At 31.5% G+C, this 57671-nt stretch carries 51 protein-coding genes (1 of these 51 cut by a window edge); 29 read left to right on the top strand and 22 right to left on the bottom strand.

Going from position 1 to position 57671, the window contains the following annotated elements:
* The 7 genes from ATE84_RS14860 to ATE84_RS14890 all read left to right on the top strand — a co-directional run.
* A protein-coding gene (locus ATE84_RS14860; RefSeq protein WP_101448706.1) for an acetyltransferase crosses the window boundary here: on the top strand, window positions 1–308 show its end. 385 nt of this gene lie to the left of the window's left edge; 308 of the gene's 693 nt are visible here — the last part of the coding sequence; its start codon lies off the left edge, out of view; the stop codon is at window positions 306–308.
* A gap of 91 nt (window positions 309–399) precedes the next feature.
* Window positions 400–1011 (top strand): sugar transferase, encoded by a 612-nt coding sequence (locus ATE84_RS14865; protein WP_101448707.1) that lies wholly within the window; start codon window positions 400–402, stop codon window positions 1009–1011.
* A gap of 68 nt (window positions 1012–1079) precedes the next feature.
* A complete protein-coding gene (locus ATE84_RS26220; RefSeq protein WP_158237262.1) occupies window positions 1080–3323 on the top strand; it encodes a NeuD/PglB/VioB family sugar acetyltransferase in 2244 nt (747 codons plus the stop codon).
* 44 nt (window positions 3324–3367) lie between these two features.
* Window positions 3368–4456 carry a GNAT family N-acetyltransferase gene (locus ATE84_RS14875; RefSeq protein ID WP_101448708.1) on the top strand — a complete coding sequence of 363 codons (1089 nt, stop codon included), beginning with the start codon at window positions 3368–3370 and terminating at the stop codon, window positions 4454–4456.
* A 336-nt stretch (window positions 4457–4792) separates the two neighbouring features.
* Complete coding sequence (locus ATE84_RS14880) at window positions 4793–5809, top strand: GNAT family N-acetyltransferase (protein WP_233195818.1); 1017 nt, start codon at window positions 4793–4795, stop codon at window positions 5807–5809.
* 110 nt (window positions 5810–5919) lie between these two features.
* Complete coding sequence (locus ATE84_RS14885) at window positions 5920–6198, top strand: putative quinol monooxygenase (RefSeq protein ID WP_101448710.1); 279 nt, start codon at window positions 5920–5922, stop codon at window positions 6196–6198.
* Entirely contained in the window at window positions 6199–7020 is an 822-nt protein-coding gene (locus ATE84_RS14890) for an AraC family transcriptional regulator (protein WP_101448711.1), read from the top strand.
* Here ATE84_RS14890 and ATE84_RS14895 read toward each other — a convergent pair.
* Together ATE84_RS14895 and ATE84_RS14900 are read right to left on the bottom strand one after the other, a co-directional pair.
* Window positions 7017–7988, bottom strand: a complete 972-nt coding sequence (locus ATE84_RS14895) for a hypothetical protein (RefSeq protein ID WP_101448712.1) — start codon at window positions 7986–7988, stop codon at window positions 7017–7019. The two genes, ATE84_RS14890 and ATE84_RS14895, sit on opposite strands and share 4 nt — an antisense overlap.
* A gap of 42 nt (window positions 7989–8030) precedes the next feature.
* Entirely contained in the window at window positions 8031–9482 is a 1452-nt protein-coding gene (locus ATE84_RS14900; protein ID WP_101448713.1) for an MBOAT family protein, read from the bottom strand.
* A gap of 677 nt (window positions 9483–10159) precedes the next feature.
* Between ATE84_RS14900 and ATE84_RS14905 the strand changes: the two genes are divergently transcribed.
* From ATE84_RS14905 to ATE84_RS14920, 4 genes are all read left to right on the top strand, one after another.
* Window positions 10160–11293 (top strand): DegT/DnrJ/EryC1/StrS aminotransferase family protein, encoded by a 1134-nt coding sequence (locus ATE84_RS14905; RefSeq protein ID WP_101448714.1) that lies wholly within the window; start codon window positions 10160–10162, stop codon window positions 11291–11293.
* Entirely contained in the window at window positions 11290–13218 is a 1929-nt protein-coding gene (locus tag ATE84_RS14910) for a nucleoside-diphosphate sugar epimerase/dehydratase (RefSeq protein ID WP_101448715.1), read from the top strand. Before ATE84_RS14905 ends, ATE84_RS14910 begins: the two co-directional genes overlap by 4 nt.
* Before the next feature lie 328 nt (window positions 13219–13546).
* Entirely contained in the window at window positions 13547–14227 is a 681-nt protein-coding gene (locus ATE84_RS14915; protein WP_233195819.1) for a polysaccharide biosynthesis/export family protein, read from the top strand.
* Window positions 14228–14234: 7 nt separating this feature from the next.
* Complete coding sequence (locus ATE84_RS14920; protein ID WP_101448717.1) at window positions 14235–16595, top strand: polysaccharide biosynthesis tyrosine autokinase; 2361 nt, start codon at window positions 14235–14237, stop codon at window positions 16593–16595.
* On the opposite strand, the gene ATE84_RS14925 is transcribed toward ATE84_RS14920, so the two are convergent.
* The 5 genes from ATE84_RS14925 to ATE84_RS14945 form a co-directional block, all read right to left on the bottom strand.
* A complete protein-coding gene (locus tag ATE84_RS14925) occupies window positions 16592–17329 on the bottom strand; it encodes a tyrosine-protein phosphatase (protein WP_101448718.1) in 738 nt (245 codons plus the stop codon). The genes ATE84_RS14920 and ATE84_RS14925 overlap by 4 nt on opposite strands.
* A 163-nt stretch (window positions 17330–17492) precedes the next feature.
* A complete protein-coding gene (locus ATE84_RS14930; RefSeq protein WP_101448719.1) occupies window positions 17493–18227 on the bottom strand; it encodes a head GIN domain-containing protein in 735 nt (244 codons plus the stop codon).
* A 28-nt stretch (window positions 18228–18255) separates the two neighbouring features.
* The gene (locus tag ATE84_RS14935; protein ID WP_101448720.1) at window positions 18256–19347 is read right to left on the bottom strand and encodes a hypothetical protein; all 1092 of its coding nucleotides are present in this window, start codon (window positions 19345–19347) and stop codon (window positions 18256–18258) included.
* Complete coding sequence (locus ATE84_RS14940) at window positions 19328–19888, bottom strand: hypothetical protein (protein ID WP_101448721.1); 561 nt, start codon at window positions 19886–19888, stop codon at window positions 19328–19330. Before ATE84_RS14940 ends, ATE84_RS14935 begins: the two co-directional genes overlap by 20 nt.
* Window positions 19885–20433 (bottom strand): RNA polymerase sigma factor, encoded by a 549-nt coding sequence (locus tag ATE84_RS14945; protein WP_101448722.1) that lies wholly within the window; start codon window positions 20431–20433, stop codon window positions 19885–19887. The genes ATE84_RS14940 and ATE84_RS14945 overlap by 4 nt, the downstream gene beginning before the upstream one ends.
* Before the next feature lie 222 nt (window positions 20434–20655).
* Between ATE84_RS14945 and lon the strand changes: the two genes are divergently transcribed.
* Complete coding sequence (gene lon / locus ATE84_RS14950) at window positions 20656–23106, top strand: endopeptidase La (protein ID WP_101448723.1); 2451 nt, start codon at window positions 20656–20658, stop codon at window positions 23104–23106.
* A 71-nt stretch (window positions 23107–23177) separates the two neighbouring features.
* Here the strand turns inward: lon and ATE84_RS14955 are convergent, their stop codons facing one another.
* Entirely contained in the window at window positions 23178–24218 is a 1041-nt protein-coding gene (locus ATE84_RS14955) for a rod shape-determining protein (protein WP_101448724.1), read from the bottom strand.
* A 321-nt stretch (window positions 24219–24539) separates the two neighbouring features.
* Here ATE84_RS14955 and cmk point away from each other — a divergent pair, with 321 nt between their 5' ends.
* On the top strand, window positions 24540–25241 hold the full coding sequence (gene cmk, locus ATE84_RS14960) for a (d)CMP kinase (protein ID WP_233195820.1): 702 nt from the start codon (window positions 24540–24542) through the stop codon (window positions 25239–25241).
* Here the strand turns inward: cmk and ATE84_RS14965 are convergent.
* From ATE84_RS14965 to ATE84_RS14975, 3 genes are all read right to left on the bottom strand, one after another.
* Window positions 25238–25606, bottom strand: a complete 369-nt coding sequence (locus ATE84_RS14965) for a hypothetical protein (RefSeq protein WP_101448726.1) — start codon at window positions 25604–25606, stop codon at window positions 25238–25240. The two genes, cmk and ATE84_RS14965, sit on opposite strands and share 4 nt — an antisense overlap.
* Before the next feature lie 222 nt (window positions 25607–25828).
* Window positions 25829–28792, bottom strand: coding sequence for a reprolysin-like metallopeptidase (locus ATE84_RS14970; RefSeq protein WP_101448727.1), 2964 nt, complete (start codon window positions 28790–28792; stop codon window positions 25829–25831).
* 302 nt (window positions 28793–29094) lie between these two features.
* Window positions 29095–29472: a LysM peptidoglycan-binding domain-containing protein gene (locus ATE84_RS14975; protein ID WP_101448728.1), complete on the bottom strand. Its 378-nt coding sequence runs from the start codon at window positions 29470–29472 to the stop codon at window positions 29095–29097.
* Window positions 29473–29622: 150 nt separating this feature from the next.
* Here ATE84_RS14975 and ATE84_RS14980 point away from each other — a divergent pair, with 150 nt between their 5' ends.
* The 4 genes from ATE84_RS14980 (at window position 29623) to ATE84_RS14995 (ending at window position 33112) form a co-directional block, all read left to right on the top strand.
* Window positions 29623–30411: a tRNA pseudouridine(38-40) synthase TruA gene (locus tag ATE84_RS14980; RefSeq protein ID WP_101448729.1), complete on the top strand. Its 789-nt coding sequence runs from the start codon at window positions 29623–29625 to the stop codon at window positions 30409–30411.
* A 3-nt stretch (window positions 30412–30414) separates the two neighbouring features.
* A complete protein-coding gene (locus ATE84_RS14985; protein ID WP_101448730.1) occupies window positions 30415–31062 on the top strand; it encodes an MOSC domain-containing protein in 648 nt (215 codons plus the stop codon).
* Window positions 31063–31065: 3 nt separating this feature from the next.
* Window positions 31066–31866 carry an aldose epimerase gene (locus ATE84_RS14990; protein ID WP_101448731.1) on the top strand — a complete coding sequence of 267 codons (801 nt, stop codon included), beginning with the start codon at window positions 31066–31068 and terminating at the stop codon, window positions 31864–31866.
* A gap of 289 nt (window positions 31867–32155) precedes the next feature.
* The gene (locus ATE84_RS14995; protein ID WP_143273648.1) at window positions 32156–33112 is read left to right on the top strand and encodes a hypothetical protein; all 957 of its coding nucleotides are present in this window, start codon (window positions 32156–32158) and stop codon (window positions 33110–33112) included.
* On the opposite strand, the gene recQ is transcribed toward ATE84_RS14995, so the two are convergent.
* From recQ to epsC, 8 genes are all read right to left on the bottom strand, one after another.
* Window positions 33109–35238: a DNA helicase RecQ gene (recQ, locus tag ATE84_RS15000; RefSeq protein WP_101448733.1), complete on the bottom strand. Its 2130-nt coding sequence runs from the start codon at window positions 35236–35238 to the stop codon at window positions 33109–33111. The genes ATE84_RS14995 and recQ overlap by 4 nt on opposite strands.
* Window positions 35239–35308: 70 nt before the next feature.
* Complete coding sequence (locus ATE84_RS15005; RefSeq protein WP_101448734.1) at window positions 35309–36226, bottom strand: NmrA family NAD(P)-binding protein; 918 nt, start codon at window positions 36224–36226, stop codon at window positions 35309–35311.
* On the bottom strand, window positions 36223–36639 hold the full coding sequence (locus ATE84_RS15010) for a hypothetical protein (protein WP_101448735.1): 417 nt from the start codon (window positions 36637–36639) through the stop codon (window positions 36223–36225). Before ATE84_RS15010 ends, ATE84_RS15005 begins: the two co-directional genes overlap by 4 nt.
* A 31-nt stretch (window positions 36640–36670) precedes the next feature.
* Window positions 36671–37573: a DUF6268 family outer membrane beta-barrel protein gene (locus tag ATE84_RS15015; RefSeq protein WP_101448736.1), complete on the bottom strand. Its 903-nt coding sequence runs from the start codon at window positions 37571–37573 to the stop codon at window positions 36671–36673.
* 185 nt (window positions 37574–37758) lie between these two features.
* Window positions 37759–38325 (bottom strand): Crp/Fnr family transcriptional regulator, encoded by a 567-nt coding sequence (locus ATE84_RS15020; protein ID WP_101448737.1) that lies wholly within the window; start codon window positions 38323–38325, stop codon window positions 37759–37761.
* Window positions 38326–38411: 86 nt separating this feature from the next.
* Entirely contained in the window at window positions 38412–39050 is a 639-nt protein-coding gene (locus tag ATE84_RS15025; RefSeq protein WP_101448738.1) for a class I SAM-dependent methyltransferase, read from the bottom strand.
* A 175-nt stretch (window positions 39051–39225) separates the two neighbouring features.
* Window positions 39226–40110 carry a cysteine synthase CysM gene (gene cysM, locus ATE84_RS15030; protein ID WP_101448739.1) on the bottom strand — a complete coding sequence of 295 codons (885 nt, stop codon included), beginning with the start codon at window positions 40108–40110 and terminating at the stop codon, window positions 39226–39228.
* A complete protein-coding gene (gene epsC, locus ATE84_RS15035) occupies window positions 40110–40901 on the bottom strand; it encodes a serine O-acetyltransferase EpsC (RefSeq protein WP_101448740.1) in 792 nt (263 codons plus the stop codon). Before epsC ends, cysM begins: the two co-directional genes overlap by 1 nt.
* A gap of 286 nt (window positions 40902–41187) precedes the next feature.
* Between epsC and ATE84_RS15040 the strand changes: the two genes are divergently transcribed.
* The 10 genes from ATE84_RS15040 to ATE84_RS15085 all read left to right on the top strand — a co-directional run bounded on the left by ATE84_RS15040 (window position 41188) and on the right by ATE84_RS15085 (window position 51886).
* Window positions 41188–41622, top strand: a complete 435-nt coding sequence (locus ATE84_RS15040; protein ID WP_101448741.1) for a cytochrome c — start codon at window positions 41188–41190, stop codon at window positions 41620–41622.
* A 19-nt stretch (window positions 41623–41641) separates the two neighbouring features.
* The gene (locus ATE84_RS15045; RefSeq protein ID WP_101448742.1) at window positions 41642–42991 is read left to right on the top strand and encodes a cbb3-type cytochrome c oxidase subunit I; all 1350 of its coding nucleotides are present in this window, start codon (window positions 41642–41644) and stop codon (window positions 42989–42991) included.
* Window positions 42992–42999: 8 nt separating this feature from the next.
* Window positions 43000–44658: a nitrite reductase gene (locus ATE84_RS15050; RefSeq protein WP_101448743.1), complete on the top strand. Its 1659-nt coding sequence runs from the start codon at window positions 43000–43002 to the stop codon at window positions 44656–44658.
* 70 nt (window positions 44659–44728) lie between these two features.
* Window positions 44729–46729, top strand: coding sequence for a TonB-dependent siderophore receptor (locus ATE84_RS15055; protein ID WP_101448744.1), 2001 nt, complete (start codon window positions 44729–44731; stop codon window positions 46727–46729).
* Between the two features lie 166 nt (window positions 46730–46895).
* On the top strand, window positions 46896–47717 hold the full coding sequence (locus ATE84_RS15060; RefSeq protein ID WP_199176925.1) for a CbbQ/NirQ/NorQ/GpvN family protein: 822 nt from the start codon (window positions 46896–46898) through the stop codon (window positions 47715–47717).
* Between the two features lie 75 nt (window positions 47718–47792).
* Window positions 47793–49568, top strand: coding sequence for a nitric oxide reductase activation protein NorD (locus tag ATE84_RS15065; RefSeq protein WP_101448745.1), 1776 nt, complete (start codon window positions 47793–47795; stop codon window positions 49566–49568).
* The gene (locus ATE84_RS15070) at window positions 49569–50543 is read left to right on the top strand and encodes a DUF438 domain-containing protein (RefSeq protein WP_101448746.1); all 975 of its coding nucleotides are present in this window, start codon (window positions 49569–49571) and stop codon (window positions 50541–50543) included.
* A complete protein-coding gene (locus ATE84_RS15075) occupies window positions 50544–51068 on the top strand; it encodes a hypothetical protein (protein ID WP_101448747.1) in 525 nt (174 codons plus the stop codon).
* Window positions 51069–51650, top strand: coding sequence for a cytochrome c oxidase subunit 3 (locus ATE84_RS15080; protein ID WP_101448748.1), 582 nt, complete (start codon window positions 51069–51071; stop codon window positions 51648–51650).
* Between the two features lie 2 nt (window positions 51651–51652).
* Window positions 51653–51886: a cytochrome C oxidase subunit IV family protein gene (locus tag ATE84_RS15085; protein WP_101448749.1), complete on the top strand. Its 234-nt coding sequence runs from the start codon at window positions 51653–51655 to the stop codon at window positions 51884–51886.
* A gap of 60 nt (window positions 51887–51946) precedes the next feature.
* On the opposite strand, the gene ATE84_RS15090 is transcribed toward ATE84_RS15085, so the two are convergent.
* Entirely contained in the window at window positions 51947–54004 is a 2058-nt protein-coding gene (locus ATE84_RS15090; RefSeq protein ID WP_101451049.1) for an acetate--CoA ligase family protein, read from the bottom strand.
* 265 nt (window positions 54005–54269) lie between these two features.
* On the opposite strand from ATE84_RS15090, the gene ATE84_RS15095 reads away from it, so the two are divergent.
* Together ATE84_RS15095 and ATE84_RS15100 are read left to right on the top strand one after the other, a co-directional pair.
* The gene (locus tag ATE84_RS15095) at window positions 54270–54689 is read left to right on the top strand and encodes a CBS domain-containing protein (protein WP_101448750.1); all 420 of its coding nucleotides are present in this window, start codon (window positions 54270–54272) and stop codon (window positions 54687–54689) included.
* A gap of 155 nt (window positions 54690–54844) precedes the next feature.
* The gene (locus ATE84_RS15100; RefSeq protein WP_101448751.1) at window positions 54845–55522 is read left to right on the top strand and encodes a DUF2461 domain-containing protein; all 678 of its coding nucleotides are present in this window, start codon (window positions 54845–54847) and stop codon (window positions 55520–55522) included.
* 33 nt (window positions 55523–55555) lie between these two features.
* Here ATE84_RS15100 and ATE84_RS15105 read toward each other — a convergent pair whose 3' ends face one another.
* Window positions 55556–56650, bottom strand: a complete 1095-nt coding sequence (locus ATE84_RS15105; protein WP_101448752.1) for a sensor histidine kinase — start codon at window positions 56648–56650, stop codon at window positions 55556–55558.
* 1 nt (window position 56651) lies between these two features.
* On the bottom strand, window positions 56652–57416 hold the full coding sequence (locus ATE84_RS15110) for a LytTR family DNA-binding domain-containing protein (protein ID WP_101448753.1): 765 nt from the start codon (window positions 57414–57416) through the stop codon (window positions 56652–56654).
* Window positions 57417–57671 lie beyond the last annotated feature (255 nt).

The following is a 57671-nucleotide window of genomic DNA, read 5'->3' on the forward strand; positions in this document are numbered from 1 at the left end:
GTATTTTGAATACAGGTGTTAATCTTGGACATGATAGTATTATGAAAGAATTTTCTAGTCTTGCTCCCGGAGCTACTATTGGAGGTAATGTGTATATAGGAAAAGGTACAGCAATATCACTAGGAGCTAATATAATACAAGGGATCACTGTAGGTAACTATAGTGTTGTAGGAGCAGGATCGGTTATTGTGAATAATATAGACGATTATAAATTAGCCTATGGAGTTCCTGCAAAAGAAATAAGAACATTCAAAAAAGGAGAACGGTATTTATCCGGCCTTTGGGGAGAAGAAAAAAAGAAAAGTTAAGAATACATACGCTATTCCTTTTATTGTCAAAATAAATATATTTATGTTAGAATACTATTTGTGAACATAAAAATAATATGAATTAAAATATATGTACAACCCCTATATAAAAAGAATGTTAGATTTTGTGCTTTCATTCTTTGGTATCACATTGTTATCACCTGTTATACTAATGCTGGTTTTAATATTAGTGATTGTGAATAAAGGAAAGCCTTTTTTCTTTCAGTTACGACCTGGGAAAAATGGTGAACTTTTTAAAATTATTAAGTTTAAGACAATGTCAGATTTGAAATCCGGAGATGAGCATAATGAACATAATGTATCCCGTATAACCAAAGCAGGAGCATTTATTAGAAAATATTCATTAGACGAAATATTACAACTCATTAACGTCCTTAAAGGAGATATGAGCTTAATTGGTCCGAGACCTCTTTTGGTTGAATATTTACCTTTATATAATGATGAACAACAAAAAAGACATGATGTAAGACCAGGAATAACAGGATGGGCTCAGGTAAAAGGAAGAAACGCAATATCTTGGAATCAAAAATTTGAATATGATGTTTGGTATGTGAAGAATCTAAATCTTATCTTAGATATTAAAATTTTGTTCCTGACTATCAAGAAAGTAATTATTAAAGAAGGAGTTAATGTTGACCAAAATATAACCATGACAGCTTGGAAAGGGAATAACCAAAACTAAAACTTTTACATAAGTTATTTAGAACAATATATAAGTCACACAACCAACAAATCAACTTAAATATAGTAATGAGTAAAATTAAAATAACTAAAAAACCTAAAAAAATAAGGATATATGGAGCTGGTGGTCATTCTCAAGTAATACGAGAGGTGTTAGAAGAGAATGGTTATGAAATAACAGAAACTTATGATGATGAACCCTCTGGTCGCCACTATGCCTCTAAAAATGTAGCTTCTGGAGTTAGAAAAAATCTAAAAGATTTTCCTCATGAAGGACATCCATTAATTATAGCGGTAGGAATAAATAGAGAAAGAGCAGATATTGTTAGATTGCTAAAGAGCGATTTTGATAAAGCAATCCATCAATCCGCAATTATAGCTCCAACTGCAAAAATAGGAGAAGGTACTGTTGTTTTTGCTGGAGCAATAATTCAACCCAATACGGTTATTGGAGAACATGTAATTATAAACACCGCTGCAAGTATAGATCACGATAATGTTATTGGAAATTTTGCACATATTTCTCCCAAAGCAGCCTTATGTGGTCATGTAGAAGTAGGAGAAGGTTCACATGTGGGTGTAGGTGCAGTTGTAATACCGAAGGTTAAAATAGGGAAATGGTGCACTATTGGGGCAGGGACAGTAGTTTTAAAAGATGTACCAGATTATTCTACAGTTGTTGGTAATCCTGGTAAAATAATTAAAACAAAACTTAGCGACTTGAAATATGGTAGTAAACCAAAACCATCAGAAATCACCTTTGTCGGATCAGGAATTTCATCATCCTTCACTATTTTACATTTTTTAGACCTTATTGAAGGGCATAAAGGAAAAAGGAAAATTAATATTAGTATTATAGATAAATATCGCGAATTTCACACTGGGATACCATATGGTTCAAGGTCTGGTTTTTCGGTACACCTTATAACATCTTTAAAAAACTTTTTGCCAGAACCAGAGTTAGGAAAATTTATTAAATGGCTTAATAATAATAAGAATTGGCTATTAGACGAGTTAAAAAAAGATGGAGGAACCTTATCTGCAGAATGGATTGTTAAAAATGAAGATAAAATAAAGAATAATGAATGGGAAGACCTTTTTATACCACGTCGCTTTTTTGGATGGTATATCAATGAAAAAGTGAATAATAAACTAGAAGAATTTAAATCCAAAGAATTAGTTGATGTAAATTATATCAATGCAGAAGTAATCGATATAAAAAAAACAGAAAAGGAGTATGAGTTGTTTTTAGATAATGAAGATACTATTGTTTCTGAAAAAGTCATAGTATCTGTTGGTTCTCTACCAGTTAATTATCTTTGGAAAAATCAGGATATAATAGAAGATGATAATTTACTTTTTGTTAATGATCCGTATAATATCGAGTTGAAAGTAGCATTAGAGAGAATAGATAATTTTTTAGATAAGAATCCAGACAAAAAAGCTAATGTGCTTATAGTAGGAGCTAATGCGAGTGCATTAGAGTTACTTTATAAGTTAAATGATATTGAAAAAATAAAATCTGGGATAAATAAATTTATCATCCTTTCTACTCAAGGAGTATTACCAGATGCAGTTATCGATGAAGAACGAAAAAGGGAATATACGCCTTTTAACTTACAAACATTAGCTAAAGAAAAGAATATTACTGCAGAAATTGTAGCTGAAGCAGTATTTAAGGATTTAGATTATGCAGATCAAATTCATCTTGGAGCAGCATCTACAGTGGATAGTATATCAAAAGGTTTTGGTGCTTTATTGTATAAATTAGATTCTGAAGAACTAAAAAAGTTTGCTTGTCGCTATGGTAATGAAATAGGAAGAAGGCAACGATGTGCTGGATTTCATTATTCTAAAACCGTTGATAAACTAAAAGAGGAAAAATGTTTTGATCATATTGCAGGGAGATTTAGTGATGTTAAAAGAACTGCTAAAGGAGAATATTCTTTAGAATATTTAGATACAAAATCTGGGGAAAATAGAATCTATGAAGATTCTATTAATATAGTGATTAATTGCGTAGGTAGTACAAATTTATCCAAACAGAATATTCCTAAATTATTAAAAAACCTAATAGAAAAAGAATATTGTAAACCTAATGATTCTAAGATAGGATTTAAGGTTAATCAACAATTAGAAGCTTCTGATAATTTACATATTATTGGACCATTACTTGCAGGAAATGTGTTTGAAGGGAAGGCTGTGTGGCATGTTGAACATTGTGGTAGAATTATATGGTTATCACAAATGTTATCTAAAAAAATGAATGATTACTTTTTTAAGAATACTGAATTAGAAGAAAAACTTATATAGTACTAATAAACTAAACAACCATATTTAACTAATATTTTTACAAATTGGAGCAAAATTACAAACTATTAATAAAAAACCTTGATGAAAGTTCAGACATCATAGAATATAAGACACTTCTTCAAAAAAAATGGAACAATAATGTATATTACTCAACTGAACATTTGTTGCATTTTGAGAAGAACTCTGACAAACTGAAATACTTTTTGTTTGAAAAAGATAATATACCTATTATCCTAATGCCTTTTGTTTTTAGAGAAATAAAAGTCAAAGATCAAAAACATCCATATTTTGATGTTATAAGTCCATACGGCTATAGTGGTCCCTTATTTAATAATCCCATACCAGAAGAAGATATTGCCCAATTTTGGAACCATGTTGACAGATGGTATAAAGATAATAATGTAATAACAGAGTTTATTCGTTTTAGCTTAAATGAAAATCATACAAGATATTCAGGTTGTTTAACTAAAACATTATCAAATGTAAGAGGTTGTCTTTTAGAAAATTTTGAAGATCAATGGATGTCTTTCTTACCAAAGGTTAGAAACAATTACAGAAAGGCAATAAATTTCAATCTAGAATTTAAAGTATTTCATAAGCATGAAATAACAAAAGATATTATTAAAATCTTTAACGATATCTATGTTAGTACTATGAATCGTAATAATGCTGATCGTATTTATTTTTTCTCCAATGATTATTTTGAAAACCTAATATTGTCAAACTTAGATAATATTTCTATAGCTATTGCATATTATGAGAACATTCCTATTTCGATTGAACTTATCATTGGTTATAAGGAGACTATTTTTGCATTTCTTGGAGGGACAAACGCTGAATATTTTAGTTATAGACCGAATGATTTTCTTAGAGTGAAAATAATAGAATGGGCAATTAAAAATCAGTTTAAAAACTATGTTTTAGGAGGAGGAATGAAAGATGGTGATGGGTTGTATAAAAATAAAAAATCACTTTTCCCAAAGGATGAAGATGTGATTTTTTATACGGGCAGAAAAATAATTAATGAAAAAATTTATGATGAATTATGCCTGATAGCAAATGCAGACTATAACTCTAATCATAAAGAGAATGTAAAAGATTATTTTTTCCCTTTTTATAGGTCAAGTATATAAAAAAGGTATGGATAGATTATTTCTTTGAACTTTTAGAAAAGTAATAACTATCATAAAAAATGAAAAACAATTAATTAAACATAATTATGACCAGAGGCTAGTGAATAGTTCTGATGCAGTTTATCAAATTTTCTTTATTGTTAATTATTTAATACCAAGATGAAGTAAAGAAATATTTATCATTAAAAAAGAGATTAGTTTTAAAAAGATTATACAATTTTTTTTAAATGATTTAGTTAGTGTAAGGATCTATGTAAAATATCGTCATTTAAAGAGGTGTACTATAAAACGCTGCCCTATGATAGATCTTAATAGTTAAGTTTAAAACATATTTGTTTGGAAATTATAGAAGATAAAAAGAGATGGGGAGATTTGCTCTCTGAAGTAGATAGGTACGATTTTTATCATACTTACGATTATCATCATTTATCTAAATCTGATGAAGAAAAGCCAATTCTTGTTTGGTATGAGGATAAAGGTAAAATTATTGGTTTACCATTGTTAATCCGAAAAATTTTTGATACTAATTACTTTGATGTAACTTCAGTTTATGGTTATGCTGGACCTATATCGAAGAATATAGATTCATCATTTGATAACGAAAAATATCAAAATGAATTGCACCATTTTTTTCTAAAAAATAATATAGTATCAGTGTTTACTCGGTTAAATCCGTTTGTGAAAAATCAAGAAATTGTATTGAATGGTATAGGAGAAATAAAACAATTAAGCCAAATTGTTACCATAGATCTCTCAAAAGAAGTAGATATTCAAAAACATTTCTTTTCTAAAACAACTAAGAGATATATTAATAAAGCAAGAAAACTTTGTTTTGTTAAAACAGGCCGATCAAAAGAAGATATAAAAATATTTATGGAACTGTATTATGAAAATATGGATAGGGTCAAGGCAAAGAAACACTATTATTTTAATGAAGACTATTTTCATGAGTTTATTAATAGTGATGATTTTGAAACCGATATTCTATTTGTCAGCCATAAAGAAACAGAAGAAGTTATATCTGCCGCAATGATGGTGAAATCTAAGGATGTTATTCATTACCATATATCAGGCACCAAAAATGATTTTTTATATTTAACTCCGATACGTTTGCTTATCGACGAAGCGAGAATCCAAGGAACCAGAGATGATTATAAGTATTTTAATTTAGGTGGAGGATTAGGAAGTACAGAGGATAATCTTTTTAAGTTTAAATCTTCTTTTTCTAAAGATTTTGAAAACTTCAAAATTTGGAAATACATTGTAAATGAACAGGTATATGATCAATTGTCTTGCAAATATGTAAACGGAAAAGATAAGAATGATTTTTTTCCTGAATATAGAAATCTATAACTTTTTGAATATTGAAATTTCATAGAAACCAATACTAATTTCTAGTTAGTTTTTTTATCGATGTCGTTTTTTTACAATCATAGCTTTTTTATCAAGTATATATTTGTAACATGAAAAAAACAGTTATAGCACGATTAGGTGTACAGAAAGAAAGTGTTGAGCAATTTTTAACCTATGCAAAAAAAATGGTTCAGGAAAGTAATATAGAAGAGGGTTGTATAAGCTATAGTTTATATCAAGAAATAGACAATTCTACAGGGTTTATTTTTTATGAAGAATACACAGATATGGATGCTGTTAATACTCATAATTCTTCTAATCATTTTAAAGAGTTTATCTCTCTTGTGTCCTCAATGCTTACATTAGAACCAATAATAGAAGTTTTTTAATTGTTAATCAATAAAACGTCATATAAACCCAATAAAAGTCTAACAAAATATATTGACCGAATTTATGTGTTAAAACAATCGGGAGAATTTAAATTGCCTGCCATTTTACCAGGGGCAGGTTTAGAATTGTTGTTTCATACTCATGAACCATTTCTAATAAATAATCATAAGTGTAATGATGCTCACATCATTTGCCCTAGAAATTCAATACTACATATAGATGATACTAATGATGTTTCTTTTATATCAGTTCGATTTAAAAGTGGAGCTTTTCGTCACTTTTCTTCAATTCCATATTTAGAACTAAACAATCAGTTTGCTTCTGTTGAGGATATTTGGGGCACTAGAGGTAAAGACTTTTTGGAGCAGCTAAATGAGTATCATACTATTCAAAATAAAATTAAAAGTATAGAATCCTTTTTGCTTAAATGTCTGTATGATTACCATGATAAACAAAATAGCAAATGGGATACTATCATGTATTCTCTGTATAAGCAGTATAGTTCAATTTCTTTAAAAGAATTGGCTGCTTATACTAATTTGAGTTACCGTCAGTTTGAAAGGAATTTTAAATCTCAATTTGGGGTTACGCCAAAAAAAATCCAACGAATCATACGATTTGAAGCAACGGTAAAAAAAGTCCTATTAGACAGGGAATCAGGGTACTTGTCCACAGCACTAGATCAAGGTTATTATGATCAAAGCCATTTTATTAATGAGTTTCAGTTTTTTGCAGGAGAAAAACCCACTGATTATTTTATAACAAAGAATTATGATCATCACTTTTATGATAAATCGATAGAAACATCAGAAAGATTTTAGTTTGATACGAAATTAATATTGTTCAAATATTGAGTAATATTCTTTGCTATAAGATCTCTACCATGATTATTCCAGTGCTTATCATAAATTAAAGTAGTAGAATGATCAGAATCTTCAAAAGAAGCAGAGAAATCAATGTAATTAAATCCATTTTTCTTTAAATACGACAAAAATAAAGGACTGGTAATTCGTGAATCTAAAAGAAGTGTAAATCTTTTTTTATCATATCCATACTTGGAAATCAAACTTTTAAAGTTCGCTAGATACTTCATTTCATTTTCTTCTTTAATTCTCAAAATTTCAGCATTATCTATAGGTGCCGTCTTTTTTTTAGGTTTAAGAATATTAATCAATCGATACATTAGTTCCTGAGGAGGATCTAAAATCCCAATACTTTTGCAGTATACTATTAGTTTGCTTTTCTTAAGCATTTTGTTTATAGGAGATTCTAAGGCTAACCGACTATTAACGACCTGGTATTCTGAACGGGTTAAATCGTTAGAGAATTTTATACCTAAAATAATGTGATCAATGAGATCGAATTGAGATGCATATGAGTGTACCAGATGTAGTTGATCAGCAAAGTCATATCCTGCATATCCATATTCATATACTTCTATCTCAGGGAGAGCATTCTCAATTTTTTTACCAATAGAGTTATAGTAATTTTGATGAAATCCTTCTATAAATGAATCTCCAACCAATGCGATTTCTATTTTATCTTTTGTTGGTGTAAATTCTCTATAAGAATTGTATCCTGTAGTATTAATATGATACTCTGAAAAATTTTGCCTCCTGTTTCCGGTAACAGAAAACCCATTTTGATTAGGCTTCCATTTTTCGACTTTATATTCGTCAAGAAATCGAGTAGGGGTATCTTTTCCTAAATGAAAAACACGAACTAATCCTTCTAATACGATTAGTATCAGAAAAACATATAAGATGCTTTTGATTATAAGTTTTTTCATGCGACTTTAAAATTATATCGTTGTTGTCATTATCTATTTTAATTAGAATTGAAAATAAATAAATGACCTATCTATATTATCATCAAAGAATAGTAACATTCCTAAAATTACTAAAGTGTATACAATGAATCTCATGATTCTTGATTTAAACTTAAAGGGAGCACGTTCATCTCTCCTGATTCTAAATTCATACAATACAAAAAGACCTAATAGGATAAAGTAATCTACTATGCGATACCCTAATGGGTGTTGATAGGTTTCATATGAAAAGTTAGAATATATCTGTTCTATAAAGCCAAAAGCATCGGTAATCGATTCAGACCTAAAAAATACTCTAGAGAATGTAACTAATGAAAAAGTGAGTAAAATTTGTAAGATTTCTATTAAAGAGGGAAACCAGCGATTTTCAGCCACAACACTATTCATATAAATACGATTTCGTCCCATTAAGAAAACAGGAATGTATAAAGCAGCATGGATTGCTCCCCATACAATAAAAGTCCAGTTTGCTCCATGCCAAAAACCACTTACTATGAAGATGATAATAATATTTCGAACCGATTTAAGTTTACTTACTCTACTTCCTCCAAGGGGGATGTATACATAATGTCGAAACCAGGTGGATAGGGAAACATGCCATCGCTGCCAGTATTCAGCAACATTTCTGGAAAATGTTGGAAATTTAAAGTTAGACATTAATTCTATACCAAATAGTTTAGCCGTTCCAATAGCGATATCAGAATAACCACTAAAATCTCCATAGACCTGAAAACTAAAAAGCGATACGCCAAGGATTAGAGTAGAAGCAGAATAATCATTGTAGTTAAGAAAAATATCATCTACGATAGGAGCGATAGAGTCTGCAATAACAACTTTCTTAAATAGGCCCCATAATATAAGTTTTAAGCCTTCTGTACATTGTGTGTAGTTGAAAACTCTCTTAGTGGTGATTTGCGATAAGAGATTAGAAGCTCTTTCGATTGGACCTGCTACCAATTGCGGAAAAAAACTAACAAATGTTGCAAATGCAATAAAATTTTTGGTAGGGGATAATCTTTTATAATAAATATCTAATGAATATGACATCGTTTGAAACGTATAGAAAGATATTCCTACCGGTAAAATAATCTGTAATGTCCACGTGTTCTTAAGTTCATATCCAAAAATAGAGAAGAAGTCTATCCAGGAATCAATGAAGAAATTATAGTATTTAAAGAACCCTAAAAGGCCAATATTAAAAATCACACTTATCCACAACCAATTTTTTTTTCTTTGATTAGAATTACTCGTGTAAATGGCTTGACCGACAAAAAAATCAATAATGGTACTTGCAAGTATAAGAAATAGAAATCTCCAATCCCATAAACCATAAAAAATATAGCTGGCAATAAGTATAAATAAATTCTGAATCTGAATTTGTTTATAGAAAATAAACCAATAGAGAACAAAAACGATTGGCAGAAAAATGAAAAAATCTAAAGAATTAAATAGCATTTATACTTTATATAATTATAAAATTCGGGGAAGGATTATGCAAAGAAATATTATGAAAAAATTCATTGCTTCTTGAAGAGTGTAAATTTGTGTATTTAATTCTATAAATCAAATATTTATTAGGTTATTTTTTTATTTCATAAAGAACAATAGGTCTTGTGATTAAAAAGTAGTTGATGAATAGGGGGAAATAACCCTATGTAGAAATAGGTGTTACACCCACTAAATTAATTAATTATTAAGTTATACTTGCACTACTAAAAATAGTTTACAAAAAAGTAATGTAAAAAATGAATTATGGAGATGTATTATATTTATTTTTGCGATGAGATATGATTTTGATTTTAAATTCATTTCTTATTACAAGTAATTTTGTAATATATCTATAATATTTTTCTTACGGGATTTCCGTAATGTAAGACGATATTTAGGTTAACGTGAGTCATTGAACGTTTTTTTTAAGTATTGTGTCTAAAAAATAAGATTTTGAATTGTTAATTGATTTAACTAGACTATTTTAGCAATGAAAATAAGATTTGAAGTAAATTCAAAAAAGGAAGTTCTACCCCCCTTCTTCCAGCGTTTTTTAGATTGTCATCAAAGAGATTTGACTAATGATTATATAATGTAATTATTATGTCAATAGGATATTATTGTTCATTATTAATGGGAAAATTATGAATATAATTGATTCAAAAAAAATATGGCTTTCTTCACCGCATATGGGTGGATCAGAGCAAAAATTTGTCAAAGAAGCATTTGACACGAACTGGGTAGCACCTTTGGGTCCAAATGTTAATGGATTTGAAAGTGATATCGAAAGTTATCTTGGTGAAGATGTTTATGCTGCAGCACTAAGTTCTGGTACGGCTGCATTACACCTTGGGTTAAAACTATTAGGTGTTACTGTAGGTGATGAAGTGTTATGCCAAAGTATGACATTTGCTGCTTCTGCCAATCCAATAGTATATCTTGGAGCTAAACCTGTATTTGTCGATAGTGAAAGGAGCACCTGGAATCTATGTCCAGACCAATTAGAAATAGCAATAAAAGACAGAATTGCAAAAGGTAAAAAGCCTAAAGCAATTATTGCTGTTCATTTATATGGAATGCCATATAATGTAGAAGCTATTCATAAGATTGCTTCAGAATATAGAATCCCAATATTAGAAGATAGTGCAGAAGCTTTAGGAAGTTCTTATCAAGGAATTAATTGTGGAACTTTTGGAGATATTGCAATCCTTTCATTTAATGGGAATAAGATTATTACTACCTCTGGAGGTGGGGCACTTGTTTCTAAAAAACAAGAATATAAAGATAAAGCCATTTTTTGGGCAACTCAAGCCAGAGATAATGCACCTCATTATGAACATTCTGAAATAGGGTATAATTACAGGATGAGTAATATTACAGCAGGTATAGGAAGAGGACAGATGGAAGTTTTGGATACCCATGTTAATAATAGACGTAGTAATTTTGAATTTTACAAAAAGAATCTTGAAGATTCTTCAGAAATAAAATTTTTGGAAGAACCTTCAGGATATCATTCTAATAGATGGCTAACTTGTATAGAAACGAGCTCTTATGAACTAAGAGAAGGAATACGGTTGTCATTAGCAGAAGAAAACATAGAATCAAGACCGTTATGGAAGCCCATGCATCAACAAGCTGTATTTGCAGATTGTGATGCTTACCTCAATGGAATTTCTGATGACCTATTTGATCGAGGCCTTTGCTTACCTAGCGGGTCTAATCTTGAAAAAGATGATTTATATAGAATAGTATCAGTAATTAAAAATGTATTGAGATGATAAAGAGCTACCTTATAAATAATTCGCATAAACACGCATCTAAATGGCTTGTTTTATCTATTGATGTGTTCATTACGATTTTTAATTTCTTTTTGGCGTATGTAATTAGATTTGGGATCACATTAAATTTTGATACCACTAATTTGATATACCAATTACCAATTATAGCAGGCTTATCAACCTTAAGCTTTTTACTGGTAGGATCCTATAAAGGAGTGGTTAGACATACAGGAATGAGAGATGCCTATAACTTGTTTGTTGCTGTAACTATTTTGATTAGTTTAATGGGATTTTTTATGGCATCCAGTAGATTAGCACTCTTGCCAGAATTGTTAAATATTCCTGTATCTATAATTTGTGTACACTATTTATTAAATATTATAACACTTACTACAAGTCGTTTGGTATTTAAATATTGCTACTACTATGTGAAGTCAAAAATAGGAGAAACTTCTAGAATATTGATTTATGGAGCAGGAGATTCGGGATTAATAACTCTTGCAGCGGTAACTAATGATTCTAATAGATCTTTGTCAGTAGTAGGTTTTGTTGATGACAATTCTCAAAAAATTGGTAAAACAATTAATGGAATTAGGGTATATCCTTCGGGAATGATCAACCAAAGCTTTATTACAAAAAACAATATTAAGGAGATCGTTGTATCAATACCGCATATAAGCAAAAAGAGACTCTCAGAAATCTCTGATAATTTACTTAAACTGCAAGTTACAGTTAAAATAATACCAGCAGTAAATGATTGGATTGATGGTAAATTAAAGGTTTCTCAGATTAAAGAAATCCAAATAGAAGACTTATTAGAAAGAGCTCCTATTAATATGGATAATCAGAATATTACGCAAGAGCTTAATGATAAGGTAGTTTTGATAACAGGAGCAGCTGGATCAATAGGAAGCGAAATAGTAAGACAAGCTTCATATTATAGCTATAAACATCTTGTTTTAGTCGATCAGGCAGAATCTCCTTTATATGACTTACAACAAGAACTCTTAAGTAAAGGAGTAACTAATTTTACACCTATTGTTGCTGATATAAGAGATCACCAGAGAGTTGAAACTATATTTGAAGAATATAGACCTAATATGGTTTTTCATGCAGCAGCATATAAACATGTGCCTCTTATGGAGAATAATCCTTGTGAAGCAATTAAGATTAATGTTCTTGGAACTAGGAGATTAGCGGATTTGTCATCTGAGTTCGGTGTAGATAAATTTGTTTTTGTATCTACCGATAAAGCAGTTAACCCTACAAATGTAATGGGAGCAACTAAAAGAGTTGCTGAAATGTATATAAAATGTATTAATAAGACCAGTGAAACTAAATTTATCACAACCAGATTCGGGAATGTATTGGGATCCAATGGATCCGTTATTCCATTATTTAAAAAACAAATTCAAAAAGGAGGGCCGTTAACTGTTACTCATAAAGATGTAACTCGTTTCTTTATGACTATACCAGAAGCCTCTCAATTGGTTATTGAAGCAGGAACGATGGGTAATGGAGGTGAAATATTTATTTTTGATATGGGAGAATCTGTAAAGATTTTCGATCTGGCAAAGAAAATGATACGATTATCCGGTCTTAGATATCCAGAAGATATAGATATAAAAATTACTGGCCTTAGACCAGGGGAGAAATTATATGAAGAACTTTTGGCCGATACAGAAAATACATTACCTACATATCATAAGAAAATAATGATAAGTAGGTTTGATGATAATGATTGTGTTTTGGTAAAAGATAAAATAGATGATCTTTGTATCATGAATTTATTGAGTCAGGATTATCAGATTGTAGGGAAATTAAAAGAGATTGTTCCAGAATTTATTTCTAATAATTCTACTTTTGAGAGTATCGATAAAATTAACAAAAGAAGTATTCAAGGTAAGCGAGAAGTTCTTGCATAGAGCTTGATACATTATTATAAAGGTATTAATAGTAAGGGAAGAAATACCTTCATAGCATTTTAGTAAGAGGAGATCGGCTTGTTTAGGGGAATAGACTTGCCAAAATTGTTTATGGTGTTCTTTAACATGCATAAAAGGAAAAATAGTATAGATAAATCAAAATCTCATTGCTAAATTAAATAAAGTTATATTTTTGTAACTCGTTAAAGACTTACTTATAAAGTATTAAAATATGCGATATAGATTTTTGTTGTTATTTGTGGGATTAATATCAGTTTTTTCCTGTAAAGTGCCTGAGAATGTAGTTTACTTTCAAAACTCTGCAAATTTGGAGAATATTTCTTCAACAAATTCTTTTACTTCTGTTTTTAAAGTTGATGATATCGTTGGGATAATAGTTTCAGCTGCTGATATGGATGCGGTAAGACCATTTAATCTAATACAAAGTTCTTCTATATCACAGGGAGAAAGTGGAGGAGGAAATGCTAGTTCGGGAGAACCTACTTATTTAATAAATGAGGAAGGGAATATTGATTTTCCTGTTTTAGGAGAACTAAAAATTGCTGGCTTAACTCGAATTGAAGTTAAGGAAATGGTTAAAGAAAAACTGAAAGTGTATATTAATGATCCTATAGTAAGTGTAAGGCTTAAAAACTTTAAAATTACTGTTCTAGGAGAAGTAAAAACCCCAGGATCTTATCCAATTCCTAATGAAAGAGTTACAGTCATTGAAGCTCTTGGTTTAGCAGGTGATATGACAATTAAAGGAAAAAGAGAAAATGTAATAATCATTAGAGAAAATGAAGGAGTAAATACATACCACCGTGTGGATCTTACTTCTAAATCAATTTTTGAATCTCCGGTATACTATTTAGCGCAAAACGATGTTCTTTATGTTGAACCAAATAATTCGAGAATAAAAGAATCCAAAGCACGTAACAATACCCTAAGTGTAATCATCAGTATCGTTGGTGTTGTTTTATCTGTAGTTACTTTGGTTATAAGATAATAAGTATATGATTTCTAATACCGATAATGCTCCTGCAAAGAGTGCTAATTTTGATTCGTCTTCTGGGTTTAGTTTTAATCTTAGAGATCAAATCATAAAATACCTTAAACACTGGTATTGGTTTGCATTAAGCGTCTTTGTTTTTGTTTCTTTAGCATATGTTAAAGTAAGATATACAATTCCTCAGTATAATGTCTCTTCTACCATTGTGATTTCTCAGGAAGAAAGTATGAGTGAATCTGAGTTGTCTGCATTTAAAGATCTTGGAATATTAGATGATGGACAGAGTAAAATAGAGAATGAGATTCAGATTATTAAATCAAGAACACTATTGACTAATGTAGTTAATAATTTAAAACTAAATGTTCGATATTTTAGTGAAGGAAGAATTTTGGAATTAGAGAGTTATCCAAAATCACTTATTGAAATTAATTTTTTATCAGATGACTCTATAGTGCATAAAAAATCAAAGATCTTTTATGTACGAATTGATTCTAGCACCTCGTTTTCTTTTTTAGATGAAAAAAATCAGAAGCTAAGTGATCATTCTTTTGGAAAAACTATTAGTACTAGTGTCGGAGATATTATTATTACCCCGAGTGTAGATACTATGGAAGCTAATAGTGGTAAGATCATAAAAATTGTAATAGCGCCAGTAAAATTTGTTGCAGAATCGTATAGAAACAGGTTGTCTATCATGTCGGTTAAAGGCTCATCGATTGTTAAATTGTCATTAAACGACCCAGTAAAGGAAAAAGCAAAAGATATTATTAATAACCTTGTAGAAGAATATAACAAGGCAACTGTAGAAAATAAAAAACAAGCTTCGGAAAGAACAGCAGATTTTATAAATGACCGATTAGAACTTATTTCTGGAGATTTAACCCAGGTAGATGACCAGGCGGCAACTTATCAATCCAGAAGAGGTTTAACTAGTAGTGATGTAGGAGTTCAAGCTCAACAATTCTCGAGTTTAGATACTAAAAATTCTCAGGAAATTGCACGATTAAATACACAGCTTTATTTTATAGAATCAATGAGAAAGTTTGTGCTTAGTCAAGAGGGAAAATTTGATCTTGTACCACAATCTAATTCAGGATTTAGTGACCCAACGGTTGCTACCACTATATCAAGATATAATGGATTGATTCTTCAAAGACAACGTTTATTAAAAACTTCGAGTGTAAAGAACCCTGTTGTTGTAAATATAGATCAGCAGATTGGTGGTTTAAGACAGGTTCTGACAGGGAGTTTAAATAGTCTGAAAAACTCAATTAAGGGACAATTACGAAGCTTAAATACGCAAAATCAATATTTTGGAGGTCAAATATATAGCGCACCAACACGACAGAAAGATATTAGAGCTATTGAGCGTGAGCAAACTATAAAAGAACAACTATACCTTTATCTACTTCAAAAAAGAGAAGAAGCAGAAATAAAAAGTCATATCACTCTTTCTAATGCCAGAGTAATAGATAAAGCTTCTACATTGGGATCATATCCAGTATCCCCAAATAGGAAAACAATATATGCAGGAGCTCTTTTCTTTGGTTTGATATTGCCTTTTCTTATTATATATACTTCAGATCTGTTGAATGTAAAAGTAAGTTCAAGAGAGGATCTGGAAAAAGTACTTTCTATGCCAATTATTGGATCTATACCAAAAGTGAAATCTAAAAATAGAATTATGATTTCACAAAATGATAGATCGGGAATAGCAGAAGCATTTAGGATTTTAAGAACTAATCTTGACTTCTTAATGGCAGGAATTAATAAAACGAAAGGGAAGATTATTTTTGTTACTTCTACTATTTCTGGAGAGGGAAAGACTTTAATTTCTTCAAATTTGGCCAAAACTTTAGCTATTTCAGGAAAGAAAGTAGCTTTTTTGGGTACAGATTTAAGAGACCCTAAACTTCATAAGTTTTTTGACTTGCCTAATGGAAAAGATTCTAAAGGACTTACTAATTTTATAATGAATAGCGAGTTAACTCCAGAAGATATTATATATAAAGATAAAGCAGAAGACCCATTTGATATTATACCCTCTGGAGCAATACCACCTAACCCTGCAGAACTTCTAATGCAGGATAGAGTAGATGTAATATTTAAATACCTCGAAGAACACTATGATTATATTATTGTAGATACTGCTCCTGTGAGTCTTGTCACCGATACACTTTTAATAGCAAAACATGCAGATTTAAGTATTTATATCGTAAGAGAAAATTACTCTGATAAAAGAGTGTTACAGGTTCCTGAGAATTTCTATAGAGAAAAACGTTTACCAAATATTGCAGTTTTACTTAATGCTGCAGGTAATAAGGCTGATTATAACTATGGATATGGTTATGGTAAAAAGAATTAAGAAAACTCAATATTGTTTTTCATTAAAGAAGTAATTTTTTTAGAAGCTTTATAATCAAACCCTTTTTCCAGAACTTCCAATTGATGATAGTTGTGTACATCAGTACCCGTAAAATCAATATAACCTAGGTCTATCAGTTTTTTGGCAAAGGATTTTATTTGCTCACCATAATATCCTGACATCGATAATAAGTTAAGTTGAAATAAGAACCCGGATTCTTTTAATTCGTCATATTTTTTTAGATCATCATGATAAAAAGAATACCGTTCTGGATGTGCCAAAATAGGAATGTATCCTGCCAATTTAATTTCGAATAAGATTTCGTTTAGATTAATAGGAGGGGCAAAAGTCGACATTTCGACCAAGATATAATTTTTGTGTAATAGTAAAATGTCATTGTTTTTTATACGTTCATAAAACAAATCGTCCATCATGTATTCTGCACTTGCTTGTAGTTCTATTTTTGTTATCCCAAGAGGAACGAGAACATCTTTAAGTTTTTTTAAATTACTAGTTATTGTTTGCGAAGAATTTGGCCATATGTCCTGCATTATATGAGGAGTAGTAATTACTTTTTTAAATCCAAAATTTTCAAATTGTTCCAGAATATAACCTGATTGATAAATTGTTTTTACTCCATCATCGATACCCGGAAGCAAATGTGAATGAATATCAATGTAGCCATCGGGTACAATTTCTTTAAAAGGAACGTCTTTTTTTGATAAGAACCGCAATTTGATTTTTGTTTTGGGGTGAACGTAAAATATACCTATTATAATAACACTATTAGTGCTTTACAGCAAGTAAAATGCAAAAATAGAGATTTATTATACATAAAAAAACTGTTTAGGATTAGAGATTCCTAAACAGTTTAATTTATGAATAGTTATTTTAATGCTATCTTTTTGTAATATCTCCTGATCCAGATACCTTTTTATCTTCTTTTTGAGGGTCTCCTTTATAGAATATATCACCAGATCCGGATACACGAGCCTTTAAAAAGGTACTAGCCGTTACTTCGATATCCCCAGATCCAGATACGGTGGCTGTTACATTCTTTGCATTTAACTCATATGCAGAAAGATCACCAGATCCAGATACATTTCCGTTAAAACTGTCTGTACTTCCTTTTAATGCCAGATCACCAGAACCAGATACTTGCCCCCATATGTTTTTTGCATCTACAACAAGTTTAACATCACCAGATCCAGATACTCTAGTTTTAAAATCAGAGGCTTTAATTGGATCAGAGCTATGTATATCGCCTGATCCTGATAGTGTTACTTGAGTTAGATCTTTAAAAGGAACGGTAATAATTAGTTTTTTTCCTATAGAAGGTTTTAGGTAATACCCTTTTTTTACATAAACTCTTAAGGCATCTCCTTCGACTTCGGTTATAATATAATCAACAAGATTACTTTCTCCCTTGATTGTGATCTTGCCTTCTGTACCTGATATTAAGGATACATCCAGACTTCCCTTTACTTTTATTTGATCATAGTCTGATGTTGTTCTATTTTTGGTAACAGAATTGCCATTACCACTGATTTTTTTTCCATTTCCCCACCATTGTGCTTGCAAAGAAGTTATACCACACAATGTAAGCCCTATAATAAATGCTGCTGTTCTCATTTTGTTGATGTATTAGTATTTTGTATAATTAGTTTTTTCTTAATTTGATTCCACCATAGCTAGAGGTAATATTAATTGCTTTTCCACTATTAGCTTGGCCGTTATATCCTTGATAATCCTTTTTAGAATCCTTAGCGTATTTCTTTTGTACATTTATACTTTCGTCTAGTTTAATACCTCCATATGAAGTCTTAATTGCAAAATCAAAGGTGCATCCATCTTCATATCCAATATTAACACTGGTATAATCTGTTTTGATTGTTACATTTTTGAAGGTTGGTTGTAATGAACGCACTTCGATAGATCCATAATCAGAATTAATATTTAGTTCTTCAGAAATGCTTCCAATTTTTGTGTTAACGTAATCTGAAACTCCTATTATTTTACCGCCATTTTCTATTCGAATCCCACCATAATCGCAGTTGTAGTTCAAGTTTTTTATAGATTTAAACTTTGATTGTGTATAATCTGCATTTAGATCGATTCTATCACCTTTGCCAACTTCAAAATCAGAATAGTCTGCGTTGATTTTTCCATTTTTCATATAAGAAATAGTACTGTTGTTGGTATAATCTATATTGATGTAATTGTTATCGCCTAATAACTCTCCGATAATAATTTGACCATAATCACAGTTGATTTTAGCGCTACCTTTTATTTTATCCAGAGTGATGCTTCCGTAATCGTTATTAAAATCTACACTATTGGTTATAGGAACTTTTACAGTATAATTGATTTTCATATTCATATTGTTATTCCATCCGCTAGTCCATTTATCCCACCAGGAGCTATCATTTTTATTAAAAGTCGTTTTAGCACTAACCATCTGAGAAGAAGAATCAAACTCTACGTTGATAGATTCGAGTTTTTTGATCACTTTTTCTTCACTATCACCACTTACTTTAATCGTAATTACCATGACGATTCGATTTTCATTCCAGGAAGTAATGTCCAGATTACCATAATCATTACTGATTTTTAATAAGGCATCAGCGTTAACCGAGAAGTCCTTTTTTAATGTCTTTTCTTTGGTGTGTTTTCCTTTCAGATCTCCATTATTGGCTAATGCCAGGGCAGGAATCATGAATAAGAGGATTATATTATAGTATAAAGTTTTCATTTTCTGATATTTTAAATTCGTTAATGCTGTTAATTTTTTGAAGTACCTCGTCTAATAAATTTGCACGTTTCTGAAAGTTCTTAATCATAGCACTAATTACACGTTTATCGTTTCCACTATGAAAAAGATCTTTTTTAAGTGTTTCATAATCAGACTCTAACTTTTCTAACTGATTCATAGCGTCCAAAACCAATTCTTTGGTTTCTGTAGAAGAAACTTTATCGATTTCTTCGAGTTGCAATTGAATAGCAGAGGTAAAAAAGCTTTGAGTTTCCTTCATTTTAGGAGAAACATTTGCCAGATCTACTTCTTCTGTTGGATTAAACATAAAAGTCATTGCTGCCATCCCAAATACTATAGCAATCGAAGCGGCTATTGCAAGAGGTTTATACCAATTCACCTTTTTAGGCTGCAACTGCACAACTTTGTTTTGTTGCTGCAACTTTTCTAAAAACCGCATTTGGTGATTAGCAGAAGGGTCATGTATGTCTAATTGATTTTGCATACGTTTAAATAACTTTTCTATTTTATCGGTATTCATACAAATTGTAATTTTTTTCGTAAGCTTTCTTTTGCGCGCGAAATAAGCGTACGACAATTAGAATATGATATATTCATGATTTGACAGATTTCTTCATAATCGTAACCTTCTATAAGGTATAATGATAATGCAGTACTATAGCTGTCTTTAAGTTGAGTTAGTGTATTTAATACTGTATTTACTTTTACAGAAGTCAGATCTTCTTCCACAATTCCGTTGCTATCTGTAAGAGCATACTCAACAGTTTCTAGGGCTACTTCACGATGAATATCTTTTTTACGTGATGCGGTTAAACTGGCATTAATTACTATCCTTTTTAACCAAGCCCCAAACATATTATTGTCTTCTAGCATTGATAGTTTTGTAAAAGCTGTTAAAAAGGCTTCTTGCATAATATCTTCAGCTTCTGCTGTGTCCTTTATGATTCTCAATGCTGTATTGTACATTGCCTTATAATAACGATTGTATGTTTCGAGCTGCGCATTTTGATCTCGCTCGCGACATTTCGCAATTAGTTGCTCTGTATTTAGTTGGGTTAGTGACAAAAAAAATAATTTACTTTAACATAAAGATATATATTGCAATGCTTTGTTACAGTTTTTTTATTTTTTTTTAAAAACTTGTGGCATAACAATTGAAATGTAAATAGTGAATCTATACTAAAGGCCTTGTTTTAATGGCCTTTATAAGGTTTTTAATCAGTTTCATTAAATTCTAAAAAAAAATGTTGTTTTGTTGTGATGACAAAATGACTTTGATATATACTTATGGCTAAAACCAAATTTACGACACTTGACAGTTTGTCATTTCAGGGGATAGATGAAGATGCAGAATTAATTCCTTTAATGACACCAGAAGATGAAGAAGAAATAGATAAAGAAGAATTACCAGAAATATTACCAATATTACCTTTGAGAAATACGGTGTTATTTCCTGGAGTTGTTATTCCTATTACTGCAGGAAGAGATAAATCGATTAAACTTCTTAATGAAGCTAATAATGGTAATAAAACAATAGGTGTAGTTTCTCAGAAAGAAGAGGATATAGAAAACCCATCTTTAAAAGATATTAATAGAGTAGGTGTAGTAGCTCGTATTCTAAGAGTTTTAAAAATGCCTGACGGTAATACTACTGTAATACTACAAGGAAAAAAACGATTTCATATAGATGAGGTTGTAGAAGAGGAACCCTATATTAAAGCTAAAGTTAAAGAAGTTCCTGAGGCAAGACCAGCAAAAGAGAATAAAGAATTTAGTGCTATAATTGATTCGATCAAAGATTTGGCTTTAGAAATCATAAAAGAAAGTCCAACGATACCTTCTGAAGCCTCGTTTGCTATTAAAAATATAGAAAGTAATTCTTTTCTTATCAATTTTGTATCTTCTAATTTAAACCTTCCTGTAGAGGAAAAACAAAAATTACTGGAGATCAATGACCTTAAGAAAAGAGCATTAGCTACTTTAAAATATATGAATGTAGAGTTTCAGAAACTGGAACTTAAAAATGACATTCAGAGTAAGGTTCAGCATGATATGAGCCAGCAACAGCGGGAGTATTTCTTACATCAACAGATGAAAACCATACAAGAAGAACTTGGAGGTGTCTCACATGAAGATGAAATTGAAGAAATGCGTTTACGTAGTAAGGACAAGAAGTGGGACGAAAATGTAAAAGAACATTTTGATAAAGAGCTGTCCAAAATGCAACGTATGAATCCACAGGTAGCTGAGTATTCTATACAACGTAATTATTTAGACCTGTTTCTGGATTTACCTTGGAATGAGTTTAGTACAGATAAGTTTGACCTAAAACGAGCTATGAAGATTTTGGATAGAGATCATTATGGTTTAGACGAAGTAAAACGTCGAATTATAGAATACCTTGCAGTATTAAAACTGCGTAATGATATGAAATCCCCGATACTATGTCTATATGGCCCTCCTGGGGTAGGTAAAACTTCATTAGGAAAATCTATAGCAGAAGCTCTGGGAAGAGAATATGTAAGAATATCATTGGGAGGATTGCGTGATGAAGCAGAAATAAGAGGACATCGAAAAACGTATATAGGAGCAATGCCGGGTAGAATTATCCAAAGCCTTAAAAAAGCAGGAACCAGTAATCCTGTATTTGTGTTGGACGAAATAGATAAATTATCAGTCGGTAATCAGGGCGATCCATCATCTGCTTTATTAGAAGTTTTAGATCCTGAGCAGAATTCTGAATTTCACGATAATTTCCTTGAAATGGGATTTGATCTCTCTAAAGTAATGTTTGTAGCTACTTCTAACAGTCTGGGAACAATTCAGCCCGCACTTAGAGATCGTATGGAGATCATTAATGTAACTGGGTACACAATTGAAGAAAAAATTGAGATTGCCAAACAACATTTGTTGCCAAAACAGTTAGAAGAACACGGATTGAATAAGTCCCATATTAAAATGGGAAAGGTACAACTAGAAAAAATAGTTGAAGGATATACCAGAGAATCTGGAGTACGAGGCTTAGAAAAACAAATTGCTAAAATGGTGCGTTATGCGGCAAAGAATATAGCAATGGAGGAGGAGTATAATGTGAAAATTAGCAATGAAGATATTATTGAAGTTCTTGGAGCACCAAAATTAGAACGTGATAAGTATGAAAATAATGATGTAGCTGGCGTAGTAACAGGGCTTGCATGGACAAGTGTAGGTGGAGATATTCTATTTATAGAGTCTATTCTCTCTAAAGGAAAAGGAAACTTGAGCATTACCGGAAACTTAGGAAAGGTGATGAAAGAGTCTGCTACCATTGCTATGGAATATATTAAGGCCAATGCTGCAGAATTAGGGATCAATCCAGATATTTTTGAAGCATATAATGTGCATATACACGTACCCGAAGGAGCTACGCCAAAAGATGGCCCTAGCGCAGGAGTTACAATGCTAACTTCTTTGGTTTCTTTATTTACACAACGTAAGGTTAAGAAAAGCCTTGCTATGACAGGAGAGATTACATTACGGGGAAAAGTATTACCTGTTGGTGGAATTAAAGAAAAAATCCTTGCTGCAAAAAGAGCACATATAAAAGAGATATTACTTTGTGAAGATAACAGGAGAGATATTAATGAAATTAAACCTGAATATTTGAAAGGGCTTAAATTTCATTATGTTAAAGAAATGGAAGATGTATTAAAATTTGCAATTACCAATACCAAGGTTAAAAATGCAAAGAAATTATAAGAATATAGTTTAACACGATTATAAAAACAAAAAGCAGCGTTTAAAAACGCTGCTTTTTGTTTTTTATGTTTTTATTGCCTTCTCTTTTTAATCAAGACATCTTTATATAATTCAAGGTTTTTTAAAACAATGTCGCTTCCTTTTACAACAGTTTCTAGGGGTTGATCTCCTAGGTGTACAGGAAGTTCTGTAGCTATAGATAATCGACCATCAAGCCCTCTTAGCATTGATCCACCACCTGTTAAATAAATACCAGAATTATAGATATCAGCAGAGATTTCTGGAGGAATTTCAGAAAGCGTCTCCATAATTGCATTTTCTATTTGTATAATAGACTTATCCAAACTTTTTTTAATCTCTTTATGTGATAATTGTATTTGTTTAGGTTTTCCTGTAAGAATATCTCTTCCTTCTACCATCATTTTTTCTGGAGGTGATGCTAAGGTATCGATTGCAGAACCAATTTTTATTTTTATTTTCTCTGCCATAGACTCTCCTATATGTAGATTTCGAGATTCTCGTACATATTGAATGATATCCTCATTAAAAACATTTCCGGCAATTTTTACAGATTGGCCACTAATTATTCTCCCCAAAGAGATCACAGCAATTTCTGTAGTTCCTCCGCCTATATCTACAACCATATTTCCTTTAGGTTCTAGAACATCTATCCCGCCACCTATTGCGGCGGCTATAGGTTCTGGTATTAGAAATATATTTTTTGCATTGAGTCGTTTTGCAGATTCTTGTACCGCTCGCATTTCAACTTCGGTACTTCCGCAAGGGATAGCAATAATCATATTGTAAGAAGTTGCAAAAGCTGAAGTATTAAAAACGGATAACTTTTTGATAAATGTCTTTAACATTTTCTCTGCTGCATCAAAATTAGAAATAACACCATTATTAAATGGAGATATTGTTTTTATATTCTTGTTAATTTTGCCACGCATCATACCTGCTTCTTTACCTACTGCAATAATTTTTCCGGTAATTTGATGGATTGATATGATAGAGGGATTGTTTACTGCTATTTTTCCTTTATAGGTAATAAGCGTATTTGAGGTGCCAAGATCTATTGCTATTTTTTCGTTTAAAAAATCAAAAAAGCCCATGATTTGTGTATACTTAGGTTAATGTGTGTTGATTTAAGGTGTAATAAAGTAACTTACGTTCATACAGTTAAGGTTTAAAGGTAAATAACTTCGATAAAGCGTAATTATTGTGTTTATAAATAAGTTTTACACCATTTCATATATTATCAAATGATTGCAAGCCTTTGTTATAGCACATTAATTTCTATATTTTGATACGTAATTTATAAAATGCCATTTCGTATAATTATTTCTTTGATAATAACTTTTTTTTATATATTATGTATTTTCCAAATAGTTTGGTTTATTTTTGGTTTTAATACAAATAGCATTTCTCACAAATTGGAAGACAATAAGATAATAATAGCTATAGATGGACATTCTTCTACAGGAAAAAGTACTGTCGCAAAACAATTGGCCAAAGCATTAGGATATATTTATGTAGATACAGGAGCAATGTATCGAGCAGTTTCTTTATATGCTATGAGAAAAAAAATTATTGATGAGCTTCATTTTGATCATGAAGAACTAGAAAAAGATCTTTCGGCAATAGATCTTAGATTTAAGATAAATCCTAAAACTGGTTTGGCAGAAATCCTACTTAATGGGGAAAATGTAGAAAGAGAAATCAGAACGCTTACAGTTTCTAGGTATGTAAGTAAAATTGCTGCTATTTCGAGTGTTCGTAAAAAATTAGTCGAACAACAACAAAAAATGGGGATAGATAAGGGGATTGTTATGGATGGAAGAGATATAGGAACCGTTGTTTTTCCATATGCAGAACTTAAACTATTTATGACTGCAACGGCCAAAGATCGTGCAGAACGTAGATTTCTGGAACTTAGAGAAAGGGGAGAAGATGTTACCTATGAAGATGTTTTAAAAAATGTTGTTAATAGAGATCACATAGATAGTACAAGAAAAGATTCACCACTTAGGAAAGCAGAAGATGCTATCAAGATTGATAATTCTAACCTTACTTTAAAAGAGCAATTTGAACAAATTTTACAACTTGCTAAAACTTCTGTTACTACGGCTACTTAATTTTTGGGTGCAACAAGAGAATCTGAGATATTATTCTCTTTTAGATTAAAATCTACAAGCTCTCGAGATTCATATAATTTCATACCTTCTTTTACCCATTCTATTAATTCTATATACTCCTCATTGTTACTAAGAATAAGAACACGATTTAATCGTAAAAGGTGGTGATTGGCATATTGTTTATATTTTTTTATCGTAGTGTCAGAAACTGAATAAAATGGTTTATTGTCCAGGATTTTATATTGTTTCCCATTATTCATAACTATTTGATCTTTATGCTCATATATAATCCTTGTTTTGGATAAAGATTGTGCATAATTTTGTGCTGTGATAAATAAGAAAACTAAAAGTAGTAATTTTTTCATATAAATATTCTATAGATTCGGAATGCAAAAGTACGGTAAAACCGTAAAAAAACAAGAATTTACAGTGCTTAGATCGTCACTTTTTCGACGAAATGCATAATTTTGAGGTATTTGACAAGGGAAAAAAGTAAAATGAAGTTAAGTTGTTGAAAATTAGTACATAAATCAGGCTGCCTTTCTAGACAGCCTGATTGTATATAACTTATTTTGTTTTACTTCTTTTTAGTTTAGGATAAACTTTTTTGTTTCAGTTTTGGCACCTGATGTTACAGAAATAAAGTACAATCCAGAAGTCAAATTATTTAACTCTATTTTACGTTCAGAAACTTTACCTTTTTTTATCGTTTGACCAATTTGGTTAACAATTTTATAATCTGAGTTGTTAGCATTTTTCATATGGATCATGATAAAGCTATGTGCAGGATTTGGATAAATTGTAAAGTCATTTATTTTATTATTAAGACTACTTGTAGACGAAGTTGTTAACGCTAATGAAGTGTTATTTCTACTACCGGACCCACCTATAACGACAGTATAATCTTCTACTTCTCCATAAGAGAAAGATTCACATGAAGTTGGAACGGCATCATATTTCATAGAAACTCTCATTCTTGTAGTTCCATCTGTTGCACTTGCAGGTACAGTAAAGCTACCACTTACGGGAGTTGTGTTAGAAGGCGCTTTAGTCCATACTTGTTCTCCGGCATCAGTAAAATCACCATCCTGATTGTAATCAATCCAAACTGAATATCCTTCATCATATGCTGCTGTTCTAGGAAATGTTGGAGTAATGGTTATGGTATTAGAATTTCCTTTAGCCAAGTTGGTAGACTCAGCCGTAAAATTACTGTACCCATTAGTTCCTGCATTAGAAGTTTTATTGATAGTTCCTAGAACCACTTTACCAATATATTCATAAGAAGTATCATTACCATTAGATGCACAGTAATTTATTGGAGTACCACCATCGGTAGTAGTTGCTGTTGCAGTAGTACTAAAACCAGATTGATTTCCTGCTGCGTCTTTAGCCTTTACTCTAAAAGAATATGATGTATTTGCCGATAATCCAGTAGCTTGATAAGTTGTAGTTGTAGCTGTTCCTATAACTGTACTACCTTGATAAACATCATATCCACTTACTCCAACATTATCTGTAGAAGCGTTCCAGGATAGATCAATAGTAGTTTGTGTAGGATTAGACGCAGTCAAACTTGCAGGAGTTGAAGGGGCTTCTGTATCTCCACCTGTTCCTCCGGTGATTTCAAAGTTGGCATTAGAAATATCAAAGAATATGTTTCCTGATCCTTTTACCATGATTCTGTTTTGCGTTCCTTGAGAATTAGGTACTGTTATGCTATGAGAACCATCGTTTGGTACTGCTGTAGCAATAACAGTTGGATATGTATCTCCTCCATCTGTAGATAATAAGATATCGACATTAGCAGCATTAATTCCATTTCCTGTCGTACCAGCAACATTCCAGGTTACGGTTTGTGTAGAACCAGCAGACCAGCTAACATTAGTATTAGGAACATTAACAACAAAAGGTCCTGCAGAAGCAGTGACATTAACCTTCATGTTATCACTATTATTTGCTCCACCACCAGCTTTATTATCTCTTACTGTTAATCTGAAGTTTAAGGCTCTCGTTACATCTGGTACAGCTTCCCATTTCCATGAAGTAGCACCAGTTTTGATCGTTTGTAATCTTGGAAAATACCTTTGATTGGATGCTGTAGGAGTGTATGATCTGAAAGCTACACCAGAAGTTACAGTCGGACCAGGAAATGTCCCTACACGACCATCAATTTGTTCCCAACAATAGGTAAGCGCATCACTACTATTAGCATCAGTTCCTTGACCGGTTAATACAAATGCAGTTCCTTTTGGAACTGTATAATCAGCTCCTGCATTTGCAGTAGGTATAGCATTACCAGTATTTGTATTTGTCTGACAAGTTGTTGATTTTACATAGTTAGTAATTTGCTGAATAGTTACAGCATGAAAATAAGGATCACTATTCTGTTGTACATCAGTTTGTTGGTCTGGTGGAGTATTAGGTCGATCTGTAATCCCTGCATATCCCATAATGGTCGTACCACTTCCTGGTTCTACCTGAATACTGCTGCTTGCATCACTAGTAAAAGTAAAGGTATGATTTCCACCGAATTGATGTCCCATTTCATGTGCTACATAATCAACATCATAAATATCTCCTTGAGGTGTATTTCTAGAAGAAAAACCACTCCCTTTTTGTCCATTTTTACATACACAGCCGATACATCCTGCATTACCATTTTTTGTAGCAAGAACAAATACATGACCAATATCATAATTTGCCTCACCTATAACGCTAGTAAGTGTAGATTGTAACTGACTGTTATAACTTCCTGTATATGGATCAGTATTTGCATTTGTGTAAACAACAGCATCATTGTTGGCAATAAGTACCATTGTAACCCCAAAATCGGTTTCATAAATTCCATTTACACGAGTCATAGTAGCATTGATAGCAGCCATTGCTCCTGCCTTAGTACCTCCATGAAATTGAGTATATTCGCCAGTAGTCGAAACCGCTAATTTAAAAGTTCTTAAAACACCGTCATCAGCATTTTTTTGATTGATCCCACTCTTATTAGAAAAGTCAGGCGTATTCTCATCAACAGAACAGTTTAATCTGTCAATAGTACCGGTTCTTTGATCTCTGGAGTAAATAGTATATACAGAACCGCTTGTTGTATATGGCTCTATAAATACAGCTTTAGAATTACCAGATAGGCGCATGCTTTGTAGTCCAGAAGGAGCAATACTAAATCTGATTGTAGCTGTTGGATCATCGATTCCCTGACCAGCATACGATTTAATCTCAGGATATTTGGCTGCAAGATCAGGATGCATTACAGGAGCCTCTACTATACTATAAGATTCCATATTACCTTGTTCATTTGGAAACTGCATAATAACAGTAGAACCATTTGATGATTTCCCTCGTAATTGAGAATTCTGAAGTGCTTTTTTCAGAACTTCAATATTAAGATCAAAAAGAGTGTTTGATGGTAAATCTGCCTTTGTCTTTATAATAGTAAGACTTTTTGCAGAACTAGTTCTTTGCCAAGGGTTATTACCTTGTGCGAATACGTGGCCTACAATGAATAAGCTCACGAATAAAAATAATCGCGTTTTCATATAAGTTGAGTTTGAGTTAAGCAACGAAATTAAAAATATTATTCAATTTTTGCTAAATTTTTGCTAAATTTTTGAGAATTTGTTATCATTTTGTTATTATTTATGGTTTTTACGTAATTCTATAACGGTTTTAACGAAGGTTTTTATAGCATGTGCAATTTTGTATACCATTTTTGATTTGTAAAACTTAGAAAAGTTTCTTATTAAGAAAGGAGAATTTTTAAAAAGAAGTAGATTTTAAAGAATTGGAGTAAAAAAAAAGACCACTAATTTATAGTGATCTTTTTTTTATTTATATAATATTATAAATTAGGAATAACAAGTTCCTGATCTGGATGAATAACATCTGGGTTTTTAAGAATATTTGTATTTGCTTCAAAAATAGCCTTGTATTTCATTGCATCACCATAATAGTGCTTTGCAATTTTGCTTAATGATTCACCACTTTTTACTGTATGTCTATGATATACAGAAGTATCAGCAACTTTGATATCCGCCATAATATCAGAAGGAGAACTTCCACCTATTTCTTTTATTTTATCCCAAAGTTGATTTTTTTCATACTGCGTGTTTGCAGTACCTTTTATCTTAAGAGTTCCATTTTCTTCAGATACACCACCGTCCTGGATATTTAATTCTTGTCCTAAATCCAGAACACTTTGATATTTCGACTTCACCATAACTAAGTTGATTTTAAATTATTAATTAGCTTTACCCAAATATAACAAATAATAGAATGGTGTTCACATAATTTTAGGATTAAAAATTGATCAATTATCGTTGAAATACATAATTTATCTATATTCGGGCACCTTTTAATACAATACTCAATGTTCCGCAAACGTTTCTATTATATCATTCAGTTACAATACCTTGGTTTTAGATATCATGGTTGGCAGAAACAACCTACAGTAAATACTCTTCAGCGAATGGTAGAACGAACAATCGCTTATGTTCTGGAGCATAAAGATTTTAAAGTTCTGGCAACAGGAAGAACAGATGCTAAAGTATCGGTTAATCAAACCTATATTGAATTATTTGTAGACCATCAGCCTCTGGATATTGAAGTTTTTTATCCTTTATTTAATCAAAACCTACCTCAGGATATAAGGGCTTTGGGCATTGAAGAAACTAATGAGCAGTTTAATATTATTCAATCTCCGAAGAGTAAAGAATATTTGTATTTATTCTCCTTCGGAGAGAAATTTCATCCTTTTTGTGCTCCGTTTATGTACAACATTACAGAAGAACTTAATATAAGCTTAATGCAAGAAGCAGCTACACTATTTGTAGGAAAACATAATTTTAGATCATATTGCCACAGACCTTCAGAAAATACAATTTTGGAAGGCGAAATAACCCATTGTGAAATTAAAAAAAATGAAGTGTATACTGCTAGTTTTTTCCCAAAAGAAAGCTATCTTTTACGCGTAAAAGGTGAAGGGTTTAAAAGAAACCAAATTCGCTTAATGATGGGAGCATTATTGGATTTAGGAAAAGGAAAAATAAATCTTAATTTTATCAAACAAACCCTTGATCCTGAAGCTGATGAAATTGTATTAGAACATATAGTTCCCGGTTCTGGATTAATTTTAAACTCAGTCGAATTCAAAACATAAACCATGAAAGTCTTATCTACTAATATTGCAACTCCTCGTATTATATTTTGGAAAGGAAGAGAAGAAAAAACTGGGATCTATAAACTTCCGGTTGAAAACCCTATATATTTAGAGAAAGAAGATGTTCGAAATGATCATGTAGTAGATAGAAAATATCATGGCGGAGTTGATAAAGCTTGTTATTTATATTCGGCAGATCATTATCCCTATTGGAAAACAAAATATCCTGATTTAGAATGGGATTATGGAATGTTTGGTGAGAATATTACGATAGAAGGATTTGATGAAGAAAACATAAAAATTGGATCTGTTTATAAACTTGGAGGAGCTACAATACAGGTTTCTCGCCCTAGACAACCTTGCTACAAACTAGGTATTCGTTTTGGTAATCATGCTATATTAAGGCAGATGATAGATTCGTTATTTTCTGGAGTATATGTAAGGATAATCGATCCAGGACCTGTTTCTGTTGGTGATGAATTACAACTAATAAAAGAAAATGATAATGGAATATCCATTTCCGAATTAAATACATTACTATTTCATTATGATGAAAATACTCATCTAGAGCTTGCTAAAAAAGCACTTAGGGACACTTTGGTTTCTGATAGTGATAAAAAATATTTTAGAAAAAAAATAAAAGCCTACTAGTATATGCCGGATAAGACAAGATTATATAGTACCGATAAAAAGAGTATGGTTACTATTGATAAAGGTGAATTAATAAGTTATCAGGTAGATGATATAGAGCTAATGCACCAAAAAGGAAATTTAGGGTGGGGGAACACAGAAATTGAAATGTTTCCTACGATTGGCTCAACCAAAGAAAACCAGTTTTCTGTGCAAACCCCAAAAGGAGAAGCAAAACTAGATCAGCATGGGATTTTAAGGGTTATGGACTATCTTCCTATAGCGATTGAGAAGAGTAGTGCTTGTTTTTATAAAAAATACGTAGCGAATACTCAATTGCCTAATCATAAATATCCTAATAAATCTTCGCAACAATGGCTTAATTGGCCATATGATTTTGAGTTTATAAAAACTTTTGAATTATCAAATGAGGCTTTAAAAATCACCTTTGAGATAAAATCAGAAAAGAATATGCCATTAATGCTAGGTTTTCATCCGGCATTTAAAATTTATAGCAAGAATGTCATAGTGAAAACTACAGGTCAGAATATTTCTTTGAATACTATTTTAGAAGCAGGAGCATCTGCATTCTTATTAGAAGACTGTAAAGAAATAACGCTCACAAACAATGGGAGTCTTGCTGTTAATTTGAAAACAAATGGTTTTAGGCATATAATGCTATGGAGTGAAGTGACAAATATGATTTGTATAGAACCGATTACATTTTATCCCTCAAGTGTTCCTGCACATAAACTACATACAGGGTTTGATTATAGTTCGGGGCACGAAAAATTTGAAGTCATCATTTCTCCTTACTACGATTAGTCGAATTACTTTTGTTTTTAGGCTTTCAAAAACATGATAAAAATTGTGGTTTGCAATTTTTGGATAGTAAAGCACAATTAATTTATTAAATTCCAGTTACTATAGGGTTGATTCTTAAAAAATTAAGTTTTTATTAACGCTCCAAAACCTTGTTAATAGAGGTCACTCTCTAGTGTTAATATTTTAATTTAACGTTTCATAGGTCTTAATTATGATACATTACGAAGTTTTAATTTTTGTAATTATTATAAGATAGACTATAAAAAGTAATAACACAAACTCAATACTTTTGAAAAGGGGCTTTTACATACTAATTTTAGTCTTTACTATTTTCTTATCCTGTAGTAATGATGATAGATTGTTAGACGACAAATATGTTCGAGGCGTTCGGCTGACTAATAATTATGCAGAGAAATCAAATGACCATAAGTTTTTAAGATACATACTCAATGATGATTATATAATTACAGGGGTACATAAAGTCAAGATAAAACCATGCATCTCAAAAAAAGAGGATTCTATACCAGTAAAGAAAGAAGAATCCCCTGAGAAAAAGCCAAAGGAAAAAAATAAAAAGATAAGGAAGGAAGTAAAAAGAGAAATAGAAAAAGAAAGCGATTCTATAGAAATTAAATATAGGAGGTATCATTTTATTGGATTACCAAAAGAAGTTACTAATCAAATAGTAACACTACCAAAAAGAGAAGGTTTTGACAGGTTGATACAACAACAGGAAGGAACACTAGAAATATTAAAAGAAAAGCTGATAAGTAGAGAACATGGAGGCGGTAAAATGTATAAGGATTTAGCTATTGATTATCTTGTACAAATTGACAATCATTTAAAATTTATAGAGTTTTATAATGAAAGATTGTACGATGCGTATTTAAAATTAGTGATAGAAGCAAAACAGCTTGACCGTTCGATAGAAGAAGAATACAATACTGTATATGGGAAAATAAATAGCAGCACCGTTAAAGATTCTGTGGATGTAGAAAAGTTAGCAGTTTTAGAAAAAAAATATATATCTCATAAAGAACTATTAAAAACGCTCTTGGATTGGAACTTAAAGTTAGAAGATTTTCAAAACTCTACTGATGATTTTAAGATATTGAAAGATCGTAATATTGCAGAGACATTCGAGATGTATAAAAATAAATCTTCACAAAAAGAAGTAATTCATTATTTAGAAATACGATTAGCAGATTTATTTCATAATGCTATTAGATCTATGGAAGAAGACTAAGATTCTGAACTTTTTTCTTCTAAAATTGTTAACACCAATTTTATAGTGTTGTAATCTATAGCTCCTTCAAAATGCTCAAAATATGGTTTTAAGGTTTCAGGATTGTCCAATTCTTTTTTAGCGTTTTTTACAGTATTAAGATCTTCTTTACTTACAAAATGTTTTAAATCAATACTTTCGCCATTTTCGTATAGTTTCATAATATGCGAGAAGATGGTGGATTGTGCCAGTTGACGTTGGAGTGCTATTTCTTCTATAGAGAGCCCTTGTTGGTATAAGGTTAAAGTTTCTAAATGAGTATTCCCTTTTTTAGTACTTTTCTTTTTTTTCTTTTTTGTTTTTTCTGCCGAAAAATCAATAATAGCTTTAATGAACTGGTATCCGTAGTTTTGCATTTTTTGTCGTCCAACTCCATTAATCTGCATAAATTCTTCATCACTTATTGGACGAAATTTCTCCATTTCTTTAAGGGTTGCATCACTAAAAATCTGATAGGCAGGAATCCCGGCTTCTTTAGCTAATTCTAATCGTAGTTGACGTAGTTTCTCAAATAGATTAGGTGCTGCTCCCTGATCCACTTGATTTATAGCAGCAGCTTGTTTTGCTTTTTCAAACTCTTGTAAATGTGCAAGGCTCACTTTTTCTCCTTCAAATAGCACTTTTCGCGAAAGCGTAGTGAGTTTTAATTTATTGTTTTGATGAAAAGCAATCTCCAGATATCCTTGATTGATTAATTGTATGATATATTGTTGCCAATCTCTCCATGGCATATCACTACCAATACCATATGTTTTTATGTTTTGATATTCTTTATCATATACAGCTGTATTTTGTGCACCTCGTAATATATCAATCACAGTACCAATAGGTTCTTGTTCTTTGGTTCGGGTTACTGTAGATAATGCTTTTTGGGCAATAATAGTCCCGTCGATAAAAGTTGGGGGGTTCTTACATACATCGCAATTCCCACAATCTTCTTCGATTAATTCTCCAAAATAGCTAAGTAAAATTTTGCGTCGGCAACTCAGAGAATCAGCGTATTGCTTCATACGATCTAGTTTTGCTAATTGTACTTCCTGGTTGCCAGACATGTTAGCAAACTTTTGTAATTGTACTACATCTGCATAACTATGAAAGAGTAGCGTAAAGGACGGTAAACTATCTCGACCAGCACGGCCAATTTCTTGATAATACCCTTCAATATTTTTTGGCAAATTGTAATGAATTACCCAGCGTACATTTGATTTGTCGATACCCATTCCAAAAGCAATTGTAGCACAAACTATCTGAACGGTATCATTAATAAAACCTTCCTGAACAGAAGATCGTTTTTGATGATCGACTCCTGCATGATATGCTTGTGCATTAAACCCCTGGTTTTGCAATTTTTCAGATAGCATTTCTGTAGTTTTTCTACTTAAGCAGTAGATAATTCCACTATCATTAGGTTTATCTTTGAGGAAATCAATGATTTGCTCAATTCTCTTATTTCCTGGTCGTACTTCTAAGCTAAGGTTTTTACGATCAAAGGAAGCAAGATATCGTTTGGCATTTGAAATGTTTAACTGATCACAAATATCTTGGCGTGTTGCTTTATCTGCCGTAGCAGTTAGTGCAATAACCGGTGTTTTAGGAAACCTGTTTTTAAGATACCCCAGTTGTGTATATGCTGGCCTAAAATCATGACCCCAGGCAGAAATACAATGCGCTTCATCTATTGCAATTAAACTAATTTCTATTTGTGAGAATATCACTTCTAAAAACGATAAACTCTCTGGAGCGATATATAGTAACTTGATTTCTTTATCCGATAATTTTTGGTAAATTTCCTGTTGTTCGGTTTCGGTCTGACTACTATTGATAAAAGCTGCTTTAATACCGTTTGCCAATAATCCATCTACCTGATCTTTCATTAAAGCAATTAAAGGAGAAATTACCAGAGTTACCCCAGGCAACAATAGTGCTGGTAGCTGATAACATATAGATTTACCACCTCCTGTAGGCATAATAACAAGGTTATCATCTCCGGCAAAAACAGAGGCAATGATATCTTGCTGTAATGGACGAAAGCTATCATACCCAAAATATTCTTTTAAGGTATGTGAAATGAGTTGTTGATCTGGCATAACTACAAAGAAAAGAAAATAGCATGTGAAAATGAATTTGTTTTATTTGTAATTCTTGTTTTGGTTGTAATTATTTGTTCCAGAAATTCCAGATTGGCTTTTTAGTATATAGGTGACGGGATTCTTGTAAGTAAGTATTTATTATTCGAGGTTTGCGATTTAATATTTTTTCGACCGTATCATTTGTAGGTTCGGGACTATTAATTGCTAATTCGTCAAGTTCTACGATGTGGCGTGCTAACCATTTTGGTAGTTTAGCTCTTTTTGTTAAGGTATGATAAAACTCTTCTGTACTGATATTTATATATTCAATCTTACTGTTAGTTACAAAAGATAACCGTTCGGCCATATCATAGTTTGTGATAGCTTCTGGACCAGAAAGGATAACTGATTTTTTATGTAAAGCTTGATTCGATATTAAGTAGTGTACAGCAACTTCTGCAACATCACGACAATCAATATAATTCCTTGAGGCATTACCCATAGCACCAAAAAATTTACCAAATCGTCTGATGGTAAAAGTATTTCGTTCCCAATTTTGCATAAATGAATGCGGTCTTAAGCAGCAGTAATCTATTGAGCTTTTGGCAAGGCTTTCTTCAATTTTACGATGCCAGTTACTAACTTCGACCTTTATACCAGGAGGAATTATCGGTGATGATAATTTAACAATTCGGCCAATGCCGGTTTCTTTAGCTATTTTGATTATATTAACTTCATTTTCAATCTGTTCGGGAGAAGTTCCTGTCAGTAGAAAAAGAGCATCTGCTTTTTTACAGGCATGTTTAAGTTGTGATTTTGATTTTAAATCAGCGCTGATGTAACTTATATTTGTACACTGTTTATGTAATTTGATTGGGTATTCTCGATTGGGATTTCGTAGTACACCTCGAACAATACAGTTCTTAACACTTAATTGATGCATTACTTCTGATCCTACTGTCCCAGTACATCCAAAAACAACAATGGTTGGTTTTATTGTATTCATGACTGTTTTTTAATTTTAGATATTGGTTGTCGCCAGGTGGTGATAGCAGTACCGAGAATAGTTGAAAAAAGAATATTAAATATCTCTGATTTTAGATACGCTAATTCTATTGTAATTAAAGACAGAAGTACCATAACAATGACTAGTAATATGGTTCTTATGAATTTATTTGCAGGAAAAAATTGAAGCTTTTCCATACTCCATAATAGCATATAACTCAAACATGCTGCAATAAGAGAAGGGATAGCAATTGTTGTATAGCTTGCCTGCATTATTTCTGGATTATTCATAAACCATCCTGATACCCAGGACATAACTGCGGGAAATATGTATGATGGAATACAAGCAAAAAGAAATGTTTTTGTGTTAAAATTACTTGTTTTATTAGGGTTGTTTTTCATTGTAATATGCATGGATAAGTCTTTTATAGATTAGAACATTGAATTAATGGAAAGGATTAAATTTGATTCCAACAGTAATAGAAGGTTTTGATTTTGGATTAAAATCGAATACAGTATTCTCATTAGAATCTTGCAATTCATAATTATCATAAACGGAGTATAGCCCTCGTGCCATAATCCCTAAACTGCTATTTATGCTATAATTATATTCTAATCCAGCAGAAATAGATGTATATATTGCCCGATCAATTTCAGTATTTCTTAGATGAATAGGAGTGTTTAGATTTGCAGAGAAATCGTTTAGATCACCTAGAAATTTTATAGAATGTTTATCATTAAGATTGTACTTTATATATGTATTTGGAATTCCTAAGACAAAAGATAATTTATCATTTACTCTTGCCATCAGGTTTACAGTAGGGGTAATACTCGTTTTACCTGCCATTGTAAGGTAGCCAGCTCCAAAAGTTAATTTATAATATCCTGTACTGTTCTTTTTGTGAAATGTTTTTTCGATAAAAACGATACCATTAATATTGAGATCATCTGCTTCAATATTTCCTTTTAAATTTGATATTATATGTGGCATTGTTAAAGCATTAAAAGACCAGTTTTCTGAGATTTTATACTTTAATAATAAGCTATAATTTATATTATAAAACCGATCTGTGCTATTTGAAAATTCTGGTACACCAGATTGGTATTTGAAATGGTGATAATCGACTCCAATAGTGTTATAGATTGTTATAGTATTCATTTTGATAGGAGGTAGTCCTAATTTCATATTGACCTTTTGATATTCAAACAGATCATCTTTCATAATCGAAGGAGTGTAATACAAATAAAAAATATCTCTATCTTCATCTAAAACAAATACCTCTCCGTTTACCTGACTATGTATTTTGAATATAAGTAGTAGAGATAAGATGCATACTTTTTTAATCATGATTTTAGGTTTACTATTTATACAAAGGTCGATTGTATATGTACCCGTAAAATTGCCAAATGACAATAAATGATTTTAATATTAAGGTGCCCGTTTTGATGTTTATGTGATAAAAAAACAGAAAGCATAGAAAAAGAAAGAATCTTACTATGTTTTATAAGTGGAGTAACAGTTGTTTGTCTATGTTATTTATAGATTTCTTTTCTAATTCTGCTAAGAGAAGAGGGAGTAACACCCAAAAATAAAGATAAATCTTTAAGAGGGACTCTATTAATAAGATCTGATCTTTTTAGGAGGTCTAGATATCGTTCTTTAGCAGTAAGGGATTGAAAATTATGAATACCATAGAGTACACTTGCGAAGGAATCCTCCCAAACAAGCCTCCCGAATTTTTGCCAAATAGGAAAACGTTCATAGAGGTTTTCCATATTCTGATATGTAATTGTATACAAAACAGTATCTTCTATTGCTCTTATATAAGAATCAGAGCGAGCCTTTGATTTTATTTTTGAAATATCGGCAATGAGTTCATTTTCAAAAGCAAAATATCTTGTTGATTGAATATCATTTTTTATATCATATATGATGAGTCCTCCAGAATCTACAAAATAATAATCTGTTACCAATTGTTCCTTTTTTAAAACAAATTGCCCTTTTGCAATACGTCTCTGTTTGAAAAAAGAGCGTGCTATTTCTAATTCTTTTTCAGTAATGCTTACATAACTTTTAATGTAATTAGTTAGTTTTTCCATTAATGCTCATCACCGTTATAAATTCATGTGGGTTTAGTTTCACTTGTTTTAACAAATCCGACTTTTTGATAAAAATCAATTGCTTACTATCCGTTTATTTTTTCTGCTATTAATATGGTATGAATTTCTTCAGTTCCATCTGTTTTTGGGTAATTTTTATGTAATAATTGTTTTCTTTGGAAAGAATTAGCTGTTAACTCTTTTTCAATACTTTCTAAATCATGATAGTAAAAATACATTCTATCTCCGCTACTTCCTGATACGTAACCCGAATCTTTATAGTTTCCGGTAACAAAACTTATATAAAATACTCCCGAATTGTTAAGTAATTTATTGCAATCCGCAATCATTTTAAAACAATCAGATTTAGATAAGTAGGGGATACAAAACCCACAAATAATGGCGTCAAATTTTTGAGATATTGTATGTATTTCTCTACTATCCATTAAGAGTACTTCAGCACTAACGTTATTTTTTCTTGCCAACTCGATCATATGTGCAGAGTTATCGATAGCCTTTATTTTGTAGTTAGGGTTTTTAGTCAAAAGATAACGTGTTATGTTTCCTGGGCCACAACCAATTTCCAGAATATATGGATTGTTCTTAGAAATTAATTCACAGAAAATGTCGTAGGTATCATTATACAAGTCCAAATTCATAAACTTGTCTTCATAAATTTGAGCTATCTTATTCCATGTTGCAAATGTTTCCTGGTACTTATCCATTTTTCTTTAATTATTTTGAAATGATAAATCCTCTAGTCACTACTTCAAAAATATAAAGAATATAGATCATCGATGAAAAATCAGTATAATTCATAGAAAAACTGTGAATAGTCAAATTCTGGTAAAACTTACGTAATGATATTTTTTACTGTTTAATTAAAATATTTAGAGGAAATTACTCAAATAAATCAGAACTTAGGTATCGATCTCCACGATCACAAATAATGGCAACTAATACACCATTTTCTAAAGTTTTAGCTAATTTTAGTGCTGCTGCAACAGCTCCGCCACTACTCATTCCAGAAAAAACACCTTCTTCTTTGGCTAGTCTTTTCGCCATAGCAGTAGCTTCTTCCTGACTCACTTCTACAACTTGATCTACCTTATCAGGGTTAAATATTTTTGGAAGATATTCTTTTGGCCATTTACGTATACCTGGTATTCTGGATTCATTAGTTGGTTGTACACCAACAATTTGTATATCTTTTGACTGTTCCTTTAGATACGTTGATGTTCCCATAATGGTTCCTGTAGTTCCCATAGAAGATACAAAATGTGTAATTTGACCTAGAGTATCTCTCCAGATTTCGGGTCCTGTAGTTTTATAATGAGCACGCCAATTATCATCATTAGCAAATTGATTAAGCATTACGTAGCCTTCATTTTTTACTTTATCTTCTGCATAATCTCTAGAACCTTCTATGCCAATATCAGCAGAGGTAAGCGTTACTTTTGCGCCAAATGCACGCATCGTTTGTACTCGTTCTTTAGTTGAGTTTTCGGGCATTACCAATTCAATATCAAGTTTAAATATTCCTGTAATCATTGCCAAAGCAATACCGGTATTACCACTTGTCGCTTCAATAAGTTTAGTGTTTTGATCAATATCACCACGATCTAATGCAGATCGGATCATATTATATGCAGCACGATCTTTAACACTTCCTCCTGGGTTATGTCCTTCTAGCTTTAGATATAATGTAATATTTGGATTGTCAATTAAGGAAGTAGCCTTTACCAAAGGAGTGTTTCCTATCAGGTCTAAAATGTTATGCGACATTAAACAACTTTTTTGATCTTAATTTCTGATGTATTCGTAATAATAGAATTTTCGGGAACCGAAGAAGTAATCCATGCATTACCTCCAATAGTACTATTAGCTCCAATTACAGTACTACCTCCCAATATAGTAGCATTGGCATAGATAGTTACATTGTTTTCTACTGTTGGATGACGCTTTACATTCCGAAGTTTTCTGTCTACATATAATCCTCCAAGGGTCACACCTTGATATATTTTTACATTATCTTTTATAATTACTGTTTCTCCGATAACAATACCGGTTGCGTGATCGATAAAAAACGATTCTCCTATTGTTGCTCCGGGGTTAATATCGGTACCTGTCAAACGATGTGAGTATTCTGTCATTAATCGAGGAACTAGAGGTAAACCAAATTTAAGAAGCTCATGACTTAATCTGTAGATTGCAATAGCATAAAAACCAGGGTAGGCCATGTAAATTTCTTCTATTGAATTTGCAGCAGGATCACTTTTCATAAAAGCTTGTGCATCCAGATTTAGTTTTTCTAATATACTAGGTAATTTTTCTAAGTATGATTGCCAGAGTTTGCTACAGGGTTTTTCTGTTTCCCAACAAGCTAAATCTACAAGTTCTTCAAAAGTTTGCTCTAGAATATCTATATTTTTTGCAACTTCTGTATCCGTATCAAATAGCGTATAAAAAAGCAAATTTGTAAAATATTCAGTTCTTTCTTTTAGCTTAAGCTTAAGATTAGGGTTCTTTTTCTGCTCCCTTATTTTAGCAATAATTTTATCTTTCTCTTTGGTCATTACAGTCTTTTTGAAAACTCTAGTAAATATATAGAATAAAGAATATAAAAGTCTTATTTAATCGCAAATCCTTACATTTTTAGAATAATAATAACAAATGAAAGATGTGATTAACTGTATTTTGTAAAATTTAGTTAATCTTCTGATAAAAACAAAGTGTTTTGTTTAACAAATCATTATGAATTGTTTTATGATATAAATCATATTTGTCTATAACTCCTTTTTTTATTTTTACAAAATTAAAGATAAAAAGGTCTTTTTATACTAATTTAAATTAATAGTAACTATGTTATCTAAAAAACAAGCACGAAATTTCTTTTTGGGAGGAACATTGGTCACTTTTTTAGCATTTATTGGATTGACAATATACTCTTTTAGTGAGGATCAGGATCAATCAAATTACACCGAAATAACAGAACAGGTGGTGCGAGGAAAAACACTGTGGGAAACCAACAACTGTATGGGGTGTCATACTATTTTGGGAGAAGGAGCCTATTACGCACCAGAATTAACAAAGGTTTTAGATCGAAGGGGAGAAGGATATGTAAAAGCAGTTTTAATGACCCCTGTTCCTTGGGCGCCTAATGGTAGAAAAATGGTTGCTTATGGTTTTTCTGAGGAAGAAGCAGGTGATCTTATCGCCTTTTTTGACTGGATTGATGATATAGATCTTAATGGTTTTGATACTGTCGTGTCTCCATTAGCAAAAGACAAAAACTAACTAATTAAAATATACATAGATGAAATATAAATCTCAAAAAGTAGCGTATTGGTTCTTTGCCTTATCTATGCTACTGTTAGTCTTACAAATTACTTATGGATTTATTATGGGCTTTGCTCGTATTGGCATGGATGGATTACATGAGTTTATTCCTTTTAATACAGCCAGAGCAGTGCATACCAATTTATTAGTAGTTTGGTTGTTATCAGGGTTCATGGGAGCAGCATATTATATCATTCCCGAAGAAGCTCAACGAGAATTGGTAAATGTGAAATTAGCTTATGTACAACTAATTTCTTTGGCCTTAGTAGGTGTTGCAGCTATAATTGGTTATCATTTTAATTGGTGGGAAGGGCGTAAATTCCTAGAAATACCTAGACAATTGGACTACTTAGTCGTTATTAATGTATTGTTATTTTTAGGATTAATATTAGCCACTTTGTTTAAAGGTAAACGAAGAACGACTACGGCTTTGGTACTCTCTATGGGATTATTATTTGCCGCTCTACTTTATATTCCAGGAATGCTTCCTTTTGATAGCCAGGTAACAGATTCTTTCTTTCGTTGGTGGGTAGTACATTTATGGGTAGAAGGTGTTTGGGAGTTGATCATGGGAGGGATCTTATCGTTCTTATTAATCAAGCTTACCGGAGTAGATCGAGAAGTTATCGAAAAGTGGTTATATGTAATTGTAGGATTAACATTCTTATCAGGCGTTTTAGGAACAGGACACCATTACTATTATATAGGGGTGAATAAGATATGGTTAATTGTCGGAGGTATATTCTCTGCACTAGAACCTTTAGCATTCTTGGCAATGGCACTATTTGCGGTAAATATGTATCGTAAAGGCGAAAAAAGACATCCCAATAAACTTGCTTTATTCTGGACTTTAGGGGCTGCTATTGTATCATTTTTAGGTGCTGGGTTATTAGGTTTTGCTCATACCTTACCTCAAACTAATTTATACACACACGGAACCCTAGTAACAGCTATGCATGGTCATCTTGCTTTTTGGGGCGCATATGCTATGATCGTTCTTGCTATTATTAGTTATAGTTTACCCAATATGACTGGTAGAAAATTATACCTAAGTCCGCGCGGAAGAGCTGCTTTTTGGTTGTCGAATATCGGTATGATAGGGATGACAGTTGCTTTTGGAGTTGCAGGAGTAGCACAGGTATACTTAGAACGTAAGTTCAAAATGGATTTTATGCAAGTGCAAAACGAAATAAGCATTCATTTTGTAGTACTTCTTCTATGTGCTACAGTATTAACAATTGGTATAGTATTATACATTATGGATTTTATAAAACATGGTCGCCCTAATGATGAAGCTATAGAATTACAAGACGAATCATATAATTAATTGATATCATGAAAAACTTAAAACTAAACGTATTATGTATTGCTTTGTTAGCAATTGCAGTGAGTTGCAAAAGCGATAAAAAAGGAGGAGAACCTGATTATTCTAAAAAAGTAGACACAGAAACAACTAAGGGGATTCAAATATCTGATGCAGAAATAGAAAGAGGTAGTCAAATCTATTTTGATAAATGTGCAGGATGTCACGGATCAAGTAGAAAAGGAGCTACAGGACCTTCATTATTACCTGATGGAGATGGGAAATATGTATCTATGAAAAATCTGGGCACGGCTGGGATTAGAACCTTTATAGAAAACGGTACTCCTAGTGGTATGCCGGAGTGGAAAGGTATTTTGCCAGAAAATGATATTGAATTACTAACACGTTTTTTACAGGTAGATCCACCTGCAATTCCACCGTATGGAATTGGTGAAATAAAGGCAAGTTGGAAATTAATAGTTCCTGTTGCAGATAGACCTACCAAACCAGAACATAAAAGAAATATAGATAATTATTTCGGAGTGATCATGAGGGATGCTGGTAAAGTGGCTATAATAGATGGAGATACAAAAGAAAAATTAGCCGTACTTAAGACCGGTTTTGCGGTTCATATTTTAAGAACTTCTGCTTCTGGAAGATATATTTATTCTGTTGGGAGGGATGGTAGAATAACGATGATAGATACCTATACCGAAACACCAACCATTGTTGCAGAAGTTAAAGGTGGTTTTGATGCACGTTCTGTAGAGGTGTCAAAATATAAAGGTTTCGAAGATAAATATCTGGTCTTTGGAGGATATAGCCCAAGTCATATAGCTATTTTGGATGCTCAGACATTAGAACCTTTAAGTGTAACCACAACATCGGGTAATGCATGTGATGGAGAGAAAGAATTTATAGAAGAAGCCCGTGTAGCATCGATTGTGGCATCACATACAGATCCGGTATGGATTTGTAATGTGAAAGAAACAGGGATGGTTTGGATTGTAGACTACACAGATCCTAGAAAACCAGAGATGACTCAAATTCCTTCAGCAAGGTTTTTGCATGATGGAGGATGGGATTCTACAGGACATTATTTCTTAGTTGCAGCAAATGCCAGTAATAAAATTGTAGTGATTGATGTACCTAATAAAAAATTGGTAAAAATCATAGAAACAGGTATCAAACCTCACCCGGGGAGAGGAACAAATATTAAAAACAAATTAGGAAATCTTTGGGTAACTTCTCACTTAGGAGAAAATAAACTATCGTTTATTAAGACGAATCCGGGAGAGGGGCAATGGACAGTTGTTAAAGAAGCCAAAGCTCCTGGTAGTGGTGGTGGAGCACTATTTGTAAAATCACATCCAAAATCTAAAAATTTATGGGTCGATAGAACATTAAATCCAGATGCCAAATTAAACTCTGTAGTTGATGTTTTTGATACGAATACATTAGAGTTAAAGAAAACACTTCCTGCTCCAGAAGGAGTAAACGGTAGAGCCGTTCATATGGAATACAATAAAGCAGGTAATGAAGTTTGGGTTTCTTATTTTATGGGAGAGAAAAGTGCTGTAGTAATCTATAATGATAAAACACTAAAAGTTAAACAAATCATTCAGGGGGATTGGGTAGAAAACCCAACTGGTAAGTTTAATGTTTACAATACAACCCACGATATTTACTAAATATTTTATGCCCATTGATAGTGTATGATAATACTTCTGTCAATGGGCTTTATAAATAAAAAGAAAAAATATGAGAGCCTATCGATTAGTATTAGGTATGCTTTTAGTATATACATCGAGTTTTGCTCAAAAAAAAGAGCGCGATTCTGTAGATGTAGAACAACTAGAAGAAGTTGTGATTACGGCACAATATACACCATATTCAGAAAAAAACGCAGTATATAAAGTACATGCAATACCTTCAAAAACAATTCAAAAAAAAGCAGCTAATAACTTAAGAGAATTATTACAACAAGAATCAAATATAGATTTATCACAAAACTCGGTTTTTGGTACAAGTATAGAAATACAAGGAATTTCAAAAGAAAACATAAAAATTCTAAAGGATGGAGTCCCTTTTATGGGAAGACTAAATGGTATTATTGATTTAAATCAAATCAATCTATCAAGTATTGAAAGAGTCGAAATTATTGAAGGCCCTGTGTCTGTTTTTTATGGAACAGATGCTTCTGGAGGAATTATAAATCTTATTTCTAAGAAAAATCAAACTGAAATCCTTAAAGGAGATGTATCTACTTATTATGAAGATATTAATGCTTTAACGGTTAATGGAAACCTGGGGTATAAATTTGGAAAAAACCAATTGAATCTTAATGGAGGTTATTATGATTTTGATGGATTAAGCACTAACGACGCTCTTAGAAATCTTAACTGGGAAGAAAGGAATCAATATTTTGGAGGAATTTCATATACGAGGAATTTTGGCAAATTAGACGTAGTCTACGACGGAAATTTCTCTAAAGAAAAGTTGTTTTCTGTCGGAGATCCAGATAGGAGAGGAGATATTAAAGATAAAGATTATCATACCAGAAGAATTGATAATAATTTGAACATAAAAGGAGATATATTTAATAACAAATTTATAACTGCAACTGTTTCATATCTAGATTATCAAAGATATCATGACACTTTTGATGTTGATCCAACGACTTTAGAACGTAAACTATCAGAGAGTGATAGCAAAGAAGATAATATTGTCAAATTTAATTACTCGGGAGTAAAGGCGCAATTAGGTAAAAATGTACAATCTGAAGTTGTTAACTATGCTTTCGGGACCGATATTAATAATGAATATACAAAAGGAAGTAGAATTTTGGATGAAGAACAATCGTTATTTACTTCGGCTTTTTACGGAAGCTTAAATTATAAACTAACGAAAAACCTGGAAGTTCAACCAGCTGCCAGATATACATGGAATAGTAATTATGGCTCATTGCTTTCACCAGCATTTAATACGCTTTATAAATTAGGGAATAATCATAAGATACGTCTTTCGTATGCACAAGGTTTTAGAGCACCTTCTTTAAAAGAGACTTATTTAGATTTTCAAATAAGTGCAGGCCCAGTGACTTATATTATAAATGGAAACGAAGATCTGGAGGTAGAAAAATCAAATAGTTTTAATTTGAATTATAATTTTCACCAACCATTAGGTGTTTCTAAATACTTTTCTGTAGAACCATCATTTTTCTATAATGAAATTTCAAATTTGATAGCTTTAAGTGAATTTGTTGATAATGAAAGACAATACATCAATATTGACAAATTTAAATCTTTGGGAGGTACACTCAAACTTTCTTATAAACCTATTACATCTTTATTAGTAAAAACAAATTTTTCATTAATAGGGCGATACAATAAATACAATGAGAAATTCGATTCTATTGAATATCTATATTCTCCCGAGGTCTCTGTGAATTTAAGTTATGAGCTTGAAAAAGTAAGTGTAGCATTGGATGTCTTCTATAAATTTTCTGGCGAAAGAGAAGGGTTTATTATTGACCCAGATAATGCAAATAATTTGATGAAGACGACTAGAAAAAGTTTTAATAATCTAAACACAACTATTTCTAAAAGATTTTTTAAAAACTCTTTCATAGCTTCTATAGGAGCCAAAAACTTATTTGATGTACAGGATATTGAAGCAGTAGATGAAGCAGGTAGTGCTCACTCCAGAAATATGCAATTATGGGGTAGGTCGTTTTTTGTAAAAACAAGTTATCGTTTTTAGTGATAAACAAATTAAATCATAATAGTGAATAACAAGGTCTAGAAAGTGATCCCAAGTTAGTGTTTTACTAGTTTGTATAAAACTTAGAATATTCTGTGAAGCCCCCATATCAAAGTTACTTCTGTTTTATACGATCACTTTTTAGACCTTATATAAATGTTTGATGATGCCAAGTATTACAACTGAAGAAAAAAATAATATTAATTCTAAGAAATTAATGATACCATTCTATAAACCAATAAAAAAGGAAATAGAAGTTTTTGAACATTCTTACAAAAGCAAAATTCCGTTTTTATTAAAAGGACCTACAGGTACCGGTAAATCAAGGTTTATTGAGTATATGGCGTATCAATTAAGCAAGCCCCTAATTACAGTTAGTTGTCATGAAGAGACCTCTTCTACAGATTTAATAGGTAGGTATATTATCAAAGGAGCCGAGACCATCTGGTTGGACGGCCCATTAACTACCGCAGTTAAAACAGGAGCCATTCTTTATTTGGATGAAATTGCAGAGGCAAGACCAGATGTGATTGTTGCTATTCACTCACTTACAGATCATAGAAGAGAATTGTTTATCGATAAATTAGGAGAAACCATAAAAGCGCACCCAGATTTTATGTTAGTTGCCTCTTTTAATCCAGGGTATCAACGAGGGTTTAAAGAGTTAAAACCTTCAACAAGGCAGCGTTTTGTGGCAATATCTTTTGATTATCCAGATTCTAAAATCGAAGCAGATATTTTGATAAATGAAACAGATATTCTTCCGGCTGATGCCAAAAAACTAGTAAATATTGCAAACAAAATTAGAAACTTAACCGAGTTAGGCTTAACTGAAACCGTTTCTACACGACTGCTGGTAGATGCCGCAAAATTAATTCATTCTGGTTTGCCAAAACGTCTCGCAGCACATGTGGCTATCGTAGAACCTCTCACAGATGATCTTGAGGTGATCAATGCTTTAAAAGATCTATGTGACTTGATGATATAATTTAAAATATAGAATGTTTGGTAATGAATGTTTAGCTACACTATACCGAAATGTAACAGATCAATATTAGAAAACATGTTTGAGTTTGAACCAGATGAATATATCTTTACCAAGTTTGCCCATTATTTCAAACGGCGTAGAAAGAAAAAGGAAGCAAACTTGGCTTATGCAATAACATTAAATGACATAAAACCTCGTTTAACCATTTTTGCAAGAGCCATTACAGGTAAACCTATCGAAATTTATGAAGCTGAAAGAGAAGGTGGTTATAAAAATAACAACTTCTTTTTACCTTCAAAATATGCTGAATTCTTATCAGTCGAAGAAAATATTTCTTTTTATCTGTTCAGGGTATTGTATCTAGCTACTCAAAAAAATTTAGATTTGAATTGGAATGACACCTCAGAACATTCTGTAGACGAATCCCGAACACTAGCCTTAGATACTTCATCAAAAGTACTGAAGTATTTATTTGAAGACTTTCCGATCACCGAGAATTATTATCAAAAATTCATAGAATATTATACCAAAAAAACTAAAAAAGAAACACCAGTAGATTATTCATTTATTTATGGGAAGTGGATGCGCAATATTCCTGAAGAAATGCTCAATGATACTTTGAATAACTTCACCGAAAAAATAAAAACTACTAATCCAGAGCAGCCAAAAACAACGTTGAAAGCTAATGCGGTAGAGGAAATAATTTCAATTCAGATAGATGAAAAACAAGTAGAAGATGCTGTCTTACAACATCAGTTTGAAAAGGTGGAAACGGCAGATGAATTCGGAGGGAATTTCAGAAACATGGATGGAGATGATGAGCTAGATGATCATGCTAATGCTTTAGAAGATTTAAATATGAAGTACACTGTGCGAGTTGATGACACCGCACATTCGGTTTATCAGGCGGATTTTATAGAAAATACAACCATTGCAGAAAGTGCCGAAAGAAATGAAAAAGGATATTTTATCCCTTATGATGAATGGGATTATGCAAAGCGCACCTATAAAGACAATTTCTGTAAAGTATATCCCAAAACCATTCTAAAAACAGATGTAGAATATTATAAAAAAACAATATCTAAGAATGGATCTACGCTGCTTGGTTTACGAAAAATGTTGACAACAGTTAATAATAGATACCAACAGCAACGTAGACAAACACAAGGAGAAGAATTTGATTTAGATGCCATAACCGATTTGTTTGTCGATGTACATTCTGGAGTAACTCCATCTGAAAAAATATATTTATCAAAACAAAAAAAAGAAAAAGACCTATCCATTTTACTATTGTTAGATAGTAGTTTATCTAGTGATGGCTATGCTGCTGGTAATCGGGTTATCGATGTAGAAAAACAAGTTTCCATTCTTTTTGGTGAAATATTAGATGAATTTAATATCGATTTCTCAATCAATTGTTTCTATTCGAAAACCAGAAATCATTCTAGTTATGTAACAATCAAAGGTTTTGATGATAATTGGAGTAAAGCAAAATTTAAAATAGGAGCTGTAGAGCCTGGAGGATATACTCGCATAGGACCGGCACTTCGACATTCGGGAGCATTATTGGATAAAAGAAATACGAAGAACAAATGGATTATTCTTATTTCTGATGGAAAACCAAATGATTATGATAGATATGAAGGGAAATATGGAATCAATGATATAAAACAAGCCTTACGAGAACTTAATGAACGCCAAATAAATTCATATGCCCTGGCAATTGAAGCACAGGCAAAATACTATTTGCCACAGATGTTTGGGCAAAACCATTATCAAATTTTAACAACACCAGTAGAACTACTACAATCATTAGTAAAACTCTACGAGAAGATTAAACACCAAAATTAAATGAACTCTTTTTTATCAGAAATAGAAAAATTACCAGAGGGACATCCGGTAAAAGTGTATTATCAGGAAAGTGAACTAATTCAGGAATTATTATCAGAATTATACGAAGCAGATGCGGTAAAAGATTTTCAAAAGTATTTTAATATATTCAATCAGCTAACTACAATAGAAAAACGATTTGCTCGAAAAGAAAACCAATTATTTCCCTACTTAGAAAAGCATGGTTGGAATGGCCCCAGTCGTGGTATGTGGTCGTTTCATGATAATTTAAGAGACCAGATAAGGTTATTGAATACGTACAATGCAGAGAGAAATACTTCTAAAATATCAGAAAACCTTCCATATTTAATTGAAGGTATAAAACGTCTTTTGATTATCGAAGATATGCGATTATTTCCTAATGCTATGCAAATACTTTCCGAAGCAGACTGGAAAGAGTTTTATGAAGGAGACGAAGAAATGGGGTGGATGTTATCCGAAAAACCAATTCCATATCCTGAAAGAGAAGCATCATATATTCATCCAAGCGAAGATTTTACAGAACGTGATTTATCTTTTTCGTTAGAGAATACTTTTCATTATGATGAAGGATATATGACTCCTGATCAGGTAAACTTATTACTTCGATATTTACCAGTTGATATTACATATGTAGATGAAAATGATAAAGTTATTTTTTATAATCGGGGAGAGGATAGGGTTTTTCCCAGAAGTAAAGGAATTATAGGAAGAGAAGTTCGTTTTTGTCATCCGCCCAAAAGTGTGGATATGGTATTGCGTATTGTAGATGAATTTAGAGCAGGTACAAAAGATGTTGCAGAGTTCTGGTTTAATTATAGAGGTCAGGTAATTCATATCAGATACTTTGCTATTAGAGATAAAAACAAAAATTATAAAGGAGTTATCGAAATGTCTCAGGATGTAACCGATATTCAAAAACTGAAAGGTGAAAAACGATTGTTAGATTGGGATTAAATGAAATATCAGGGTAAGAATATTGTAATAATGCTATTTGTTTTTGTGTTACTCCTCGCTTGTAAGCAAAACACAAAAGAGTATTCATTAGTGTTTGTGAAAAATAATGAGGTACAGTACTCTGATTTAAAAACTTTAGACGCTCCCGAAAAAGTATTATTGTCTTGGTATTTATATGCCTATGGAAATGAATGTAATACCAATTCTTTAAAAGTCAAGTGTCAATTATTAAAAGAAATGAATATCAATGATGAATGTAACCCCGAGCATTTAAATACTTTATTACAATGGTTTTCTGGTGATATGTTGGTGGTGTATAAATTAAATAGATGTCCCAATATGGCAGTTAATTCAGCCATTCAAAATACGATAGATGATATCACTTTAGTAAGATCATCAGATACATTGTCTATTACAATCAAAGTGAGAGGGGTAAACGAATCTCAGGAAAAAAGCTGGAATATAGTTCAAACGGAGACTTTTTTAATAAAAGAAAGAAATTTGCAAAGAATAAAAAGACAATAAATGAAAATATCAGAAATAGATCATAAAAACATATTTTATCCACCGGGAGGAATCTTGTTATGGATCATCATTTATTTGGAATTATTAACCTTTGGAATTGCTTTGATTGTTATGGTGTTTTATGGTAAGCAAGAACCAGATATTTTTCATACTTCGAGATTACTATTAAATCCCACTTTTGGGATGATGAATACTATTTTTTTATTGACAAGTGGTTTTTTAATGGCAATAAGTGTACGAGAACTGAAAACTCAGAATACACAAAAAGCAAAACAATACTTATTGTTGACAATGTTTTTTGGAATGCTTTTTTTACTATTAAAAACTATTGAATATTATGATAAAATTGAAGCTGGTTTAGGTATGGGATATAATACTTTTTTTAGTTTTTATTGGATGCTTACCCTTTTTCATGTAGTACATGTTATTGTTGGTTTGGTGATTTTGATTACCATTTATTATGGAATCCTAAAAGAAAAAAAATCAACCACAATTGAAGATGTAGAAGCCAGTGCTGCATTTTGGCATATGTGCGATTTAATATGGTTACTTCTTTTTCCTATAATGTATTTACTTTTTTAAAAATGAACAAAACTGCAATATATACCTGGATTCTTTTATTAATACTTACTGTAGTATCTGCTTTATTTTCTCAAGTTGAAGGGAAGTATATTGTTCTTGTTATCCTGATCCTATCAGTATTGAAATTTATTGGTGTTGCTTTTCAGTTTATGGAACTTAAAAATGCTCATTCCTTTTGGAAATATGCAATCATTTTTTTTGTTTTACTTTTTATGGTAATTGTAATGATTATATAAATTGTTTGTTATTATATAAAACTGGGTAATTTTTATTTTTTCAACCAAGCAATATAATTCTTATTTTACAATGTTTATACGTATGTCTACGGCAGTAATCGCTTTTTGTGTTCCCATTAGGGGGTTGATATCCATTTCTACTATTTCAGGAGCTGCTTCTACCAGTGCAGAGATACGTTGAATGATTTCAATAAAGAGGGTTTCGCTAACGCCCTCTTTACCACGAATACCTTGAATTAGCTTATAGCCTTTTAATGAGGCAATCATTGCTTGTATTTCTGGTTTTGATAAAGGACTTAAACCTGCAGTAACATCATTCATGATTTCAATATAAATACCTCCTAGTCCACATAGTATAGTATGATTAAAGCCAGGTTCTTTTTTAACTCCAACAAATAATTCGATACCGCTGAGCATAGCTTGAATCATAACACCGGTAGCATTGTTAATTTGCATGAGCTTATCAAAGTTTTGAGTAACTTCTTCTATAGAATTTACATTCAAAATAACGCCCTGTGCATCTGATTTATGTAAAGGGCCAACGACCTTCATTACTAATGGAAAATTCATCTTTGAAGCTTCAGTTATCAAAGTTTCTTTGTTAGATTCAACAATTTCTATAACTCTAGGTACACCAGCAGCATCCAAAAGTTGAGTTGCTTCAAAAGGTGATAAGTAGCCTGATTTAGCATTATCGATAACAGCTCTTATTTTCTTTACATCAACATTTGGCAATTGTACATCTTCTGTAGTAGGTGGTGGAGTTTTATATACTTGAGCTAAAGCTTTCCCTAAAACTACTTCATCAGGAAAGTTAATATTTCCTTTTTCTAAAAATGTATTGATTTCTTTTCGAGCATTTATAACTGATGGCAATACAGGAAAAATTGGTTTTTTACAAATATCCAATTTTACACTTAGTACATTGTAAACATTTTCTACATCAAACAATCCAGGGCTACCAAAAACTACAGCCATAGCATCTATATGATCAAACTTATGCTCACAATAATCAATAATAATACCCAATTGTTCTGCTGTTCCTGTAGCTAGAAAATCAATGGGGTTGCTCACCGAAGAACCTGGGTATAAAAAACTCTCAAGTGTTTTTGCATCTTTACCCTCGATAACCGGTATTTCTAATCCGCCTTTTGAGAGTTCATCAGATAGCATTACTGCAGAACCACCCGCATGCGTAATTATCGCAATATTTTTACCTTTAAGAGGCTTATAATTAAAAATTGAAGCTACACTTAATAATTCTTCTCTGCTACTACAATACACTATTCCTGCTTTTTTAAACAAGGCTCTTACCGTCATATCAGAGCTTGCTATAGCACCTGTGTGAGAAGAGGCAGCTCTACTACCTTCGGCTGTGCTTCCTGCTTTTATTGCTGCTATTTTAGCCCCTTTTCGAATTAGAGAGGAGGCATGTTTTAATAGTTTTTGCGGATTTTTAATTGCTTCTAAATAAAGTAGTTTAACTTGCGGATCGATGTTTGGATCATAATTCGTATCCATATATTCAAGTATTTCCTCTACACCTGTTTGAGCCGCATTTCCTACTGAATATACATTGGCAAATTTTACACCTAAAGATGCTCCTGCTTCCATAATAAAAACTGCTGTCGCCCCAGAACTTGAGATTAAATCACAACCTTTTTTATTATACTCGGGAATGGGAGTTGTAAAAACTCCTTTATATTTTTCGCATAAAACACCAATACAATTTGGACCAATTAAACAGCCATTTACACTATTTACAAGATTGGCAATTTCTTTTTCTAATTGTTGTCCTTCTTCATTAGTTTCTGAGAATCCAGCAGAAATAATTATGAATGCTTTTGTGTTTTTCTGTAGCGCTAAAACACGTACTGTTTCTAAACAATATTTAGATGGTATTGCCAGTATAGCCAAATCTGTATTAGGAATATCATTAACAGAGTGATAACTTTTTATTCCTTGTACTTTATCCTCCTTTGGATTTATAATATTAAGTTTTCCTTCGAACCCTCCCTCAAGAATATTTTTTACAATTTTTCCTCCAGGTTTTTTAATATCATTAGAACCACCAACAATAACAATGTTTTTGGGGTCTAGTAATTGTCTATTTATCATAAATCTGTTGATTTGAAACAAAAATAACTCGACCAACATCACTTATTTATGACTTATATCATATTATTTCTAGTTTGAATTAAAATTAGTAAATGTTAATGTAAGATAGACTTACCAAATACTTTTTAGAGTTTATTGAATACTATTTATGTGTAGATTTTTACTACGAAAAAACAAGCAATTTTTTATACATATAAGCTGATATTTATCATAATAATTCTGTGAGTTTGATGCTACCTTTAGTATAGAATTTAAAACTAATAGAATGAAAAAAAGAACACCTGTTTCCAAAATTATGACTTCCGATGTAATAACTTTAAATCACACTAATGGTTTAGAAACAGCGGAAAAGTTATTTAAAGATAATAATATTCGTCATATTCCTGTAGTAAGTGGTAATGCTATTACTGGTATGTTAAGCTACACAGACTTACTACGTATTAGTTTTGCAGATGCGGTAGATGTAGATGAGCGTGATGTTGATACTGTAGTTTATGAAATGTTTACTATAGAACAGGTAATGGCAAAAAACCTGATTAGCGTAAACTCTAATACTACAATCAAAGAAGTTGCAGAAATATTATCGAAGAAAGAATTTCATGCACTACCAGTAGTAGATAATGGTAAATTGGTTGGTATTGTTACAACTACAGATTTAATAAATTATTTACTAGAACAATTCTAACAACTCAGTTTTTATATAATGATAAAAAAGGAAGCATATTGCTTCCTTTTTTTGCTTAATAATTCAAAAGCTTTATTCAATATTATGCTATAAATTTAAGTTAAACTTCTGCAGGGAAAACAGATTTTAGTATTTTTAAGATCAAAGAATAGGTTATGAGTACAATACCAAAAACAGCATTTGAGTTTTTAAAGGATTTAAAAAATAACAATCATCGAGATTGGATGACCGAAAATAAGAAGCGATACCAAAATAATGAAAAGATATTGAAAGTGTTTTATGCGTCTATTGCAGAGCGTTTAAATGAGAAAGATGAGATCGAAAAAACCAAAGTATTTAGAATTAATCGAGATATCCGCTTTAGCAAAAATAAAACACCCTATAATGTGCACCGTAGCGCAAGTTTTAGTAGGGCAGGAGCACATAGAAGAGGAGGATATTATTTACGTCTAGAACCTGGTAATTCGCTTATGGCCGGAGGCTTTTTTAGTCCAGAATCAGCAGATTTATTACGTATCAGGAAAGAATTTGAAATGGATGATCAGGAGATTAGAGAAATTTTGTCTGAAACAGACTTTAAAAATTCATTTGATGGTTTTAATCCTTCAAATCAGGTAAAAACTGCTCCTAAAGGATTTAGCAAAGATCATCCTAATATTGATTTGATCAAAAATAAATCATTTTATGTAACCCATAATTTTACAGATGCTGAGGTTTTTGCACCTGATTTCTTGGATAAAGTAGTTTATCATTATGAATTGTTAAGACCGTTTTTTGATTATATGAGTGATGTACTTACCACTGATCTTAATGGAGTCTCATTAATAGACTAATTTTTGTAGCATATTATAAAAAGGCTGTACTAATTATTTATCTAAGTTATTGTGAATAGGAATCTTCATAATTGTATGTACTCCTTTATGATTAGGATTAGTATTAAAAATAAATTCAAAATCATGATGATAAAGAGTATGCAATCGCTCTTTTACATTCTTTATTCCAAGACCCTGATTGGTTTTGTTCTCAAATAATGGTTGACCATTATTTTTAATTAAAATGATTAACCAGTTATCTTGTTGATATATATGCATATTCACGTTTAGGTCTGTAGTGTCATAAGAATACCCGTGTTTTAAAGAATTTTCTATAATAGGTTGTATAAGCATTGTAGGGATCATAACCCCTTTTATGTTATCTTCTATTTTGATATCTATTGTCAAATGATCAGAAAAACGCATCTTCATGATATCTATATATTTATTAAGAACTTGCACTTCTTTGTATACAGGAATTAGATTTACTTCTTTTAAAATTAGAATTTCTCTTAGCAAATCACCTAGGTTTGCGACCATATCTTGTGCCTTTTTTTGATCTTCTTTTATAAGAGCAGAAATGCTATTTAAAGTATTAAACAAAAAATGAGGATTTAATTGAGATTTAAGAACTTCCATCTTAATATCTGTAAGTTGTTTAGCTAATACAGCTTTTTGTATTTCGGTTTTGGTAGTTCTCTTAATGTAGTAGTAAGAATAAATAATAGTAACAAACCCTACATATCCCAAAAAATGCAAATTAGAATCTGATATGATAGTAATAACTCCTTGTCTACTAAATAATTTAGAATTCACACTTTCTGTAATGCTTACATAGACATAGCTAATCACGTATAAATAGAGACCAAAAAGTAATGAAAATAAGAAATGAACTCCAATGATAGATCTCCACTTGTACTCCTTGTCGATCATCATTTTTGTTATTATTAGAATGAGTATTACTGCAGGAGGAACGATAATCAAGTTAGCAATTATGATATCATAAGTGATTTGTTTCCAGGCTATATTTGTATAAGGTTTTACCTCATATAACTTTAATAATACTCCTTTTGATATAAAAACAATATGATACATAGCTACATACCCCAATAGTATAAGAAATAGCTTTTTGTCTAAATATTTTTTCACTCTATAATCCCATTTTAATCAAAAATTCCTTTTTATAACTTCTGCTTACTTTAAGTTGTTTAAGATCCTTCATTTTTACACTAATCTCTCCTCGATTAAAATTAATTAGTTCCTTGATACATTCTATATTTATAATTGTAGAGCGGTGTATTCTAATAAATTCTTTATTGTCTAATTTGTTTAAGAGATTATACATAGATTCGCGAAGTACATATTTTGTTTTATCTGTATAGATCTCTACATAATAATTTGAAGCTATTATGTATTGAATGTTATAAGGAGAAACAAAGAGCGTTTTATTACCTAAAGAAACTGGGATTTTTCTTTTATGAGAAGAATAGTCTATTGGTTTTACATGTTTTAACAGAGCGTTTATTTTCTTTTCGAGATTTACGGTTTCGTCTTTTTTAAAAATATCAATAACTCTGTGTACAGATCTATAAAAACGCTCCTCTTTATAAGGTTTTAACAAATAATCGAAAGCAAAAAAATCAAATGCTTTTATCGCAAATGAATCAAAAGCACTTACAAATATAACTAGAGGAACTTTTGACGTAATTTTTTCTAAAACATCAAAACCAGTCATGTCTTTTAACTGAATGTCTAAAAAAATTAAGTCAGGATACATTTCATTTATCATTAGTATGGCTTGTTGACCTGTTTTACAATGTCCTACTACTTCAATTTCAGAAATACTAATGAGTAAGTTTGCTATTAATTTTCTGGCCAAAGGCTCATCATCTATTATTAGTGTTGAAATTTTCATAAAAGATTGTACTGTGCTATACTATTTGTTGGTGATTGTAGTACAATGTATATAAAAAAAACTGTAAGTTTTATATGCTGGTTATCTTTGGGATTGATGTAACACCATCTACATCATAAAAAATACAATTTACTTCATTGTATACGCAAAACACTTCAACAATATATTATAGAGCTAATTAATACATATATTTAAAAGACTTATACTAGACATACACAAAAGGTAGTACGGTCATAATTTAACTAACACACAAAA

This window comes from Aquimarina sp. MAR_2010_214 (assembly GCF_002846555.1).
Lineage (GTDB): Bacteria > Bacteroidota > Bacteroidia > Flavobacteriales > Flavobacteriaceae > Aquimarina.

Bases quoted from the DNA above. Each gene is read 5' to 3' on its own strand.
- ATE84_RS14865 (WP_101448707.1), top strand. From the start codon at position 400: ATGTACAACCCCTATATAAAAAGAATGTTAGATTTTGTGCTTTCATTC.
- ATE84_RS26220 (WP_158237262.1), top strand. From the start codon at position 1,080: ATGAGTAAAATTAAAATAACTAAAAAACCTAAAAAAATAAGGATATAT.
- ATE84_RS14885 (WP_101448710.1), top strand. From the start codon at position 5,920: ATGAAAAAAACAGTTATAGCACGATTAGGTGTACAGAAAGAAAGTGTT.
- ATE84_RS14895 (WP_101448712.1), bottom strand. From the start codon at position 7,988: ATGAAAAAACTTATAATCAAAAGCATCTTATATGTTTTTCTGATACTA.
- ATE84_RS14900 (WP_101448713.1), bottom strand. From the start codon at position 9,482: ATGCTATTTAATTCTTTAGATTTTTTCATTTTTCTGCCAATCGTTTTT.
- ATE84_RS14905 (WP_101448714.1), top strand. From the start codon at position 10,160: ATGAATATAATTGATTCAAAAAAAATATGGCTTTCTTCACCGCATATG.
- ATE84_RS14910 (WP_101448715.1), top strand. From the start codon at position 11,290: ATGATAAAGAGCTACCTTATAAATAATTCGCATAAACACGCATCTAAA.
- ATE84_RS14920 (WP_101448717.1), top strand. From the start codon at position 14,235: ATGATTTCTAATACCGATAATGCTCCTGCAAAGAGTGCTAATTTTGAT.
- ATE84_RS14930 (WP_101448719.1), bottom strand. From the start codon at position 18,227: ATGAGAACAGCAGCATTTATTATAGGGCTTACATTGTGTGGTATAACT.
- ATE84_RS14935 (WP_101448720.1), bottom strand. From the start codon at position 19,347: ATGAAAACTTTATACTATAATATAATCCTCTTATTCATGATTCCTGCC.
- ATE84_RS14940 (WP_101448721.1), bottom strand. From the start codon at position 19,888: ATGAATACCGATAAAATAGAAAAGTTATTTAAACGTATGCAAAATCAA.
- lon (WP_101448723.1), top strand. From the start codon at position 20,656: ATGGCTAAAACCAAATTTACGACACTTGACAGTTTGTCATTTCAGGGG.
- ATE84_RS14955 (WP_101448724.1), bottom strand. From the start codon at position 24,218: ATGGGCTTTTTTGATTTTTTAAACGAAAAAATAGCAATAGATCTTGGC.
- ATE84_RS14965 (WP_101448726.1), bottom strand. From the start codon at position 25,606: ATGAAAAAATTACTACTTTTAGTTTTCTTATTTATCACAGCACAAAAT.
- ATE84_RS14970 (WP_101448727.1), bottom strand. From the start codon at position 28,792: ATGAAAACGCGATTATTTTTATTCGTGAGCTTATTCATTGTAGGCCAC.
- ATE84_RS14975 (WP_101448728.1), bottom strand. From the start codon at position 29,472: ATGGTGAAGTCGAAATATCAAAGTGTTCTGGATTTAGGACAAGAATTA.
- ATE84_RS14980 (WP_101448729.1), top strand. From the start codon at position 29,623: ATGTTCCGCAAACGTTTCTATTATATCATTCAGTTACAATACCTTGGT.
- ATE84_RS14985 (WP_101448730.1), top strand. From the start codon at position 30,415: ATGAAAGTCTTATCTACTAATATTGCAACTCCTCGTATTATATTTTGG.
- ATE84_RS14990 (WP_101448731.1), top strand. From the start codon at position 31,066: ATGCCGGATAAGACAAGATTATATAGTACCGATAAAAAGAGTATGGTT.
- recQ (WP_101448733.1), bottom strand. From the start codon at position 35,238: ATGCCAGATCAACAACTCATTTCACATACCTTAAAAGAATATTTTGGG.
- ATE84_RS15005 (WP_101448734.1), bottom strand. From the start codon at position 36,226: ATGAATACAATAAAACCAACCATTGTTGTTTTTGGATGTACTGGGACA.
- ATE84_RS15010 (WP_101448735.1), bottom strand. From the start codon at position 36,639: ATGCATATTACAATGAAAAACAACCCTAATAAAACAAGTAATTTTAAC.
- ATE84_RS15015 (WP_101448736.1), bottom strand. From the start codon at position 37,573: ATGATTAAAAAAGTATGCATCTTATCTCTACTACTTATATTCAAAATA.
- ATE84_RS15020 (WP_101448737.1), bottom strand. From the start codon at position 38,325: ATGGAAAAACTAACTAATTACATTAAAAGTTATGTAAGCATTACTGAA.
- ATE84_RS15025 (WP_101448738.1), bottom strand. From the start codon at position 39,050: ATGGATAAGTACCAGGAAACATTTGCAACATGGAATAAGATAGCTCAA.
- cysM (WP_101448739.1), bottom strand. From the start codon at position 40,110: ATGTCGCATAACATTTTAGACCTGATAGGAAACACTCCTTTGGTAAAG.
- epsC (WP_101448740.1), bottom strand. From the start codon at position 40,901: ATGACCAAAGAGAAAGATAAAATTATTGCTAAAATAAGGGAGCAGAAA.
- ATE84_RS15040 (WP_101448741.1), top strand. From the start codon at position 41,188: ATGTTATCTAAAAAACAAGCACGAAATTTCTTTTTGGGAGGAACATTG.
- ATE84_RS15045 (WP_101448742.1), top strand. From the start codon at position 41,642: ATGAAATATAAATCTCAAAAAGTAGCGTATTGGTTCTTTGCCTTATCT.
- ATE84_RS15050 (WP_101448743.1), top strand. From the start codon at position 43,000: ATGAAAAACTTAAAACTAAACGTATTATGTATTGCTTTGTTAGCAATT.
- ATE84_RS15055 (WP_101448744.1), top strand. From the start codon at position 44,729: ATGAGAGCCTATCGATTAGTATTAGGTATGCTTTTAGTATATACATCG.
- ATE84_RS15060 (WP_199176925.1), top strand. From the start codon at position 46,896: ATGCCAAGTATTACAACTGAAGAAAAAAATAATATTAATTCTAAGAAA.
- ATE84_RS15065 (WP_101448745.1), top strand. From the start codon at position 47,793: ATGTTTGAGTTTGAACCAGATGAATATATCTTTACCAAGTTTGCCCAT.
- ATE84_RS15070 (WP_101448746.1), top strand. From the start codon at position 49,569: ATGAACTCTTTTTTATCAGAAATAGAAAAATTACCAGAGGGACATCCG.
- ATE84_RS15075 (WP_101448747.1), top strand. From the start codon at position 50,544: ATGAAATATCAGGGTAAGAATATTGTAATAATGCTATTTGTTTTTGTG.
- ATE84_RS15080 (WP_101448748.1), top strand. From the start codon at position 51,069: ATGAAAATATCAGAAATAGATCATAAAAACATATTTTATCCACCGGGA.
- ATE84_RS15085 (WP_101448749.1), top strand. From the start codon at position 51,653: ATGAACAAAACTGCAATATATACCTGGATTCTTTTATTAATACTTACT.
- ATE84_RS15090 (WP_101451049.1), bottom strand. From the start codon at position 54,004: ATGATAAATAGACAATTACTAGACCCCAAAAACATTGTTATTGTTGGT.
- ATE84_RS15095 (WP_101448750.1), top strand. From the start codon at position 54,270: ATGAAAAAAAGAACACCTGTTTCCAAAATTATGACTTCCGATGTAATA.
- ATE84_RS15100 (WP_101448751.1), top strand. From the start codon at position 54,845: ATGAGTACAATACCAAAAACAGCATTTGAGTTTTTAAAGGATTTAAAA.
- ATE84_RS15110 (WP_101448753.1), bottom strand. From the start codon at position 57,416: ATGAAAATTTCAACACTAATAATAGATGATGAGCCTTTGGCCAGAAAA.